General features: G+C 68.9%; 50 protein-coding genes (2 of these 50 cut by a window edge). 26 read left to right on the plus strand and 24 right to left on the minus strand.

The genetic code is table 11. The annotated features are described in order from the left end of the window. Positions 1–580 carry the 3' portion of a hypothetical protein gene (locus E8A74_RS19520; RefSeq protein WP_136930547.1) on the plus strand. The gene continues 473 nt to the left of window position 1, outside the view, so 580 of the gene's 1053 nt are visible here — the last part of the coding sequence; the start codon falls outside the window, past its left edge; the stop codon is at positions 578–580. An 86-nt stretch (positions 581–666) separates the two neighbouring features. Continuing rightward, positions 667–1047, plus strand: coding sequence for a hypothetical protein (locus E8A74_RS19525; protein WP_136930548.1), 381 nt, complete (start codon positions 667–669; stop codon positions 1045–1047). Here E8A74_RS19525 and E8A74_RS19530 read toward each other — a convergent pair whose 3' ends face one another. Further along, positions 1048–1752, minus strand: coding sequence for an alpha/beta hydrolase (locus E8A74_RS19530; protein WP_136930549.1), 705 nt, complete (start codon positions 1750–1752; stop codon positions 1048–1050). It lies immediately after the preceding gene. Between the two features lie 279 nt (positions 1753–2031). Here E8A74_RS19530 and E8A74_RS52435 point away from each other — a divergent pair, with 279 nt between their 5' ends. From E8A74_RS52435 to E8A74_RS19565, 6 genes are all read left to right on the plus strand, one after another. Then, positions 2032–2370 carry a helix-turn-helix domain-containing protein gene (locus E8A74_RS52435; protein WP_170229226.1) on the plus strand — a complete coding sequence of 113 codons (339 nt, stop codon included), beginning with the start codon at positions 2032–2034 and terminating at the stop codon, positions 2368–2370. A 76-nt stretch (positions 2371–2446) separates the two neighbouring features. Further along, on the plus strand, positions 2447–3280 hold the full coding sequence (locus E8A74_RS19540; RefSeq protein WP_170229227.1) for an SIR2 family NAD-dependent protein deacylase: 834 nt from the start codon (positions 2447–2449) through the stop codon (positions 3278–3280). Positions 3281–3322: 42 nt separating this feature from the next. After that, positions 3323–3967: a hypothetical protein gene (locus E8A74_RS19545; protein WP_232379653.1), complete on the plus strand. Its 645-nt coding sequence runs from the start codon at positions 3323–3325 to the stop codon at positions 3965–3967. Beyond that, positions 3967–4545, plus strand: coding sequence for a hypothetical protein (locus E8A74_RS19550; protein WP_136930552.1), 579 nt, complete (start codon positions 3967–3969; stop codon positions 4543–4545). The genes E8A74_RS19545 and E8A74_RS19550 overlap by 1 nt, the downstream gene beginning before the upstream one ends. A 93-nt stretch (positions 4546–4638) precedes the next feature. Further along, complete coding sequence (locus E8A74_RS19560; RefSeq protein WP_232379654.1) at positions 4639–5871, plus strand: hypothetical protein; 1233 nt, start codon at positions 4639–4641, stop codon at positions 5869–5871. A gap of 130 nt (positions 5872–6001) precedes the next feature. Then, positions 6002–6715, plus strand: coding sequence for a hypothetical protein (locus tag E8A74_RS19565; RefSeq protein WP_136930554.1), 714 nt, complete (start codon positions 6002–6004; stop codon positions 6713–6715). A 15-nt stretch (positions 6716–6730) separates the two neighbouring features. On the opposite strand, the gene E8A74_RS19570 is transcribed toward E8A74_RS19565, so the two are convergent. After that, positions 6731–7579 (minus strand): phytanoyl-CoA dioxygenase family protein, encoded by an 849-nt coding sequence (locus E8A74_RS19570; RefSeq protein WP_136930555.1) that lies wholly within the window; start codon positions 7577–7579, stop codon positions 6731–6733. Positions 7580–7702: 123 nt separating this feature from the next. On the opposite strand from E8A74_RS19570, the gene E8A74_RS19575 reads away from it, so the two are divergent. The 3 genes from E8A74_RS19575 to E8A74_RS19580 all read left to right on the plus strand — a co-directional run bounded on the left by E8A74_RS19575 (position 7703) and on the right by E8A74_RS19580 (position 9846). Further along, complete coding sequence (locus E8A74_RS19575) at positions 7703–8032, plus strand: hypothetical protein (RefSeq protein WP_136930556.1); 330 nt, start codon at positions 7703–7705, stop codon at positions 8030–8032. 127 nt (positions 8033–8159) lie between these two features. Beyond that, the gene (locus E8A74_RS55535; protein WP_269749880.1) at positions 8160–8282 is read left to right on the plus strand and encodes a hypothetical protein; all 123 of its coding nucleotides are present in this window, start codon (positions 8160–8162) and stop codon (positions 8280–8282) included. A 64-nt stretch (positions 8283–8346) separates the two neighbouring features. Next, complete coding sequence (locus E8A74_RS19580; protein ID WP_232379655.1) at positions 8347–9846, plus strand: M14 family metallopeptidase; 1500 nt, start codon at positions 8347–8349, stop codon at positions 9844–9846. Here E8A74_RS19580 and E8A74_RS19585 read toward each other — a convergent pair. Genes E8A74_RS19585 through E8A74_RS54840 form a run of 3 tightly spaced genes read right to left on the minus strand, consistent with a single transcriptional unit; the run spans position 9843 to position 12938 of the window. After that, on the minus strand, positions 9843–11030 hold the full coding sequence (locus E8A74_RS19585; RefSeq protein ID WP_136930557.1) for a tetratricopeptide repeat protein: 1188 nt from the start codon (positions 11028–11030) through the stop codon (positions 9843–9845). The two genes, E8A74_RS19580 and E8A74_RS19585, sit on opposite strands and share 4 nt — an antisense overlap. 56 nt (positions 11031–11086) lie before the next feature. After that, entirely contained in the window at positions 11087–11560 is a 474-nt protein-coding gene (locus tag E8A74_RS19590; RefSeq protein WP_136930558.1) for a hypothetical protein, read from the minus strand. After that, a complete protein-coding gene (locus tag E8A74_RS54840) occupies positions 11553–12938 on the minus strand; it encodes a C-type lectin-like domain-containing protein (protein ID WP_232379662.1) in 1386 nt (461 codons plus the stop codon). Before E8A74_RS54840 ends, E8A74_RS19590 begins: the two co-directional genes overlap by 8 nt. A 1183-nt stretch (positions 12939–14121) precedes the next feature. Between E8A74_RS54840 and E8A74_RS54850 the strand changes: the two genes are divergently transcribed. Further along, positions 14122–14322: a hypothetical protein gene (locus E8A74_RS54850; RefSeq protein ID WP_232379663.1), complete on the plus strand. Its 201-nt coding sequence runs from the start codon at positions 14122–14124 to the stop codon at positions 14320–14322. A 409-nt stretch (positions 14323–14731) separates the two neighbouring features. On the opposite strand, the gene E8A74_RS19600 is transcribed toward E8A74_RS54850, so the two are convergent. The 4 genes from E8A74_RS19600 to E8A74_RS19615 form a co-directional block, all read right to left on the minus strand. Next, positions 14732–16108, minus strand: coding sequence for a hypothetical protein (locus E8A74_RS19600; RefSeq protein WP_136930560.1), 1377 nt, complete (start codon positions 16106–16108; stop codon positions 14732–14734). Positions 16109–16150: 42 nt separating this feature from the next. Beyond that, positions 16151–17323: a hypothetical protein gene (locus tag E8A74_RS19605; RefSeq protein ID WP_170229228.1), complete on the minus strand. Its 1173-nt coding sequence runs from the start codon at positions 17321–17323 to the stop codon at positions 16151–16153. Positions 17324–17602: 279 nt separating this feature from the next. Then, a complete protein-coding gene (locus E8A74_RS19610) occupies positions 17603–19591 on the minus strand; it encodes a hypothetical protein (RefSeq protein WP_136930562.1) in 1989 nt (662 codons plus the stop codon). Positions 19592–19708: 117 nt separating this feature from the next. Further along, the gene (locus E8A74_RS19615) at positions 19709–21538 is read right to left on the minus strand and encodes a right-handed parallel beta-helix repeat-containing protein (protein WP_136930563.1); all 1830 of its coding nucleotides are present in this window, start codon (positions 21536–21538) and stop codon (positions 19709–19711) included. A 209-nt stretch (positions 21539–21747) separates the two neighbouring features. Between E8A74_RS19615 and E8A74_RS19620 the strand changes: the two genes are divergently transcribed. Together E8A74_RS19620 and E8A74_RS19625 are read left to right on the plus strand one after the other, a co-directional pair. Continuing rightward, positions 21748–24732 (plus strand): Kelch repeat-containing protein, encoded by a 2985-nt coding sequence (locus E8A74_RS19620; protein ID WP_136930564.1) that lies wholly within the window; start codon positions 21748–21750, stop codon positions 24730–24732. Positions 24733–24997: 265 nt separating this feature from the next. Beyond that, entirely contained in the window at positions 24998–26566 is a 1569-nt protein-coding gene (locus E8A74_RS19625; protein WP_136930565.1) for a hypothetical protein, read from the plus strand. A 69-nt stretch (positions 26567–26635) separates the two neighbouring features. Here the strand turns inward: E8A74_RS19625 and E8A74_RS19630 are convergent, their stop codons facing one another. Then, entirely contained in the window at positions 26636–26935 is a 300-nt protein-coding gene (locus E8A74_RS19630) for a KTSC domain-containing protein (RefSeq protein WP_136930566.1), read from the minus strand. 169 nt (positions 26936–27104) lie between these two features. On the opposite strand from E8A74_RS19630, the gene E8A74_RS19635 reads away from it, so the two are divergent. Then, on the plus strand, positions 27105–27830 hold the full coding sequence (locus E8A74_RS19635) for a SecDF P1 head subdomain-containing protein (RefSeq protein WP_136930567.1): 726 nt from the start codon (positions 27105–27107) through the stop codon (positions 27828–27830). Between the two features lie 304 nt (positions 27831–28134). On the opposite strand, the gene E8A74_RS19640 is transcribed toward E8A74_RS19635, so the two are convergent. Continuing rightward, complete coding sequence (locus tag E8A74_RS19640) at positions 28135–28506, minus strand: helix-turn-helix domain-containing protein (RefSeq protein ID WP_170229229.1); 372 nt, start codon at positions 28504–28506, stop codon at positions 28135–28137. Between the two features lie 260 nt (positions 28507–28766). On the opposite strand from E8A74_RS19640, the gene E8A74_RS19645 reads away from it, so the two are divergent. From E8A74_RS19645 to E8A74_RS19665, 4 genes are all read left to right on the plus strand, one after another. Further along, positions 28767–30110, plus strand: a complete 1344-nt coding sequence (locus E8A74_RS19645; protein WP_136930569.1) for an erythromycin esterase family protein — start codon at positions 28767–28769, stop codon at positions 30108–30110. Positions 30111–30227: 117 nt separating this feature from the next. Continuing rightward, positions 30228–31346 (plus strand): UDP-galactopyranose mutase, encoded by a 1119-nt coding sequence (gene glf, locus E8A74_RS19650; protein ID WP_136930570.1) that lies wholly within the window; start codon positions 30228–30230, stop codon positions 31344–31346. Positions 31347–31523: 177 nt separating this feature from the next. Then, the gene (locus tag E8A74_RS19660) at positions 31524–32996 is read left to right on the plus strand and encodes an alkaline phosphatase family protein (RefSeq protein ID WP_211365399.1); all 1473 of its coding nucleotides are present in this window, start codon (positions 31524–31526) and stop codon (positions 32994–32996) included. Then, positions 32993–33781 carry a hypothetical protein gene (locus E8A74_RS19665; RefSeq protein WP_136930572.1) on the plus strand — a complete coding sequence of 263 codons (789 nt, stop codon included), beginning with the start codon at positions 32993–32995 and terminating at the stop codon, positions 33779–33781. Before E8A74_RS19660 ends, E8A74_RS19665 begins: the two co-directional genes overlap by 4 nt. 53 nt (positions 33782–33834) lie before the next feature. On the opposite strand, the gene E8A74_RS52440 is transcribed toward E8A74_RS19665, so the two are convergent. Next, a complete protein-coding gene (locus E8A74_RS52440) occupies positions 33835–34236 on the minus strand; it encodes a hypothetical protein (protein ID WP_170229230.1) in 402 nt (133 codons plus the stop codon). 141 nt (positions 34237–34377) lie between these two features. On the opposite strand from E8A74_RS52440, the gene E8A74_RS19675 reads away from it, so the two are divergent. Continuing rightward, complete coding sequence (locus E8A74_RS19675) at positions 34378–36120, plus strand: hypothetical protein (RefSeq protein ID WP_136930574.1); 1743 nt, start codon at positions 34378–34380, stop codon at positions 36118–36120. On the opposite strand, the gene E8A74_RS19680 is transcribed toward E8A74_RS19675, so the two are convergent. From E8A74_RS19680 to E8A74_RS19690, 3 genes are all read right to left on the minus strand, one after another. Then, positions 36117–37325 (minus strand): acyltransferase family protein, encoded by a 1209-nt coding sequence (locus tag E8A74_RS19680; protein ID WP_136930575.1) that lies wholly within the window; start codon positions 37323–37325, stop codon positions 36117–36119. The two genes, E8A74_RS19675 and E8A74_RS19680, sit on opposite strands and share 4 nt — an antisense overlap. Positions 37326–37353: 28 nt before the next feature. Then, positions 37354–38115, minus strand: coding sequence for a hypothetical protein (locus E8A74_RS19685; protein WP_136930576.1), 762 nt, complete (start codon positions 38113–38115; stop codon positions 37354–37356). 153 nt (positions 38116–38268) lie between these two features. Next, positions 38269–39480, minus strand: a complete 1212-nt coding sequence (locus tag E8A74_RS19690; RefSeq protein WP_136930577.1) for a matrixin family metalloprotease — start codon at positions 39478–39480, stop codon at positions 38269–38271. Between the two features lie 405 nt (positions 39481–39885). Here E8A74_RS19690 and E8A74_RS19695 point away from each other — a divergent pair, with 405 nt between their 5' ends. After that, positions 39886–40434, plus strand: a complete 549-nt coding sequence (locus E8A74_RS19695) for an NUDIX hydrolase (RefSeq protein WP_136930578.1) — start codon at positions 39886–39888, stop codon at positions 40432–40434. Positions 40435–40488: 54 nt separating this feature from the next. Here the strand turns inward: E8A74_RS19695 and E8A74_RS19700 are convergent, their stop codons facing one another. Then, a complete protein-coding gene (locus E8A74_RS19700; RefSeq protein ID WP_136930579.1) occupies positions 40489–41724 on the minus strand; it encodes a hypothetical protein in 1236 nt (411 codons plus the stop codon). A gap of 173 nt (positions 41725–41897) precedes the next feature. On the opposite strand from E8A74_RS19700, the gene E8A74_RS19705 reads away from it, so the two are divergent. Together E8A74_RS19705 and E8A74_RS19710 are read left to right on the plus strand one after the other, a co-directional pair. Beyond that, positions 41898–42968: a hypothetical protein gene (locus tag E8A74_RS19705; protein ID WP_170229231.1), complete on the plus strand. Its 1071-nt coding sequence runs from the start codon at positions 41898–41900 to the stop codon at positions 42966–42968. A gap of 50 nt (positions 42969–43018) precedes the next feature. After that, positions 43019–44047, plus strand: coding sequence for a CapA family protein (locus E8A74_RS19710; RefSeq protein WP_136930581.1), 1029 nt, complete (start codon positions 43019–43021; stop codon positions 44045–44047). 9 nt (positions 44048–44056) lie between these two features. Here the strand turns inward: E8A74_RS19710 and E8A74_RS52445 are convergent, their stop codons facing one another. Genes E8A74_RS52445 through E8A74_RS19725 form a run of 3 tightly spaced genes read right to left on the minus strand, consistent with a single transcriptional unit; the run spans position 44057 to position 48107 of the window. Beyond that, positions 44057–45052 carry a hypothetical protein gene (locus E8A74_RS52445; protein ID WP_170229232.1) on the minus strand — a complete coding sequence of 332 codons (996 nt, stop codon included), beginning with the start codon at positions 45050–45052 and terminating at the stop codon, positions 44057–44059. 35 nt (positions 45053–45087) lie between these two features. Next, complete coding sequence (locus E8A74_RS19720) at positions 45088–46443, minus strand: DUF1552 domain-containing protein (RefSeq protein ID WP_136930583.1); 1356 nt, start codon at positions 46441–46443, stop codon at positions 45088–45090. After that, positions 46440–48107, minus strand: a complete 1668-nt coding sequence (locus E8A74_RS19725; protein WP_136930584.1) for a DUF1592 domain-containing protein — start codon at positions 48105–48107, stop codon at positions 46440–46442. Before E8A74_RS19725 ends, E8A74_RS19720 begins: the two co-directional genes overlap by 4 nt. 157 nt (positions 48108–48264) lie before the next feature. On the opposite strand from E8A74_RS19725, the gene E8A74_RS19730 reads away from it, so the two are divergent. Continuing rightward, positions 48265–49974, plus strand: coding sequence for a radical SAM protein (locus E8A74_RS19730; protein ID WP_170229233.1), 1710 nt, complete (start codon positions 48265–48267; stop codon positions 49972–49974). After that, on the plus strand, positions 49971–50510 hold the full coding sequence (locus tag E8A74_RS19735) for a CAP domain-containing protein (protein WP_136930586.1): 540 nt from the start codon (positions 49971–49973) through the stop codon (positions 50508–50510). The genes E8A74_RS19730 and E8A74_RS19735 overlap by 4 nt, the downstream gene beginning before the upstream one ends. On the opposite strand, the gene E8A74_RS52450 is transcribed toward E8A74_RS19735, so the two are convergent. Then, positions 50511–51296 carry a CBS domain-containing protein gene (locus E8A74_RS52450; protein ID WP_170229234.1) on the minus strand — a complete coding sequence of 262 codons (786 nt, stop codon included), beginning with the start codon at positions 51294–51296 and terminating at the stop codon, positions 50511–50513. A 566-nt stretch (positions 51297–51862) separates the two neighbouring features. Between E8A74_RS52450 and E8A74_RS19745 the strand changes: the two genes are divergently transcribed. Next, entirely contained in the window at positions 51863–53356 is a 1494-nt protein-coding gene (locus tag E8A74_RS19745; protein ID WP_170229235.1) for a CHASE3 domain-containing protein, read from the plus strand. Positions 53357–53358: 2 nt separating this feature from the next. On the opposite strand, the gene E8A74_RS19750 is transcribed toward E8A74_RS19745, so the two are convergent. The 4 genes from E8A74_RS19750 to E8A74_RS19760 all read right to left on the minus strand — a co-directional run. Then, positions 53359–54990: a glycosyl hydrolase family 28-related protein gene (locus E8A74_RS19750; RefSeq protein WP_136930589.1), complete on the minus strand. Its 1632-nt coding sequence runs from the start codon at positions 54988–54990 to the stop codon at positions 53359–53361. Between the two features lie 16 nt (positions 54991–55006). Beyond that, entirely contained in the window at positions 55007–55714 is a 708-nt protein-coding gene (locus tag E8A74_RS52455; protein ID WP_170229236.1) for a diacylglycerol/polyprenol kinase family protein, read from the minus strand. A gap of 79 nt (positions 55715–55793) precedes the next feature. Further along, a complete protein-coding gene (locus E8A74_RS19755; protein ID WP_136930590.1) occupies positions 55794–56651 on the minus strand; it encodes a response regulator transcription factor in 858 nt (285 codons plus the stop codon). 232 nt (positions 56652–56883) lie between these two features. Continuing rightward, positions 56884–57221, minus strand: partial view of a nitric oxide synthase oxygenase gene (locus E8A74_RS19760; RefSeq protein WP_170229237.1) — the final stretch only. 3214 nt of this gene lie beyond the right edge of the window; the window shows 338 of its 3552 coding nt (coding positions 3215–3552); its start codon lies beyond the right edge, outside the window; it ends in the stop codon at positions 56884–56886.

Below are 57221 nucleotides of genomic sequence, written 5' to 3' on the forward strand. Positions count from 1 at the left end.
TTGCTTCGTCAGCAAGGCCGATGCCTGCTTCTGCCAGAACAATGGTGTTGATGTCGTCGCTGTGGCCGAGGCGACCGTGACGGCGGTCCAAGCGGGGGGCATGGCCACCGCGAAGGTCGACGTCCTTCATGGTGCTGCCCTCACCTCCCCGATGGTGGGTGACACGATCGACGTCTACAACGCAGGTTCCACGGTCGGTGCTCCGGTGCTCGTCGGAATCACCGAAAACAACTCCTCGGTCGGGGCGGTGCAGCTCGACGCGACGGGATCCGTCAAGCTCTCCTGCGGGCTCGACGTGCCCAAGATATCGAAGCAGGACGCGATCAACGCAATGCTCGCGACGACCAGCGGCGGCGAGAATTCTGCCTGCTCGGATTATCTCGAAAAGAAGGACGCCGTCTGGGGCGAGTCGCAGTGCGGATCGGACGAGGGCGGTGACGAGATCGAGGGCGCCTGCTCGCTCACGACCGGCGGCGGGGGCGTCTCCCCGCTGCTCCTCGGCTCGCTCGTGCTCGCCGCCGCGACGTTCGCGCGGCGGAGGCGCGTGGCCCGGAAGCGGAAGGCGTCCGCGATTCGCTAGCACACGCGCCGCCGCGTGAAGGAGCCTCCGGGGCGTCCGGTCTGGACAGGCCCCGGGGGCTTCTGTATATCCGCTTCGAGGAACGGATGAAGCGGCACGCACCCACGAGCGCCGCCGGAGAGGGCAAGGCGCGGAAACTCGTGAAGGTCGGTCCGAACGGGAAAGCCCGCGTCGCGCCGATGCCCGAGCGCGCCCCCGTGGGGATGGCGCGGCCTCGCGCGCCCGCTGAGCGCCATTCTCTCCCCACGCTCGCCTCCCGGCGGAGCGGGGCGGTCCGCGGCGTGGGCGCTTGTCATACCTGCGCGGTGCTCGGGGAGGTTCGCCTGTACGAAGCGGTCGACGTGGGCAAGGTGCTGCTCTGCGGCCCTTGCGCGGACAAGGCGCGCGCCGAGACGTTCGGCCGCGCCGAGCCGCTCGACCACGCCATCATGGTCGGCGGGTTCGAGACGAACCGAAGGCGGCACTGATCACGTCGTCGTCGCTCCCTGGAGGATATCCATCGCCTCCCGGAGCATGCCCTGGGGGACGGAATGGCCCCCATCGAATTCGCGGTACGTCACGGTGTAGCCCGCGGATTCGAGGGTGGGGACGAGGGTCCGGCTGCATCGAATGGGCAGGACGGGGTCCTTCACGCCGTGGCTGATGAAGACCTCGGGCGTCCCCACCTGCGTGAGCGGCCGCATGAATCCGGGGGAAAACGCGAAGACGAACCGGAAGAGGTCGCCGTTCGTGAGGCCGAGGGAGAGGGCATACGAGGCTCCATCGGAGAACCCCTCGATCGCGATCCGCGTCGGGTCGACGGCGAGGCAATGAAAGGCGGCGGTGAGCGCGCGATCGATGCGGGCGACGTCGGGGCCGTAGCCGCCGCGCAAGAGGTCCCAGGTCGAGCCCATCGAATCGGGCGCGACGAGGATGACGCCGTCGCGCTCCGCCTCCGGGCGAATGGGGTCGATGCGATGACGGGCCTCGCCGCCCGCGCCGTGCAGGCAGAGCATCAGCGGAGCCGGGCGGGCGGGATCGTAGCTCGACGGGAGGAAGAGGATCCCGTCGCGTTTGTCGCCGAGGCCGAGCGGCCTGTCGCCGCGCTGGGCCTCGTCGCGGGGGCCGGGCGTGGGGCGGGCTTGCAATCGGCCGAGGTCACGCGGATCGAGCTTCCGTGCAGCGCGCGTCATGGGGATCTCCCCGAAGGCATGTGGTGCATGCGCCGCGACCCGCAAGAGGCACGGCCGCTCCGCCCGAGCACGCGTGGCGGGCGCGTAGACGGCCGTTATCCGTGTGTGGAGGACGTCCGCCCCCGCCCGAGCTTTGCGACTTCGGTCGATTCGAGGCGTTCTCGATCCGTCCGCCGCACGCGCACCGGGGTGGCGCAGCCCCTGCGCCACGCGTGGTCCCCACTACGCGCCGCCAAACTTTCGTTTGTCGCCGGAGCGATGTTGTGGCATCGTAACATCATGCCCAGACGCACCATACCTTCTCCCGCCGCAGCCAAGGTCGGCGCGCGCATCCGCGCGCTGCGCCTCGAACGCGGTCTGTCCCTTCAGCACGTTGCCGATGTCGGTCAACTGTCGAAGGGGCACCTCTCCAGCATCGAGCACGGGCTCGCGGCGATCACGATCGAGACGCTCGTGCGCATCGCGCAAGGGCTGGACGTATTGCCGATGGATCTGCTCACGTTCCCGGAGGACGACGAGCGCGGTCGCATCGCCGACATCATCCGCACCAAGATCGGAAAGAAAGAGCTGCCCAAGCTCCGGCGGGAGCTCTCGGCGCGCGGCGCGGGCAAGGCCTGAAGCCGCCCCGGGGGGGGGGGCTGCTCCGTTCTCCTCGACGCTCCTCGCGCCCGCTCTCCGTGCTAACGTCCTCCGCATGCAGGACGCTCTCGACGCGCTCACGGACGATGTGCGGTCCACGCACCCCGAACAGATCTTGATCGTCACCGGCGCGGGCGTCAGCCACGCCAGCGGAATTCCCACGTTCCGCGGAAACGATCCCGACGCCATCTGGAAGCGCGACGTCACCGAGCTCGGCACCCGCGCGTTTTTCAGCGAGAATCCCGCGGGCTCGTGGCAATGGTATCTGTCGCGATTCGACAAGGTCTCCGGCGCGAAGCCAAACCCCGGGCACCACGCCATCGCGGCGCTCGAGCGATTCCAGACAGAGAGGGGCGGCGACTTCCTCCTCGTCACGCAGAACGTCGACACCCTGCATGAGCAGGCCGGATCGAAGCGCATGGTCAAGGTCCACGGCACGAGCGATCGGTATCGGTGCTCCCGGAGCGGCTGCGAGCTCGGCGCGCTCGAGGGATCGATCGCCGCGAGCGAGGTCGACCTCACGGCGTTCCGGGCAAACCCCGTGGAGGCGAATGTGCCGCGTTGCCCTTCGTGTGGCGCGTTTCTACGGATGCACGTCCTCTGGTTCGACGAGGTGTATGCCGGGCACGACGACTACCAGTGGAGTCGCGTGCTCGACGCCGCGAAGGTGCAGGCGCGGCTCGTGATCTTCGCGGGCACGTCCTTTTCGGTCGGCGTGACCGAGCTCGTGACGCAATCCGCGCGCGCGCGGCGCGTGCCCGTCTTCAACATCGATCCCACGCCGCGCATCAGCAAGCCGGGTATCATGCCCATCGCCGCCAGCGCGGAGGTGGCGCTCGTCGAGGTGTGCAAGCGGCTCGGCGTGGCCGAGGGCGCGGCATGGGCGTGACGACACCGCAACTCTCTTGCCTCCGCGCGACGAAGCTCGTACATGGGCGCCACCTTGGGTGCGCTCCGCGGTAGCCTCACGTTCTCGCGCTTCTACGTCACCGGTGACATTCCCGACGATGTTCCCGGAACGACCTTGAAGCGCATCCGTGCCAACGCTTTCCAGCCCCTCTCGCCCGACGACGAGAAGAACGAGGGCGCGGGCTGGGCCAGCATCGAGGACCCCTTCGACACGGACCTCGATCACGAAAAGGTCTTCTACAACGAGTACGTTTGTCTGGGCTTGCGCCTCGATCGGTGGGCCATCCCTGGGCCGCTGCTCAAGGCCCACCTGCGCGAGGCCGAGCAGGCGCTGCTCGCCAAGAGGGGGCTCGAGCGCCTCGGCCGGCAGGCGAAGGCCGATTTGAAGACGATGGTCGTGCGCAAGCTGCGGCGCCAGCTCGTGCCCTCGCTCAAGAGCTACGACGTCGTGTGGAACCTGCGGACGAACATCCTCCACCTGTACAGCCAATCCGAGCGTATCGCGGCCCTGCTCGACGACCTCTTCAAGCGCACGTTCAAGGTCGACCTCGTGCCCGAGAGTCCGGGTACCGCCGCCGATCGGCTGGGCCTCGACGCCAAGGAGGCGCGGGCCTTCGCAGGTCTCGAGCCGACGTTCCTTTCCCGCGTGGAAGAGGAGGCGCGCTGATGGAGCTCTTGGATCTCATCGAGGGGCGCCGCTTCATGGGGCGTGAATTCGTGGTCTGGCTCTGGTTCGAGAGCGAGATGCAGGAGACGAACCTGCACCCCACGGGCGCCGATCCGGTCTCGATGTGGCTGGAGGCGCAGATCACGCTCGTCCTGGAGAAAGAAGAGAGCCGGCTCAAGGGCGCGATTCCGGCCTCGTCGCCGGAGGCGAAGGAGGCGCTGCGGCAGGGCAAGCTCCCGAAGGAGGCGAAGATGCGCCTCGTGCGTGGGGAGCGCGAGTATGCCTGGACGCTCAAGGCCGATTCGCTCGGCCTCTCGGGCCTCAAGTTGCCGACGCAGCTCAAGAAGAACGACGAGAAACACGAGGTCTTTTACGAGCGCATGATGCTGCTCGAAGACCTCGAGACCTCGCTTTGGGCGCTCTACGCGGACTTCGTGCGCCTGCGCCTCGCGGACCCGTGGGACGACGAGATCGTACCGCTCATGAAGAGCTGGGCGTACGGCGAGAAGCCGGACGCGGGCGCGTACCTCGCCACGAAACGCGCGGTGCTCGGCGAGAAGCGGAAACGCAAGCGGTAACCAGCCCTCGGTTCCTGCTCCTTGACAGGGAATGGCATAGACCGTTAGGACTCAAACGAGTCGTTACGGTTCTTGCTTTTTCTGGAGGAGATCATGAATCATCGTGGATGGAGGAGCCCGTGGATTGCGCTCGTGCTGGCGGGGGTGGCTGCCGTGGTCGCGGCGTCCGGATGCTCGGATGACCCGCCGTCGTCGAATACGGGTGGTGCTGGCGGCACCGGCGCGGGCGGGAATGGCGGCGCGGGCGGCGGCGGCGCGGGCGGCGGCGGGATGGGCGGCACCGGCGGGATGGGCGGCGGGGGCGGGGACTTCCCGGAGCGCATGTCGGCGCGCATGTTCCTGTCCGGGCACAGCCTCACGGACAATCCATTGCCGGACCACGTCCTGACCATCGCGCAGAGCCTCGGCAAGGACTTCAATTTCAACGAGCAGATCGGCATCGGCTCGCCCATCCGCGTGAGGACCAAAGGCGGGAGCTTCGACGCGCCGGGCTGGCCCGGCTACAGCACGGGGAAGAACCGCGAAGGCAGCGACATGAACGTGATCGAAGAGCTCCTCTCCCCGAAGACGCTCGGGCCCGGCGAGCTCTACGATACGCTCGTGATCACGGAGCGACACGACATCCTGGGCACGATCTGGTGGGAGGACACGTTCGGCTTCCTGCGCCATTTCCACGACCGATTGATCGACGGCAACCCGGCCGGGCGTACGCTGTTTTACCATAGCTGGCTCGATGTCGACAAGAATGCCCCGACGACGTGGATCAACCACGAGAAGAACGCGCTTTACGCGTGGGAATGCGTGGCGACGAAGGTGAACCTCTCGCTCGCGGGCCATGCGGGGGGGAGGGTCGAGGTGCTCCCCGCGGGCGCGGCGCTCGTTGATCTCGTGGAGCGGAGCCTGAACGACGAAGTGCAAGGCATCACGGGCACGACGCCGCAGAAGCTCGACAGGATCTTCAGCGACAACGTGCACATGACGCCGCTCGGCGCTTATTACCTGGCGCTCGTCACGTACGCGTCGATCTTCCGCGCCTCGCCGGTCGGCGCGGCCGTCCCCGCGGGCATCGACGCCGCGCCTGTGGCCGACATGCAGAGGATCGCCTGGGACTTCGTGCGCAACTATTACAGCCAGCCGACGCCGGGCGAGCACACGATGGAGGAATGCCGGACGCATATCTCGCAGAACGTCTGCGCCTCGTTCTGGACCTTGACGAACCAGCCCAACAACATCGCCTCCTGCCAGTCCGATTTCGCGAACGCGAACGCGGCGCAGAACCCCTTCCGCTGGCCGGATCCGCAGATGAAGTTGTGGCCGGATCCGTAGTCGTCCCGGGGATGCTGTCCCCCACCGCGCGTTTTTCACGCAGGCCCATCTTGACATCGGGACGATATCCCTGGTAGGGGGCGCCACCCTCGGTTCCACCGGGTCTGATCATTCCCCTTCGAGAGGATTCATGCGCCTGCGAAACTCCCTGGTTCTCGTGCTCGCTCTCACCACGGCCGGCTACGGATGCAGCAAGTCCGATGGGGCTGCCGATTCGACGAAATCGGGAGGCGACTCCGCGAAGGGGGCGCTCTCGTCGAAGGGCGCGGAGGAGCGCCTGAAGAAGGCTGGCTGGACGATTGAATCGAGTGAAGACCAGCACGAGAACTGGTCCTCGCTTTACATCGACGTCAAGAAGGGCAAGGACGACGACCAGCGTTCGGCCACCATCTGGATCGACGCATTCGCGGAGACGGTCGAAGGCGCGCCGAAGCCCGAGCTCACGATGGGCAAGGGCGCGCTGATCCGGTTCGGCTGGGAGCCCACCCTGGACAAGAAGCCCGCGCCGGCGCTCGCGCCCTTCGTGAAGGACGTCGCGGCGATCTCCACCCCGGAAAAGGCCACGGACAACCTGTTCTCCGATACCAAGTTCGGTGATGCCGTGAAGAAATGGGACCTCGCCGAGATGGGCGACCGCTCCGGTGGCAGGCTCTCGCCGAGCGGCGTCGTGTACAACCACCGTTTTCTCGCGGGGGACGCCGGCGTGCTCGCGATCGAGACCGTCTACTACGAGAAGGCGATCGCGGAGGGGACTGCGCGGCTCGTGGGGACGACGCTCGTCGCCGTGAAGGCGGACGACGATGCCACGAAGAAGGAGCTGTACGACATCCTCGGCGGGAGCTGAGGGCGCCCGCTCCGTTCAGGAAAACCCACGCAAAGGCAGGTCCGGCCGCTGGAGCCAGTTGTCCGCGGCGTACTTCGCGCCCGCCTCGACGACGTGCACCGTATACGCGTGCCGTGACCGCGCCGAGCGGTTCTCCTCGCTTCGATGGGGCAAGAGCCCGTGCAGCACGACCAGCGTGCCTGCCGGGACTTCGAGGGGGAAGGCGCCGTCCTCGACGAGGGGGACCGGATCCAGCACCTCGAATCGCGTGTTCCCACGCGCATCCCGCAAAAAACGTTTCTTGAGCCCCTGCCGGTGCCCGCCGGGCACCACCCACAAGCAGCCATTCTCGATCGTCGCGTCCTCCAGCGCGAACCACAGGCCCGTGACGGTCATGGGCTCGGTATAGAGGAACGTCGCGTCCTGGTGGCAAACCACCTCGCCGCCGATGTGCGGCTGCTTGAAGATGTACATCGATTGCATGAGGACCGGGCGGGCGAGCCCGAGCTCGGCCGTCAGCGCCGCGAGGGCAGGCGTGCGCGAGAATCGATCGAAGACCGGATCGAGATCGTGCATCGCGTGGGCGATCTTGTTGAGCGCGCGCTCCTTGGGCACGCGCAGGCGCCCGTCCGGGCCGAGCGCGCCCTCCTCGTAGAAAAATCGGACCTTGTCGCCCGATGCGAGGAAATAGTCGTCGGAGGTGCGCGTCTGCTCGTGGGTGCTGAAGATCGAGCGGTGCGCCTCCGGGTCGAAGGCGTCGACGAGCTCCTCGGCGCGGCGCTTCAGCGCGAGGCACGACGCGGCCGAGACGAATCCGGGCAAGACGAGGAAACCGTCGCGCTCGAAGGCGTCGCGACGCTCGGACGGGGCGATGGGCCGGGGCATGGCTCGATTCTCGTAGCCCTCCCGGACCCGGCTGTCCACGGCTCCGCGGGGAAGCCCGCGCAGGCCGAGCCGTCGCGCGCGGCGGGTGTTGCGCCGGGGGGACGCTCGCCTTACGCTCCGCCCATGCATCCGCACCCCTGGCGAATCGTGCGCGCGCTCCGCGTGCTCCTCGCCTGCCTCATGCTGATGCTACCGGCGGCGCCGGCGCGCTCCGCGCAGGTCGTTCCGGACACGGTGGTGCTCATCGCGTACGCGGGGGCGGCGGCACAATACGCCGCGGCGGCGCGCGAGGTCGCGCAAAACGCCGAGGCGCCAGAGGTCGAGGTCGAGGTCGAGGCCCGGCCCGCGCAGGCAGCCCCGTTCGTCCGGGCGACGACTGCGCGCCCGGCGGATTCGAGCGCCTCGTTCGTCCCCGCGGATCGCTGGCTCCTCCATTGCGCGCTCCTTTGCTGAATTCGACGGCCATTCCCGCGGCCTTCGATTCCACAGCAAGGAGAAAGCGATGTCGCCTTTGGTGCAAAGCCCTCGGAGAAGGGCCTGGCGGCGCTTCGTCCGTCGCCTGCTTCATTCGTTTCGCTCGATGGGCCGGATTGCCCTCGTGCTCGGCTCGGCCATGTTCCCCGGGATGCCGCCCCCGCCTCCGCCGCCACCTCCGCCGATCGAGGAGCAGGCGTCCGGCGGGAAAAAACTGTCCGAGCTTTAGATCGCGCGGCGGCATAACGAGGGGCCCGTCCACGCGGCCGTCGTTCTGTGCTACTTCACGCCGCATGCTGCTCACCCGCGCCGAGTCCACCTCCTTCCGCGAGACCTCCCTCCACGCCGACGTGATGCGTTTCGTGCGCGCGCTCGAAGCACGGAACGACCCGCGCCTGCACGTCACGACCTTTGGCACCTCGCCCGGCGGGCGCGATTTGCCGCTCCTGATCCTCTCGAAGGACCACGTGCGCACCCCCGAGGAGGCCCGGCGCAAAGAGCGCCCCGTCGTGCTCATGCTCGACGGCATTCACCCCGGCGAGGTCGAGGGCAAGGAGGCGAGCCTCGCGCTCGTCCGCGACCTGCTCGACGGCCGCCATCCCGATTGGCTCGACACGATCACGCTGCTCGTCGCCCCGCTCTTCAATCCGGACGGCAACGACGCGCTCGACCCCGTCAATCGACGGCTCGATTTGAAGAAGCTCAGCGGCCAGGTCGGCCCCGTGGTCGGGACGCGCACGCAGAGCCAGGGCATCAACCTGAACCGCGATTACATGCGCCAGGCCGCGCCCGAGATGCGGGCCTTGCAGGACAACGTCTGCCTTCCGTGGGCGCCCGACCTCACGATCGACAACCACGCGACGAACGGCTCGGTGCATCGCTTCCACATGACCGTCGACGTGCCGCACACCGTCGCGTCCGGGCGGCGCGAGCCGATCGATTTCATGCGCGAGCGCCTCGTACCGGAGGTCATCGCCGCCGTGCGCGCCCGCGGGTTCGAGAGCGGATGGTATGGCAATTTCGTCGAGGACGAGCGCGTGCTCGACGCGGGCGGTGAGGTCGACGCGGGGACGGACGTGGGCCTCGGTTGGATGACGTATCCGCACCATCCGCGCTTCGGCTCGAATTACCGCGGCCTCACGAACCGGCTCGATTTGCTCCTCGAATGTTATAGCTACCTGCCGTTCGAGGAGCGCGTCCGCACCGCGACCGCGTGGCAGATCGAGACGCTCTCCTGGGCCGCGAAGCACGCGGACGACATTCGCCAGGTCGTCGCGTCGAGCGCCGCGCCGCCGGATCGGGTCGCCGTGCGTTATCGCCTCGATCGCATGGAGGCGCCCGTGGAGGTCCTCACGCGCTCGCCCCGCACCTTGGAAGGCGCGCCCGTCGCGGTGCAGATCCCTTATTTGGGGCGTTTCGAGGGCACCGTCGTCGTCGATCGGCCCCGCGCCTACCTCGTCCCGCCCGCCGTGGCCGAGCACCTGCGCCGCCACGGATTGCGCGTCGGGGCGGCCGAGGGCGCGTACGATGTCGAGGTCGCGCGCGTGACGTCGCTCGGGACGGAGGGAGGGCGCGGGATCCTGGAAGCGGCGGCCGTCGGCGAGGTGGCCGTGGAATGGCGGAAGGACCGCCGGACCGCGCCCGCGGGATGGTCACGCGTCGATACGGACCAGCCGCTCGGCGCGATCGCGGTGTACCTCTGCGAGCCGGAGAGCGACGACGGCGCCGTCGAAAACGGGCTCTTGCCGGTGCCCGCCGTCGGCGACGAGCACCCGGTGCTGCGCGTCCGCTAAAACGGATTCTGCTGCGGTTCGTTCCGACGGCGCGGCGCCGCCGGGCCCGCCGAGGCCGAGGCGGAGGCGGGCGGCGGCGCCGCCGCGAGCGCCGTGATCCGGCTCTGCGCCTGCCGCTGCAGGTCCGCGACCATACCGCCGGGGCCGCTCGCCGGGAGCCCGAGGAGCTTTTGATAAAAGGCGAGGGCCTGCTCCTTTTGCCCGAGGTCCTCGCTTGCGACGCCGGCCCCGAGGAGCGCGGGCGCCGAGGCCACGTCGTCCGCGAGCACGCCGCGAAAGACGTCGAGCGCGGCCGCCGCCTTCTTCTGCCGCACGAGCGCGAAGCCGAGCGCATTTCGTGTCTCCGGATCCGGGCGTTTCAACGCCGCGGCCCGGAGCGCGCGCTCCGCTTCTTCGAGCCTGCCCGCGCCGAGCAAGGCCTGGCCGAGCGAAGCCACGGCCTCGGCGCTCTTCGGGTCGAGCTCCGCCGCGCGCTGAAAATGCGGGATCGCCTCGCCGCTCTTCTGCTGCGTGGCCCGCGCGCGCCCGAGGGCCAAGCGCGCGTCGAAGCTGTCCGTGATCCGGAGCGCCGCTTCCAGGTGCTCGGCCGCGCCCGCGATGTTGCCCTCGGCGAGCTCGATCTGGCCGAGCCCCACGAGCGCCCCGGCGTTTTCCGGCTTCACTTTCAGCGCGAGCTGGAATTCGGACTTTGCGCGCGCCGCGTCCTCCTTGCGGCTCATGAACACGAGCCCGAGCGCGGTATGCGCGAGCGTCGAGCTCGGGTCGATCGCGAGGGCCTCGGCGAACTTCATTTTCGCCCCCTCGGCGTCGCCCTGCCGGGAAAGGATGTTGCCGAGCGCGGTCAGATACACGGGCGCGCGTGGTTTGTCGGTCTCGAGGAGCAGCTCGGCCTCGTACCGAGCGTCGTCGATGGCCTCGGGCGCGATGCGCGCGGCGCTCTCCGCGATGAGGTGGACCCGCGCGCGCATGAGGGCGCGTTGCACGTCCGGGTCCGTGGGCGCGAGCTCGCGGGCGTGGCCGTACGCCGCGAGCGCCTGCGGGTAACGGCCCGCTGCGAGGGCGACGTCGCCCTGCGCGAGGTGCTCCCGCGCGAGCTCGGGGGTGCGCTTGCAGGCCCAGAACATCGCGACGCAGAGGAGGAGCGAAGGCAGCCGCAGGGCGCGGGCGAGGGGCCTCGGGATCATCGGGGCCGTTCTACGCCCGAGGCGGCCGGGAGAAAAGGCCGCTCGGCGCCTTCGTTTCAGGGGTCCTGGGTCCCAGGCGGGAGTTCGAGGACCCGAGGTGGGAGCGGCTCCGTCGTCACGGCGTCGCGGGCGCCGACCTCGGCGTTCACCTCGAGGACACGTGGGACGAGCGGCTCGGCCGTCAGCACGCCGCGGGTGGAGACCTCGACGTCGACATGGAGCTCGCGCGGCACGAGGGGCTCCTTGGAGCCATTGCGCACGTAGTCGCTCGGATCGAGCGGCTTCCGTGGTTCCTCGGGTGCGGCGATTGCCGGCTCCGGGGTCGCCACGTTCGTCGCTGTCCTCGTCGTGGGCCTGGTCGTCACCGGGGACGCGACAGGCGCGTGCTCGACGCCCACGGGGCTCGCCGCCGGACCTCGCGCCTCCGGCGCCTCGGCGAGGCGCGCGTGGAGGAACAGGGCCGACCCGACGACAAGGCCTGCGAGCGCGACGATCGTCATGACGCGCGCACGCCAGGCACGTTCATTCATTGTAATTCGAACTCTGGGCGCAGCGGAACCAGTGGGTTTCGTTCTTGTCGCAGTTGCCTTCGAAGTTGGTGAGGTTGCCCGTGTTGTTGATGCAGTACGCGTCGTCGTCGCCGGAGCGATTGCCGAGCCAGTCGCCGTTGAGCTGTCCACCGGTGCCGTACGTCTGCAGGATCCGGTAATGCTCGTTGTAGGTCGTGATGTGCCCGCCGAGCGCGGCGCAGACGTTTTGCGCGTTGTTGAAGTTTTGCTGGGAGAAATACGGCGTGACGCAGATCGTATTGGAGCGCGTGATGCCTCCGAGGTTCGTCGTGGTGGTGACGCCGTAGGCATTGAACGGAGCCGTGCAGTTCCTCGGGCCGGCGCCGATGAGCTGGAGCCAGGTCGTGGCGCCGGAGTTGTTCGTCTTGCGATACCAGAGGTCCTGGTCGAAGAAGCTGCCGCCGATCTGCATCGCGTAGTTGTTGCCGCCGTTCGAATGCCGCACGTCGATGAGGTGCTGCCAGCCCGACGCGTTCGGATAATAATTCGACGGCGCGGAGGTCTCGAAGAAGCCGCTCCGCGAGCCCGTCGCGTCGGCGTTGTCCTTCGTCTCGGTCCGCGTGAGGCCATTGCCCCAGTACACGATCCCGTCGGATCGGATGTTGCCGGTCGCGTGGACCTGCTCGGCCGGGTTCGCCGTGCCGACGCCGATGGTGCCGGGGAAATGGTTGATGCCCGACGTGCCGCCGTCGATGCGGAGCGCCGCGCCCGTGTCGTTGTGGATGCCGCCGCGGAACTGCGCCTGCGCCTCGAAGTACACAGTGCCCGAGTTGAAATAGGCGCCGCCGGGGACGTAGATGTACGAGCTCGCGACGATGTACGGGTTCGCCGCCGTGAACCGGATGTTGCCGCCGCCGTCGGCGCCGGCGGCGATGCGCAGGTAGCCGTTCGCGTGGATGTTCGACGCGGCGAACTGCTCGTAGCCCGTGCCGGGGTTGTTGTACGTGCGGACGATGCCGTCGCTGCCCATGCCGAGCTGCGAGGCGACGACGCCCGGCCAGTGGAACGCGATGCGCGGCGTCGCGGTCGTGCGGACCTCGATGGACGCCGTGTCGTAGACCGTGCCCACGCCGCCGGTGACGTCGAACCGGCCGGTGGTGGTCACCGTGGTGGCGTCGTCGGTGATGCTCGAATTGCCGCCGGTCGTGGCGCCGGTGAATTTGATGACGGTGTTGACCGTGCCATTGATGTTGGCCGAGCCGGCCGGGCCTTGCGGACCCTGCGCGCCTTGCGCGCCTTGCGGACCTTGCGCGCCTTGCGCGCCGGTGGCGCCGACAGGACCGGCGGGGCCCTGGGCGCCGGTGGCGCCAGCGGTACCTGCGGGGCCTTGCGGACCCATGGCGCCGGCGGGACCGATCGGGCCCTGGGTACCCTGGGGGCCTTGCGTGCCGGTGGGACCGATGGGGCCTTGGGGACCCACGGCGCCGGTCGCACCCACGGGACCGATCGGGCCCTGGGTACCCTGGGGGCCTTGCGTGCCGGTGGGACCGATGGGGCCTTGGGGACCCACGGCGCCGGTCGCACCCACGGGACCCACGGCGCCGGTCGCGCCGACGGGACCCTGGGGACCCACGGCGCCGGTCGCGCCTTGCGGACCGATGGGTCCAACCGCGCCGGTGGGGCCTACAGCCCCTTGCGGACCCATCGCACCCGTCGGGCCCATGGGTCCGATGCCTCCTTGAGCACCGGTGGCACCCTGTGGACCGATGGGTCCAACCGCGCCGGTGGGGCCTGCGACCCCTTGCGGACCCATCGCACCCGTCGGGCCCATGGGTCCGATGCCTCCTTGAGCACCGGTGGCACCCTGTGGACCGATGGGTCCAACCGCGCCGGTGGGGCCTACAGCCCCTTGCGGACCCATCGCACCCGTCGGGCCCATGGGTCCGACGTCTCCCTGAGCACCGGTGGCACCCTGTGGACCGATGGGTCCAACCGCGCCGGTGGGGCCTGCGACCCCCTGCGGACCCATCGCACCGGTCGGCCCCATGGGTCCGACGTCTCCCTGAGCACCGGTGGCACCCTGTGGACCGATGGGTCCAACCGCGCCGGTGGGGCCTGCGACCCCTTGCGGACCCATCGCACCCGTCGGCCCCATGGGTCCGACGTCTCCCTGAGCACCGGTGGCACCCTGTGGACCGATGGGTCCAACCGCGCCGGTGGGGCCTGCGACCCCTTGCGGACCCATCGCGCCCGTCGGGCCCATCGGACCCACGGCGCCGGTCACGCCGGTCGCGCCGGTCGCGCCGGCCGGACCCATCGGGCCCATCGGACCCGCCGGACCCATCACGCCCGCCGGCCCCATGGGTCCCATCGGCCCGACCGGACCCGCGGGACCCATGGGCCCCATCGCCCCCGCCGGACCCACCGCGCCCGCCGCGCCCGTCGGACCCATCGGCCCGACCGGACCCATCACGCCCGTCGCACCCACGGGACCCGCCGCGCCCTCCGCGCCCGTCGGGCCTTGTGGACCCGTCGGACCCACGAGCCCCGTCGGCGGACCCACCCACTCGCCGTTGTTGTTGATGACCTCGGTCCCGTTGACCGTGACGCTCGTCGGGTGGATGTCCCCGTTCACGTCGTTCGCCAAGAGCGCATACGGCACGCTCTGGATCGGCGCGCGCGGCTCTAACTCCGGATCGTCGGCGATCGTGATCCCCAGGTACCGCACCGACCCGTCGAACAGTTTGTCGAACGGCACGAGCGAGCCGAGCGAGACCGAGTAGAACCCCTCGTCGAAGTCGACCTTGTGCTCTTCGCTCCAGAGCGGCGTCTGCGCGTTCGGCGCGTCGTAGATCGCGAACCTCACCGTCAGCGAGCCGTGGATCGGCGCGTCGTCCGCGTCGAAGAGCCGCCCTTGGTTGGTGATCGTCAGGGGAACGGCCGCGTCCGCGCTCGAGGTGGCGCAGAGGCCACCCACCAGAACCGTGGCCGCGAGCAGACGGCGAATCGTGCGAAACCTCATGGGCGTCTCGTCCTCGCGGAGGCCGCCGGGGAAAAACCCGCGCGAGATCCCCCTCGACATCGTCACGCTACGCGTGTCCAGGGAGTCGCGTCAATGGTGTCGCGTGATGCCGCGCGCGCCTGAGATCGACGCCCCGCGTCAGCATGCCGCCGGCGGTTTGGCGTCCGCGGTCAGCCCACCACCAGGCTCATCCCATCCGCGAGCTTTTCGAGCGCCTCGCGCCTCGTCATGGTGACGCGCGCGATGGCGCGGGCGAGCGCGGCGATCGGCGGGCAAGCCTGCGTGTTCAGCCAATCTCGCGCCGGGACCCGCCCGCGGATCCACGGCCGCGTGGATTCGAGCCGCTCCATCAGCGCGCGCTCGCCGAACGCTCGGTAAAGGAACGCGGTATACGGGGAGGCGCCGAGGTCGAAGCTCGAAGGGCTCGCGCGCCCCTCTTCGAGCAGGCGGAGCAGGACGGGATCGAGGTCCGAGGAGGAATCCGGCGCCGGCTGCAGGAAGAGCTCGGCCCGCACGGGGTTCGTGTTGTTCTCGTCCGGAATGCCGCCGAGGAAAAGCTCGATGGGGGCGTCGCCGCCCGTGGCGCAGGCGAACGCCTCGATGAGCGCGATCGTATAAAGCTTCGCCCGCAGGTATCGCACGGCGAGCGAGATGTTGCGGCGGGCCTGGGCGATCCTCCGGGCGTGGACCTCCGGCGAGGGTTCGCCGCGGAACGCGTGGAAGACGCGCTCGGCGGCGAGGGTCGAGAGGAAGCCCTCCATGCGCTGCAAGGCGAGCCGATACTCCCCGTTTCGATAGACGTTCGGCATGTGGAGCGCGGGGTTGTTCTCGGGCAGGAGCCGCCAGGTATTGTCGAGGAACCGCGCCGGATCGGCCTCGGCGAAGTTCTCGACGTCGCGGTTCGCGAGCCGCACCGCCGCGCGCACCGCGTCTTCGCAGGCATTCGCGTCGAGCCCGGGGATCCCGAGGTCCCGCAGGCGCCCGGTCAGGCGATCGAACGTGGCCGTCTCGCGGAACGGCATCGTCGCCTCGATGGCGGCGGCGATCTCGGCGAGGTGGCGCGGCGGCAGGAAGGGCGCGAGGCACTTGGCCGCGACGAACGCGCTCGCGAGCTCGTTCAGGCCGGTCAGCGGCGTCAGCTCGTCGCCGGGCTCGCGGCCGAAGATCCGGGCGACGAGCGTCGCGGCCGGGTCTTCCAGCACGCCGAGCCCGATCCGATACCCCGTCCCATCCACGGGCGTGAGCAGCGGGCGGAGCAGATCGCTGATCATCCGAGGAAATCCCTGATCCACCTGCACGTACACGACATCGTGGAAGATGCCCGCGAGGGTCTCGATCGGGCCCATCCCCTCCGTGAGGGTCAGCACGTGCGCGTGGCTGTGGAATTCGCGGGACTGCCCCGACAGGGCCTCATGGACGAGGAACGTGGGGCGCTCGAGCTCCAGCGCGCTCGGGCGACCGCCGAGCCGCGTGAGTGCCTCGTCGAACCGGACGAGGAGCCGGTGGATCGTGGGGAGCGCGGCGTCCACGGACGGCAGAGGGAGCATGCCGTCCCATAACACACGTGTCCCTGCGCGTGGACCGTTTCTTTACATCCACATGCGAACGACCACTCCATACGTGCCCGGCCCCGGGCTCATCCCCACATCGGCGCCGCCGAGGAGGACCCGATGGTCCGCGTGGAGCCGGACGGTATGCAGGACCCCGTTCTCTCCCAGGTAAACCCGCAGGATTCCGTGCACCCCGAACGTGGTGTCGACCTTCCCGTCGCACGTGTAGCGCACGAGGACGGGCTCGACGATTGTTTCGATTTCCGGGGAATTGCCGACGACGAGGATACCTCCCCCGGGCAATACCACCATGTCCTCGGCTCGCATGTTGCCCGCGTGGCGTGGCCCTTCCGCGCGGCCCTCGGAGCCGAACGAGAGGTCGGGGCTGCCGTCCGCGAGGAAGCGGCGGACCACGAAAGCTGGGTCGTCCCCGCCGGTGTCGCCGGCCACGACCATGGTGCCGTCGGCAGAAGGCGCGACGGACACCGCGCGCTCGTGGTTCGTGTCACGGCCGGCTTCGATCACGCCATCGCCGCCGAACGAGGGATCGAGCACGCCGTCCGCCGTCAGGCGAAGCACGACCATGATGGTTCCCCCCTGGTCGAGGTCCGCGGTGCCGGCCACGAGAATGCGGCCGCTCGCGTCGAGGGCGACCGATTGGGCGTGCGCGGAGACGCCCACGGGGACGGTCACGTATCCCTTCGGTGCAGCGAACGTGGTATCGAGCGCGCCGGTCCGGGTGGCGCGGGCAATGAGAATCTCCTTGCTGCCGCGCCCACCGACCACGAGGATCTTGTCGTCCGGAAGAACCAGGCCATCCGTGACGGACTCCTCGTCGCCGAGGTCGATCAGGCTTTTCCCGTCGGTGCCGAACCCGGAGCCCCCGATCGACCCGTCCGGCTCGAAACGCACGAGCGCGATGTTCGCGGATTCGCCGTGGAACTTGTCACGGTGGCCCATCGCGACGATGCCGCCGTCGCTCTGGTGCCCGACGGCGACGGCATAGGCGGCGTCGGCGGTCGACGACGCGAACCCCGTGCCGGCCGTGCCATTCGTGCCGAACGTAGGATCGAGCCTCCCGGACGGGGTGAACCGGGTCAGGCGAAAACGAACGCCCCCGAGCCCGCCCGCGCCCCAGCCTGCCGCGAGGATTCGATCCCCCGCGACATCCAGCCCGAAATACCCGCCGTCATCGTCGGCCCCAAAGCTCACGCGGGCCATTCCGTTCTCGCCGAACGTATCGTCGAGCCTGCCCGCACGAAGGCTGGTCGCGGGGCACGAGGCAACGGCCTCGCTTGCGAGGGGAGACGCGTGGTTTTCGGATGGATCCGCGCCGCATCCGGCAAGGGTTGCGAGGGACGAGACGACCAGACCGGAAATCGCTCTGCGGGACCACGTCATGCACGGGAACGTCGAGCCGCTCCGCGTGCACGTCAAAGTCGCATCCATGTCCTCCCGTGTTTTCCTCTTCAGGCGCGCCTCGCGAGGCCGCTACGGTTTTTTTCGTTCGACCCGCAACCGATAGGGCCCCGCGTCCTTCTCTCTGTGCCCGTCGACGATGATCTTGTATTTTCGGGCCATGAGGTCCTGTTCTTTGATCAACGGGCGACGCGGCGTGCGCTCCACGACGCACGCATGCGTGTCCGTCTCGTCCTCGACGAGGATGTACAACACCGGCGTCCAGCCCGACGTCTCGACGCGGAAGAGGTAATCGCCGGCCTCCTTGATTTCGAGGAGCCATTCGTCGTCGTTGCCGTAGGCTGCGCAGACCGCGGAGTCGTCGGTGGATTTCGAGGTATCCCCCGCGACCTCTCGCCCGATCTCGAGGATGCCGCCATTCACGAGCGGCGCCTCCTCCTGGACGCGCAGCGTGTACGCGCCCGCGTCGCCGCCGAAGCCGTCGACGACGACCTGGACCTGCGCGCCTCGCGCGAGGGAAACGTGCACGATGGACGAGCTGTAGTAGCCGGCCCGATCATCATTGCAAGTGAGGAGCCCTCCGCCCGGCTGGTAAAGCGCGAGCGCACCGTCGTACTCGCTGTCGAGCTGCAAGGCATAAAGGCCGGCGTGCGGGGCCGTGAACGTCCAGGTCTCGTCCGGCGAGCCTTCCGCGATGACACAATTCAGGGAAAAACCGTCGTGCGCGCCGCTCGTATTTCCGCGCGCCGCGGCGCCGAGCGTCAACGCGCCACGCGCGCGTGACGGGCCTCGCGGGGCCGGCCGGGGGACGCCCCCTTCCGCGGAGTACCCGGCGACCCCGTCGGATACCAGGATCGCGAGATCGATCGCGCCTTGGCGCTGCCGTACGAGCACCGGCGCTAGCAGGGCCGTCACGCCGGCTCGCTCCATCGAAGGGGATCCCACGACCGCGGGGGCGTTGTTCGGACAACCCCGGAATCGATCGCTGAGCTTGTGATGCGTCGGCGGGGTGCAGAGGCGCACCGGGCCGGAAGCGCCGAAGACGAGCGCGCTGTCCACGAGCGACAGGCGGCCCTCCGGGAGCTCGTCGATCGGGAGGAGCGGCAGGCCCGTGTACGGCTCCGACGGACCCTCCAGCTTCGGCGCCTCGGTCCTCGGCTCGATGGGACCCGGCGCGAGCGGAGCGGGCTCGCCGATGGCGATACGCCCGTCGCTCAGCCGCGCGAAGAGATGCGCTTCGAGCGGAGCGTGGCCGTGGACCGATCGCCCCGCCGCGTCGTGCTCCGAGTCGAATCGACCGATCCCGGAGAGCCATCGCACCTTCTGGCGGAGCCAAGGCATATCGTCGTACGCGGGCTTGTCGGCGGACAGGACCGAGATGGCGCCCGAGCGCTGGACGACGACCCATACGGCGCGCTCATTGTCGAGCGTGCGGAGGGCGAGATGGCCCCGCGGCGGGAGCGCGACCACGCCGAGCGGGGCAGGCAGGGAGGGGCGTTCGAGGGAAGCCATCGGAGGAGGCGTTCGAGACGGCGCCGACGCCTTCGGTTTCGCCGCCGGCAACTCGAATGCGTACGCCGCGTGGGGCGGATCCGCGAGGTACACGAACCGCGGCAGCAAGATCCGTCGAGGGACGGCGATGACCTGCGCGATGCCCATCGCGATCAAAATACACGCGCCGCCGAAATACTTCCTCGAAAGCCTCAACGTGCCCGCGGCGTCGACCTCGACCGCATCGATCTCCGGCTCGCAGGCGCCGCCTTCATACGCCGCGCCGAGCACCACGTGGGTCTCGAAATCGACACGCGGCAGAGGGCCTTTGGCGTGGACGGCGCGCCAGAGCGAGCGCAGCTCGTCCTCGTTGGTCGCGAGCCACGCGCCCTCCGTCCCGTATTGCTGCGACCTGCCATTCGCGAGCACGCGCAGGCCGCCGGGCTCGGCGCTCGTCGCGCGGGCGATCACCCCGACGGGCTTCGGGACCTCCGAGAGCGGGCTGCCGCGGAGGGCGTCCGTGCAGCCCGCGAGCGAAAACGAGAGCGCGAGGAGGAGCGAACGGAACACGCGCGGCATGCGGGCAGCAAGACAAACTTCGTCCGGCATGTCAAGCGTGGCCCGGGGAGGGGGGAGGGGGGAGGGGAAGGCGCGAGCGCGCCCGCGGCCGAGCGCGCCCGTCCTCCGTCAGTTCTTGATGAATCCTTCGCGAATGTAGATCATCGGCGCGGCTGCCGTGTACTCGTATCGATAGTTGAAGCGCGATTGCTTGCGCGCCTCGGCGATGTACGCGTCGAGCGTGGCCTCCTTGCCGATCGCCCCGTGGTACGCGCCGAGGGTGCGCTCGGGATCCGGGTACGAGACGGCCGTGTTCGTGGCGTCCGTCTCCTTCGACGTCACGAGCCACTCGTCGTAGGATTGACCGGTCGCGTTCGCGCCGAATTCGAACCAGCCCTTCGCGGGCGCGCTCGAATGCCAGTGGTTCCCGAGGAAGCTCACGCCGGCGTTGTACGGCTGGTTGAAGAACCGCGCGAGCTCCTCGCCCCGGAGCGGCGATTGGACATCGTTGGCCTCGACCTTCACGTTCGTGAGCGCCGTCGTGGAGAAGCGGATCCCGCCGCGCCAGTCGTAGACGATGTTGTTCCGGATCGTGAGGTCCTTGATCGCCTCGTCCGGGACCTGCATCGGGTCGTACTTGCGCGTGAGTTCGAATGCGGCGTGGTTGCTCCCTACGGTCTTGTCGTGCGCGAGGATGTTGTTCTCGACGACCGCCGACTTGATGTTGCCGATCTGGATCCCGACCCCGCGCGTCTCGACCTCCGTGATGTCGCCCGATTCACCCACCACGTTGCCGGTCACGGTGCCGGTGACGCCGCCGGAGAGCGGGGTCGCCGGCCCATTCGTCAAGCCAAACGAGAAGCCGATGGGATTGGCGATGACGAGGTTATTGTCCACGGTGCCGCCCGCGCGCGCCTGGAGCCCGTGGCTCGCGGCGCGCGTCGTGATGTTGCCGCGGATCGTCACCTTCGAGCACGACGGCTGGATGTAGACGTTGTGGTTGGAGATCGTCGCATTCGCGCCGGGCACCTGCGAATTCCAGCCGTTGTGGTCGAAGACGTTCCCTTCGAGGACGAGCACGTCGACGTTCGTCGCCGTGAGGCCCTCGGCGTCGTCGGTGGTCACGCTCGGATTCGGATCCTCGAGTTTGTATGCGTCGACGATGACCGAGCGGCGCAGCCGGACATTGTTGATTTTGCCCTCGACCCCCTGGAGGCTCAGGTTGTTCGTGTAGGACTGGATCATCAGATCCTCGAAGAGCAGGTCGCCGCCCTTCGCCAGCCACACCACGCCCTCGTCGCCCGCCGGGCCCACGAAATCGGGGCTGGCGGGGTCGCGGGTGTTCGCGTGGAAATGAATCCCCACGAAAGCGAGGTGCTGGAGCGTGGGGCCGGCGTCCGCGGAGAGCCCGCGCTTCGCGCCCGTCTTGAGGAGCGGGCGCGCGACGGCGTCGCCGTACGTCGAGACGACCATCAACTCCGACGTGCCTCGGCCCGAGAGCGTCCACGTGCCGAGCCCCTCGTTCCAGGCGTCGCCGCGCTTGAGGAGCAGCCAATCCGGGAAGCCGTCGCGCAGGAGCTGCTTGCCCTTGGCGATCGTCTTGACGGCCTTCTCCGGCGAAAGGCCGTCGTTGTCGTCGCTCCCATCCGAGCTCGATACGTAGATCTTTTGCGTGTCGTCGCTCTCCTTGAAGTTGGTCCACCCGAGGGTCGGATCCCAGGGCGGACCCGCGTCCGCGGCGCCACTCCCTCCGGCGCCCCCGTCGCCGCCCGTGCCTCCGACGCCGCCCGTGCCTCCGACGCCGCCCGCGCCGCCCGTGTGGGTCCCCGTGGAGTTCGATCCGCTTGCGCTCGGGCCGGGATCCGTGCCGCAGCCCTGCGTGAAAGCGAACGCTCCGAGGAGCCCCAGGAGCACGGGGGCCGCGGCGAATGAAGTCGAACGAGTGATCTTCGAAAGCATGAAATTCTCCAGCGCGCGCCCCTCGCCGGGATGACGAGGGAAGGAATCGATCTCACGGAGTTTTGCGCAGTCCGTCAAGCGTCGTGGAGGTCGTTTCCGTGCGATACGAAAACGTGGTGTCTGGCCATTGACGCGGGGAGGGGCTTGACACCGCGCGTCCTCGGGTCTTCGATGCACCCCTTTCGGACCTGCTTCAGGAGATCCACCGCATGCAATCGATTCGCCCGTGCCGGCGTGCCCTGCTCGCGCCGCTCCTCCTGCTTCCGTTCAGCGCTGCCTGGGGCGGCGCGGGGTGCAGCGGCGAGGAGCCGCCGGGGGCGTCGTCCGGGCCCGCGCGAGCCGAATTCACGCCCCGCGAGATCCCGCGCGAGGCGGCGGCGCTGCGCGCGCGTTTCCCGGCGCAGGCGGCGCGGATCCTCGACGCGGACGCGCTCTTCGTGGGCGGCGAGGAGGGGTTTTCCCCGGCGCCGAGCGGCGCGCAAAACGCGCGCTGGGTCCGGTCGCCGGCCTTCCCGGGCGAAGATGCGATCGAGGAGGCTCATGCGGAGACGAGGCCTTTGCCGAGCGGCCTCCGCGTGCAGCTCCCGCGTCGCGCCGAGGATCCGGTGCGCTTCGAGCTGCCCGGGGATGTTTCGGTGCACGTGCGGGAGATCGGCGCGGGGGGCGAGGGCGCGATCGCCGCGCACGCGGTCGTGTACGGGCGAGCGGACGGGACTTCGTTCTGGACGGCGACCGGAGCGGGATACGAGGAATGGTTGTGGCTGGAGCAGGGCGTCGCGGCGGCCGATCACGCGGCGGTCGCGTGGACGATCGAGGGCGCCGAGGTGCGGCAGGCGGGCGACGCGGTGGAGCTCTTCGATGGCCGCGGCGCCTCGCGAATCCGCGTGACGGCGCCGGAGGCGTTCGCGGCTTCGGGCCGGGCCGTCGCGGCGCGGCTCGTCGCGCGCGGCGATACGATCGAGTTATGGGTCGACGCAAACGGGGAGGAGGTGCTCGTCGATCCGGCGTGGGCGCCGACCGGGGCCCTCAATGAGGTACGAGCCTATCACACCACGAATTTGCTCCCGAACGGCAATGTCCTCGTGGCCTCGGGGCACAATGGGGTGAGTTATGTGGCGTCCAGCGAGCTCTACGATCCCGCCACCGGGACCTGGACGTATGCGGGGTCCTTGATGTATGGGCGCGCCGGGCACCAGTCGGCCGTCCTCGCGGGGGGGCGGGTGCTCATCACCGGAGGCTGGGACGGCGGCGCGGATTGCCTCCGGTTCACCGAAATCTATACACCTTCGACGAAGACGTGGTCCCTCGCGGCCCCCCTCGGCGTCGCGCGATGCTCCGTCTCGGTCACGCTGATGGCCAATGGCAAGGTGATGGCCGCGGGCGGCATGCCGTACAACGGCCAGATGGCGATGGCCACGGCAGAGGTGTACGATCCGATCTCGAACATCTGGACGCCGACCGGGCCCATGAACGAGCCGCGCGTCACGCACGCGCTCCAGGCGCTCCCGAATGGCAAGGTGCTCGCCATCGGCGGCGCGCCGAGCCCGACCTCGCCGGCCTATGTCTCCGCAGAGATCTACGATCCGACGACGAACACCTGGACCACCGTCTCGTCGATGAGCGCGGCGCGCGCGCAGCACACGTCGACGCTCCTGCCGACGGGCCACGTCCTCGTCGCGGGCGGGACGAGCTCGTCGAATGGCGCCATCGACACCGCGGAGCTTTATGATCCGGCGACGAACGCCTGGACGTCCGCGGGCGTGATGAGCGAGGCGCGGCGCCTCCACACGGCCACGTTGCTCCCAGGCAACCAGGTGCTCGTCACGGGCGGGATGCGCCCCGACACTTCGTCGTCGGACACCACGGACATCTATCATGTCGAGCTGAACACCTGGACCCCGGCCGGCGCGCTGGTCGGCGCGCGCCATCGCCATGGGGCGGCGCTGCTCGGGATGGGCACAGTCCTCGTCGCAGGGGGGCAGCATGGCCTGGGGTACATTGGCACCGCGGAGCTGCTGACCGGGGCCGACGCGCTCGGCGCGGCCTGCGGCATTGGCCTCGATTGCCAGAGCGGCTTCTGCGTCGACGGCGTCTGCTGCGATACTGCGTGTCATGCCGGCGCCTGTGATGCCTGCTCCGTCGCCGCCGGCGCCGCCGCGGATGGCACCTGCGCGCCGCTCACCGGCCCCAGTTGCGACGACGGCAATGCATGCAGCGAGAAGGACGTCTGCCAGAGCGGCGTGTGTGTCGGGACGGACGTCGTCGTTTGTCCTTCGCCGAGCGACGCCTGCCATGTGCAGGGCACCTGCGATCCGCAGACCGGTTTCTGCTCGACCCCGAGCGCGCCGGACGGGACGGCTTGCAGCGATGAGAATGTCTGCACCACGGAAGACGTTTGCCAGGCGGGGACCTGCACGGGCAAAAGCTCCGTCGTTTGCGCCCCGTCGGACGATTGCCACGTCGCCGGCGTGTGTGATCCGGTGACCGGCTGCTCGAATCCCGCGAAGCCCGACGGCGCGGCCTGCAACGATGCCAACGCGTGCAGCAAGACGGACATTTGCCAGGCGGGCATATGCGTCGGGACGAGCCCGGTCGTCTGCGCCCCGATCGACGCTTGCCATGACATCGGCACGTGCGACCCCGTCACCGGGCAATGCTCCACGCCGCTCAAACCGGAGGGCGCGGCTTGCGACGACGGCAATGCCTGCACGCAGACGGACGCGTGCCAGGCCGGCGTTTGCCTCGGCGAGGATCCGATCACGTGCGCGCCGCCCGACGCCTGCCACGAGGAGGGCGCTTGCAATGTCGCGAGCGGCATGTGCGCATATCCCGCCAAACCCGAAGGCGCGGCCTGCCCGGGGGGCACGTGCGCGGCGGGCGTGTGCGTGCACGACGGCGTTGGCGGAGGCGGCGGCACGGGCGGCGCGGGTGGTTTGGGAGGCGCTGGCGGCAGCGGCGGCGAAGGCGGCACGGGCGGCGCCGGCGGGAATGGGAGCGGCGTCGGCGGGGGCATGGGCGGCTCGAATGCCGGCACAGGCGGGGACGCGGGCACCGGCGCGGGCGGGAGCGACCTGATCATGGGCGGCGGCTGTAGTTGCAGGACGAACGGAATCACGCCGACGGGCTTCCCGGCGGCGACGGCGGCGCTCCTTCTCGGGTTTGCCGTGCGGCGTCGACGCGGGCGAGCGAGGTAGACCGTTCCGTATCGGAGAGTCGTGTTCGGGCGCAAAATCGCTTGACAAGGGCTGGTCACTTCGCAGACGGTGGCCCGCAATGCGTCCGGACAATCACATTCGCATGAGCTGGGTCCTCCTTGCCGCCCTTGTCGGGGCCGGCATGGGGTGCGGAAACAAGGAGGGCGCCGGGGGGGGCGCTGCGCCGGGAACTTCCGTTGCTTCGTCGGCCGCCGCGCCTGCATCCACGGGGGCGGCGCCCGCTGGCGGGAGTGAGGGGGCGGCCGTGCAGCCGACGACGCCCCCCTCGACGAAGAGCATTCAGGTCAGCATCAAGGACCTTCAGCTCTTCCACCCGTACTCGTCCGAGCGCGCGATGCCGAGCGTGCGCGACAATGGCACGTTCAGCACGCGCGACCAGAATTCCGCGTATGGCCTCGGCATCATCATCGAGGCGACGAACGACACGGGCGAGGTGCTCTCCGACGCGTGGTTCGAGGGCAGCCTGCGCTTCGTCAATGGCGACCGCGAGGTCGAGTGCAAGTTCAGCCCCGATTCGGTCGGCGACCTCTACAACACCACGTACACCCTCCATTTCAACAACGTGCCCGACGACGCGAAGGCCGACCCGTTCACGGGCGAGAAGCCCTCGGCCTGGCGGAACGAGAGCAACTCGACGAACGAGAGCGTCTGGCGGCCGGGGGAGAAGATCCGGCTCGTGTCGCGGAAGAACGAGTGCGAATCGGTCGTGATCGCGGACATGCCGCCCTCGCAGATCCGGGGTCGCATCGTGGTCAAGGCGAACAAGGTGTTCGTGAAATCGTACGCCTCGGTGTTCGACGAGGGGGCCTTCGATCTGGCGCTCGTCGGGGATTCCGTGCGCATCCGCGACAAGGCGTCGGGCCACGTCGCCTTCGTGCCCGTCCGCGAGGAGGCGGAGGGCAATCGGAGCGCGCGCAACAACGTCCTCACGATGACGGCGGCCAAGGACGCGTCGAAGGACGCCCCTGCCGTGCCGCTGACGCACCTCGAGCTGCGTTATCCGATCCGCTACACGCGGGCGGACATCCTCGAGGCCGCGCCGCTCGAATTCGACCTGCCGCCGCCGTCGATGACGATGCAAATGGTCAAGCTCCCGAGCGGGGAGATGGTGCACGCGTCGGGCAACGTCCTCGTGTACGTCAAGGAAAACAAGGTCGTCTACCAGGACATGGCGAAGGCGAAGCTCAGCCTGCTCGGCGTCTCCCGCGAGGACGTGCCGGGGGCGAGGCCCGAGGTGTCGTTCACGAAGAACGAGCTCTCCGGCTCGGTGAAGAACGCGACGATCACCGATCACGTGGACGATTCGGCGCTTTCGAAGGGGCAACGCAAGCTCAGCGTGACGTGGAACCTGCACCTGCAGGGCGACGGCATTGATCGGCGCCTGCGGGTTCCGTTCGACATCGCGTCGAGCGAATACGAGAAGGCGGCTGCGGACCTCCAGAAGGCCGACGGCGGAGACGCCGCCGCGGTGGCGGACGCGAAAGCGGCCGAGGCGAAGGCGAAGGCCGCGAAGAGCGCGGCGGAGACGAAATACAAGAGCGGCATGAAAGGCGAGCGCGAGAAGCTCGCGAAGGCCTTCGTGTGCGCCGAGGTGAAGATCGCGACGAACCGCGGGACGAAGAGCCCGTCCAATGGAAAGGCCGTGGGCGAGGCGTGCAAGGCGCTCGTCACGGGCAGCGACGACCTCGAGGTGACGATCACGTACACGCTCGATCGGTACGAGATCCCGGTCGCGCTCGTGTACTCGCTCGGCGGTGATTTCACCTGGAACCCCATCGCGAGCGCGCCCCTGCTCCGGCTCGATCCTCGCTGAGCGGGAGTTCCCCAGGCTGCTGCGCGCCTGGGGAACACCCTCGGAGCCGTTTTTGGGCGGCTCTGCGTGTCAGCAGAGCCGCTCGCATGGGTACTGTCCACGCACGTTCGCCAGGAAATACCGCCCGAGCGAGGGTGCGTGGAGCAGCTCGTCGTGCACCTCCGGGGGCACGCCGCTGTAGCGGTAGAGCCTGCCGTCCTTGAATTCGAGGTCGAGCTCGTGCGCCTCGGGGTTGTACCCGACGCTGCGCAGGCTCGTGGACGTCACCGAGACGCGCGGCGGGAAGTCCTCGGCTGCCTCCGTTTCACACGGACGAACCCAGTCCGTGGGCAAACCCTGATCACCGATGCTGGAGCGGCGGTTCTGCATGCAGACCACGTTCCGCGACGAACGTGCCCTCGCCGGGACGAACCTGCTTGTCTCGTTTGTCCGCGGGCGTTTGCCGCAGGTCCCCTCACGGAGCCCTCCGTCGGACGCGTCGGCCGAGACGGGCGAGCAGGGTTGACGGCGCCGGGGGGCCTGGGATACGCCAAAGAGCATGTTCGTTCGTGCTCGAAGCATGCTCCTCGTCGCGCTCGCCCTGTCGCCGTCCGCTTGCACGAAAAAAAAGGACGACGCCGTGGACCTCGCGGGGTTGCGGCCGATCACGATGGAGATCGTGGTGGTCGACGATGAGCTCGAACCTTTCGCGAAGCCCACGGGCACGCTGCCCGAAAGTGTTTCCGTGCGTGCCGAGCAGAGGCTCTCGCGGTCGGGTCTTCCCGTGACGCTCCAATACGCCATGCTCATCAAGAAGCCGGGCGAGACGTACGTCCAGGCAAAGGAGCGCTTCTCGCCGTGGCTCTCGACGTTGCCTCTCCCGGCCGGCCACAGGTTCGTCCTCGGCGACGTGATGGAGGAAGACGAGACGGGGGAGCCGCGGCCCATTGGCCTTCGCACGTACGTGGTCGCGGGAGGAGCGATCGTGACCCACGCAAACGTGGTCGACGCGATGGTGCTCGAGGACGACGGAAAAGGGCCGGTGCAGGCGCCGGTCGTGCTCGTGACGCTCGACGCCGCGGGCGGCGAGCGGTTTCACGCGGCCACGCGGGAGCATGTGAAGGAGCGACTCGCCATCGTGGTGAACGACAAGGCGATGAGCGTGCCCGTCGTGCAGGGGCCCATTCCGGGCGGGCGGGTGTCGATTTCGATGCATGGCTACGACGAACACGCGGTGGCCGAGGCCCGGCGGCTCGCCGCGGTGCTGCGCCGCAAACCGAATTGACGCGGGTCGTTGCGAGCAGACGCGAGGGGCGCCGGCATGACCTCTGCATCCCGGGGCGCGTCCGGGCGCACGAGGGTGCGTCCGCGGCAGACTGGAGCATGAAGGTGATAGGGAAGGAGAAATCGAGACCCGACGATCGAAGCGAGCCGGAGGTCCCCCCGAGCGGCCCGCCTCGGTCGCCGCAGGCCGACGCCGAGGGCCACATTCCCCCGAACGCCCTGCATACGCCGACGCCCCCAGAGACACAGCCCTCGAACCCGAGGCATTACGAAAAAATACCCAAGCTGCCGGGGGACCCGTAGGTCTAAGCGCGCGCGCTGGTACGGCGACGCGTCGGGGCCTGGGCCTCTGCCGGGGCGCGCGCCAGCATTTCGCGGCGCAGCTTCGGCAGCTCCTTCTTCGGCAACCTGCGCACGAGATCCGCGATCCGGCCTCGATCGTCCTCTTCGGGGAACGTCACGAGATCCATCGGGAGCGCTTCGAGCGCACGCGCGATGCGCTCCAGCGTCTCGACCGTGATCGCCGCGAGCCCGTGCTCGACGCTGGAAAGATGGCCTTTGGATAGACCACCCGCGTCCGCGAGCTGGGCCAGAGACAGGTTCCGCTCGACGCGCAGCGCGCGGATACGGGCACCAATCTTGGAAGTGAAGGGAGCAGCCGTCTTTCTTCTAGGCATGTTCGAGACTATGCCACAACCAAGATCCCAGCCAAACATGATTTCGTCATGCGCAACGAAGTTTTACTTAGGCGAACATTCATTGTTGTCACGGCCGACGCGCACATCCACGGCTCTGGATCGCGGGCGCGGAGCGAGCGCGCAGGCCGCGCTTTTGCGCGCGAGCGGCTTCGGGCGCGCGCGGCGCCCGCGCGGCCTCCACACGCGTGATGCCTCAATGGTGTCTTGTGATTCCGACCGTGACGTACCATGACGCGAACATGGCTACGCATGCGCCGCTCGAGAGGGCACTACCTCGCACCGTGGCGGCGTGCGCTCTCCCGCTCGCGGGGACGCGGCACGACCATGATGCATTGCTCCATGCCATCGGAGATTCGACGCTCGTTCTTCTCGGCGAGGCGTCGCATGGGACGCACGAGTTCTACAGCGAGCGCGCGCGCCTGACGCGCCGGCTCATCGAGGACAAGGGTTTCTGCGCGGTCGCGGTCGAGGCCGACTGGCCGGACGCCTATCGTATCAATCGTTTCGTCCGAGGCAGGGGCCCGGACCCCGGGCCCCTCGAAGCGCTCGGCGGATTCGAGCGGTTCCCCGCGTGGATGTGGCGAAACACGGACGTCCTCGATTTCGTGAAGTGGTTACGGGAGCACAACGACGCGCACCCGCACCGCGCCGCCGGGTTCTACGGGCTCGATCTCTACAGCATGAACACGTCGATCGATGCCGTGCTCGCTTATCTCGACCGGATCGATCCCGAAGGGGCCGAGGTCGCGCGGCGGCGGTACGGGTGTTTCGAGCTTTTCGGCCACGACACGCAGGCGTACGGGTATGCGACGAGCCTCGGGATGGCGGCGTCGTGCGAGGACGAGGTCGTCCGGCAGCTCATGGAGATCGAGCGGCGCGCGCCCGAGTACGCTCGCCGCGGCCCGGACGAGGAGGGCGAGGACGAGGCCTTTTTCGCAGAGCAGAACGCGCGCCTCGTGAGGAACGCGGAGCGGTATTATCGCGCGATGTTCCGCGGCGGGGCCGCCTCGTGGAACCTGCGCGACGAGCACATGGTCGAGACGCTCGATGCGCTGCGGGCGCACCTCGGGCGTCGTCGCGGCGCCCCCGCGAAGGTCGTCGTGTGGGCGCACAACTCGCACCTCGGCGACGCGCGGGCGACGCAGATGTCCCGCGAGGGCGAGCTCAATGTCGGTCAGATCGTGAAGGAGCGCCACCCGGACGTGTTTTCGATCGGGTTCACCACGTATGCGGGGATGGTCTCCGCGGCGTCGGGTTGGGGCTCCGAGGTGGAGCAAAAACGCGTGCGTCCCGCCCGTCCCGACAGCTACGAGGCGATCCTGCATGCCACGGGGCTCGAACAGTTCGCGCTCCTCTTGCGGGATCCGAGGCTCTCGCCGCTCCATGCAGAGCGGCTCGAGCGGGCGATCGGGGTCGTGTATCTGCCAGCGAGCGAGCGGGCGAGTCATTATTTTTATGCCGATCTCGCCGCCCAGTTCGACGCGGTCATTCATTTCGATCTGACGCGCGCCGTCGAGCCCCTCGAAAAGACCGCGCGCTGGGAGGCCGGCGAGGCGCCGGAGACGTACCCGACGGGGCTCTGAGCCGCCTCTTCGAACGAAGGGGCTTCCCGCCCGCGTAGCGAGCCCTAGGAGGGCACCCATGCCCCCTTCGATGCCTTGCGCCGCGGTGTTCGTCCGGAGCGGCGCCCCGGAGGAACCATGTTCGATTGGCTGATCGTGGGCGCTGGGTTCGCAGGCAGCGTTCTGGCGGAGCGGCTCGCGCGCGGCTCGGGCAAGCGGGTCCTCCTCCTCGACAAGCGCCGGCACATCGGCGGCAACGCGTACGACCATTACGACGACGAGGGCCTGCTCGTCCCCAAGTACGGGCCGCACATCTTCCACACGAGCTCGAAGGAGGTCTTCGAGTACCTCTCGCATTTCACCACGTGGCGGCCGTACCAGCACCGGGTGCTCGCGTCCGTGGACGGGCAGCTCGTCCCGATCCCGATCAACCTCGATACCATCAATCGCCTGTACAACCTCCGCCTGACGTCGTTCGAGCTCGAAGCGTTCTTCGCCGCGCGGGCCGAGAAGGCCCCGCGCGTGCGGACGAGCGAGGACGTCATCGTCGGCAAGGTCGGGCGCGAGCTTTACGAGAAGTTCTTCCGGAACTACACGCGCAAGCAATGGGGCCTCGATCCCTCCGAGCTCGACGCCTCGGTGACCGCGCACATCCCGGTCCGGACGAGCCGCGACGATCGGTATTTCACGGACACGTTCCAGGCGATGCCGCTCCGCGGCTACACGCGGATGTTCGAGCGCATGCTCGACCACCCGAAGATCAAGGTCATGCTCGGCGTGGATTTTCACGAGGTGAAGGAATCGATCCCGCACGCTCAGGTCATCTACACGGGGCCGATCGACGCGTATTTCGAGGATTGTTACGGCAAGCTCCCGTACCGCTCGCTCGAGTTCCGGTTCGAGACGAAGAACACACAGGTCTTCCAGCCGGCGCCCGTCGTGAACCACCCGAACGAGCACCCGTACACGCGCGTGACCGAATGCAAGTACCTGACGGGGCAGGAGCACCCGAAGACGACGCTCGTCTATGAATATCCGCGCGCCGAGGGCGAGCCGTACTATCCGATCCCGCGGCCCGAGAACGCGGAGCTCTACCGGAAATACGAGGCGCTCGCGGCGGCCACGCCCGGCGTCCATTTCGTCGGCCGGCTCGCGACGTACCGGTATTCCAACATGGATCAGGTGGTCGCGCAGGCGCTCGAGCTCTACGCGAAGCTCACCGGCCTGCCGCGTGAGCGGACGCCCCTCGCGGCGTAGGCATCTCTGGCATTCCGGGAATCTGCGGCTGCGCCGGACCGTGCGTTCGACGCTCCCTGCCTCGATATCACTCCATCACGAAAGTTCCTTTTATTTCCGAGGATCGAAAGCCTCGCGCCCTGACGAACGAGCTTGCTCGTCGTCGAAGTCGTGCTGATGATATGGACGGACTCAGCCATGGCACGACGAAATTCTCTGCGAGGGCTCACGGGACAGGTGTCTCGCCGCGCGGCGCTGAAAGGGCTCGGGGCAGGCATCGGCGCCGCGGCGCTCGGGAGCGGGTGCGCGGCGGGGCCCGATCGTTGCGAGGCCGGACCCGCGGCGCCGGCCGTGGGCCCCGATTTCGACGCGAGCGGCGCGCCCACGCCGAGGCGATTGCTCGCCGGGATCGACACGTTCGTGGTCGTCATGATGGAGAACCGCTCCTTCGACCACTTCTTCGGGGCGCTCGCGTTCGACCCCGATTACCCCGCGCGGCAAGCCATCGACGGGCTCGCCGGTGGCGAGACGAACGCGGACGACGACGGCACCACCATGGCCATGCACTGGGCGGCGGCCCCGTGCGCGCACCACGGCCCGCTGCACACCTGGGACGCGGCGCACGTGGCCTTCGCCGGAGGGCGAAACGACGGGTTTTTGCGGGCGAACACGGGGGCCCGGTGGCGGCAACGCGACGCGATGACGTACCACGATCGGAGCCAGATTCCGCTCTTTTATGCGCTGGCCGATCAATACGTGGTCTGCGATCGGTGGTTTGCATCCGTGCTCGGGCCGACCTGGCCGAATCGGTTTTTCCTGCACGCCGCGACGTCGCAGGGCATCACGACGAACGATCCGATCACGGACGGGCCGGCGACGTTATGGGAAAAGCTCGGCAAGGGCTGCTGGTCCGCGAAGGCATACACCGCTGGGCCCGCGCACTGGTATCACGCGGCCTTCCGGGGGCGCCCGCTCGGGGGCAATGAGCCGATGGTCAGCACGCGGATCGAGACCTTCTTCCACGACGCCCGCACCGGCAACCTGCCCAACTTTTCCCTCATCGATCCCGATTTCTGGTCCTCCGACCTCCACCCGCCGCACAGCCTGGCCCTCGGCGAGGCCCTGGTCGGTAGCATCGTGCGGTCGATGCAGGAGAGCCCGCAATGGGGGCGTTCGCTGCTGATCATCACGTTCGACGAATACGGCGGGTTCTTCGACCACGTGCCCCCGCCGACCACGGAGGACCCGCGCCCGGCGTTCCGCCAGCTCGGCTTCCGCGTCCCCTCGTTGGTGATCGGCCCGTCCGTGCGCGCGGGGAAGGTCGTCTCCACGCCCTTCGAGCACGTCTCGATCGCGGCCACGCTGGCCACGCGGTTCGGCATCGAGAGCCTCGGGCCTCGCATGGATGCGGCGGAAGATCTCGCGTCGTGCATCGACCCTGCGCGGGCGGGTTTGCGCCCGGGGCGCGTGGGCAGGCTGCCCCGCATCGAGATCGACCGGCGGCGCGTGGAGGAGGTGAGCTTCCGTTTTACGAGCCAACCGGGGATCGAAGCGGCGCTCCGCGCGGGCGTCATTCCGCAGGATCGAATCGACACGCGCTCGCACGAGGAGCGTCTCCGCTCGCTCCTGCGCCACGCCGAGGAGCTCGAGGTCGCGAGGGTCCGCGGATGAGGCAAACACGCTTGCATGCGGCCGCCCTCGTGGTCGCCCTCGCCGCGGGGGCGACGCGGGCCGAGGCTGCCGAGGAAACGGGCGCGCCCGAGGTCGAGCGGTCGTGGATGCTCCCGCCGCTCGCGCGGAACATGGTCCGCGTGCAGGGCACCGTGCGCCCGTTCTTCAACATGATCGGGCCGGGCGGGGGCGCGATCGGGGATCTCTCGGTCGAGTATTATTTCCAGCGGCCCTTCAAGCTCGGCTTCGAGCTCTCTCCGTTCGCGTTCGTCCTCGTCCCCGAAGGGCCGGGCACCATCGTGCATGCCCGGCTGCGCGGGGCGTTCGCCTCCGATTACGTCGAGGTCGGCCTCGGCATCGGAGGGCGAATGCAATATTTTGGTCCGAGTGGCCTCTCCGTGGCCCCGGCGGTGCGGCTCGGCAGCCTGGATGGCGCGCATTTGCGGGCGGAGCTCGGGTATTCGCTGATCCGGAACTATTACACGCAGCAGGCGCAGTTCGCGCTCTCGCACGTGACCGGCGGGCTCGACGTGCCGGTGACGCGACGATTGGCCATCACCCTGGACGGCGGATACGGCCTCGATTTATGGGCCTATGCGACCCTCGGCGTTCGGCACTGGATCCACGGGCACGGCGAGCCGGGCTCGCTCGCGATTGGCGCATCGGCCGGCGCCGCGTGGGTGGTGGATCGGTTTCCCTGCCAGTATGGTGACATCGACCCATGCCGCGGAGCCGCTTGGGGGCTCGGGCCGACGATTGCCGTCCGGGTCGATCGACGCTTTTGAAGAAGTCTTGCGGGGGGTGTGGGGGGACGAGCCCCCACGTTGACCGAGAACCGTCAATACATGGGCGTGCCGCCGCTGCCGCCCTGGCCCGTCGGGCAGGACAACGAGCCGACGATGTAGCAGCCATGGGTCGGGACGTCGCAGCAGTTGGCGCCGCCTTGCGGGGCTGCGGGACAGCTATTCTGGCAGTCCGCGTCGGAGTTGCACTGGTCCACGCAGACCGCGCCCCCGCCGCTGCTGCTGCTGCTGCTGGAACTCGACGCCGTGCTCCCGCCGCCGCCGCCGGTTCCGACATCACCGCCGGCCCCGCCGCCGCCGGTTCCGACGTCACCGCCGGAGCCGCCGTCGCCGCCGGAAGGCTGGTTGCCGAACTCCGGCCGCTCGGAGGTGGCGCAAGCGGAGAAGCTCACTGCGAAGAGACCAAGGACCAACCAGGTGACGCTAGCGTATTTCACGAGTTTGTGGTCTGAGAGTACCCGAATGCCGCGCTCTCCACAACTCTCTCCTTGTGGCTCTCGACAATGACGAACGACGCGGCCCCTCGTTCTTCCCGCGCGCCGCAACCCCGCGCGACAATTGCAGCGTTGTCAGAAGTCATGCAACGTCGACGCACTTGGCTCGGGCTCGGGCTCATTTTGCTGCTCGGCGTCATCGTCTACCTCCCCGCGATCCGCACGCCTTTCCTGCTCGACGATTACCTCCAGGCCTCGATGATCGAGGGGACGTTCCCCGGCAAGCGGGGCCCGTTCGACCTGTACGACTTCATCAACGACACCGATCGCGCGGCCCTCACCGCGCGCGGCATGCTCCCCTGGTGGGCGCACCCCGAGCTTCAGATCCGCTTCTTCCGCCCGCTCGCGAGCGCGCTTCACTACTTTGAACACCAAGCGTTTCGCGGCGCGCCGCTCCTGATGCACCTGCACTCGTTCGCCTGGTGGGCGGCGATGGTGCTCGGCGCGCGCGCCCTCTTCCGGCGCGCGCTTTCGGGGCGGGCCGCGGCGATCGCGACGGCCGTGTTCGCGCTCGCGCCCGCCCACGCGATTCCACTGGCCTGGCTCGCCAACCGCGAGGCGCTTCTCTCGCTCACGTGCGGGATCACGGCCCTCGCCGCGCACGCGCGTTTTCGCGAGGAACGAAGGGTGCGGGATGCCGCGCTCGCGACGCTGCTCTTCACGCTGGCGCTCCTCTCCGGCGAGTACGCCGTGTGCTTCGGCGGTTACGTGCTCGCCCTGGAAATCGTGGGCAAACGCGAGAGCCTGCTCCGGCGCGCCGCGTTCGTCTCGACGTTCGTGTGGCCCACGGCCGTGTACCTCTACGTGCGTCACCGGGGCGGGTATGGCTCGTTCGGCTCGGGCTTCTACACGGATCCGTTCCGCGAGACGGGCTTGTTTTTGCGCGCCGTGCCGCAGAGGTTCGCCACGCTCCTCGCGGATGGTTGGCTCGCGCTCGACGACGAGATCTTGTTGCCCAACACCACCCCGCTCGTGCTGCCCGTGCTTGTCGTGATCGGCACCGCGGCCTTGCTCTACGTGCCGCTGCGGCGCGCGTACGCGGCGCAGGACGAGGCGCGCCGCCCGCAGATCGCGTGGCTCCTCCTCGGTTCGGTGCTCGCGCTCGTGCCGGTGCTTCCCGTGGTGCCCTCGCCGCGCGTGCTCGGCGCGAGCTTGCTCGGCATCGCGCCGGCGGTCGGCATGCTGCTCGAATACGCGTGGTTCTCCCCCGCGAGCGAGGAGGCGGCGCGCGGGCCGAGGAGCGCAGCGGCGCAGCTCACGGGGCTCGCCGCGGTGGCGCTCGGCTTCGCGCACCTCGTGCACGGGCCCGGGACCGCGTGGCTCATGGCGCGGAGGCAGCAGCGATCCGCCGATGATTTCACGAAGCACTCGGCCGAGCTGCGCGGGCAGATCGAGGCGCCGGAGGACGCCGAGGTGGTCGTGATCCGCTGCATGGCGAGCGCGTTTTTCCTGCCGTTCGCGCTCGACGATCGGGGCCGCTTGCCCGCGCGCTGGCGGATCCTCGCGCAGACGGGGCACGCGCTCGTGCTGCGGCGCGACGCGCGCACGCTCGACATCCGCGTGCCCCCGGAGCACAGCCTCTTCCCGATGGGCCCGGGCGCGCTCTTCCGCAGCCAAGACGCCCCGCTCAAGCCGGGCGAGGTCTTCACCGTGCCCGGCGTCCGCGTGACGGTCCTCGACGTCGGCCCGCGCGGCCCGCGCTCGGCGCGCTTCGAGCTCGATCGTGATCTCGATTCGCCGTCGCTCTCGTGGATCACCGAGGGCCGGAAGGGTTTCTCCTTCGCGGAGCTGCCGCCGCGCGGATTCGGAAAGCCCTTTGATCCCTAGCCCGCGAAGCGCTCCCGGAGGCGGAGCGAGGGTTTTTCGATGAGCACGTGCATCGCGTAGCCGATGAGGAACGAGATCAGCATCGTCGCGGCGAGGGACGCGGGCCAGACGAGGAGGAGCGAGACGCGCTTCGCGTGGAGGGCCTTCGCGGCGGGCAGGACGACGTGGTCGATGATCGGGATGTGCACGAGGTAGACGCCGTAGCCGAGCGTCGCGGCTCGGCGGAAGAAGGGCGCCGAGAGGCCGCGGTGGATCCAGCCGTCACCGTGGAGCAGGAGCGGCAGGGCGCAGAGGTACATGAGGCTCGTCACGGTGCCCCAGGCGAAGACATGCACGAGCTGGACGTGCTCTTCGCCGAACATCGCGGGGTTCAAGAGGAGCCAGAGGCACGTGAGCGCCGGGATCGCGAGGAGGGCGCGGTGGAAGGGCCGCGCGAGGAAGCGGCCCACGGCCTCGCCGTGGCGCTGGTGGAGGAAGGCGAGCAGGATCCCCGCGACGAGCGTGTCGAAGCGCGTGTGCGTGCGGAAGTAGAGCGCGCCGTAGAGGATGAAATCATTCCATGGGCGGTAACGGAAGTAGATGACGAGCCGCACGACGAGCGCCGCGAAGAAGAGCGCGCCGAGGAGCCAGAAGCGCGCGCGCTCGCTTCGCAGGCGGTGGAGCACGAAAAAGAGGAGCGGGACCGTCAGGTAAAACTGCTCTTCGAGCGAGAGCGACCAGCCCCAGAACATGATGATGTCGGGGCGGTGCAAGGAGACGAAGTTCGTGAGGTACGTGTACTCGTAGGGCAGGTGCGCGCGTTGCGTCGCCGTGAGCGGGAGCGCGAGCGCGAGGGTCGTGAGCACGACGTAGTACGAGGGGAACGTGCGCAGGACGCGGCGTAGATAGAAGCGGCGCAGGTCCTGGGTGCCGTTCTTCTGGAGGGAGCGGAGCAGGATCGAGCCGATGAGGAAGCCGCTCAGGAGGAAGAAGAGATCCATCCCGAAGAAGATCGAGAGGGATCGGTCGACGAAGCCGCGATCGAGGGGGATGCCCTGCTCGCCCCAGAAGATCCACGTGACGTGGTACTGGACGACGGTGACGATCGCGAGGACGCGCAGGCCGTGGAGCGCGGGGTAACGGTTGTCGAGGAGATCGAGGCCAAAGAAGGCGCGGAGCCCGGAGGGTTTCGCGGGCGCGCCGAGGGCTTGGGCAGGCGCGGACATCGAGGGGCGATGGCGAGCGAGGAGAGGCTCACTCCTCCGGCTTCACGCCGCACATCGCCGCGACGCGGTTCACCTGGGCCTTGAACTCCTCGCCCGCGGGGTCGACCTTCTTCGACTCGTTGAGCAGGGTCGCGAACCGACGCATGGGCGGGATGCCCTCCTTGAGCGCGCCGAGCATGGTCGTGAGGCTCGACTTCACCTTCGCGTCCTTGACCTGGAGCTTCTCCATCGCCGCGATGAACTTCTCGATCGCGGCCGCGTGCTCGGCGAACTTCTCGCCCTCGATGCGGGGGACCTTCTGGAGCTCGACGCCGAGGGCATCACACTCGGCCTTCGGCCCGTTGTTGCACGTCGTGTCGAACGCGTTCGCCGTGGACGTGACCTTCTTCTCCCACGCGCTGAGCTGGCCCTGGATCTGCTCCATCTCGTCGACGATCGGGCCCATCGACTTGAGCTGGTTGCCAAAGCTCTCGGCCTGGGCTGCGAGCTCGGCGACGGCCTTCTTGAAGTCGGGCGTCTCGATGGGCTCTTTTTTGAGCGCGTCGGAGAGGCGGAGGAACGCGCCCGTGAGCGAGCGCATTTCATCGGCCGGGCCCTTGCCTTTAGGCCGATCTTCGAGGGCCACGAGGTGCTTGCCGATCGCCTCGCACTCGGGCGGCCGGGGCTGGCCATCGCCGCTGCCCTCGCTCGTGTTCGCGTCCGCGGACGTCTTCGGTTCCTGGGCGGCGGCGCCGCCGCAGGCGACGACGAGGAAGAAAAAGGGGGCGAGGAGGGCCGAGCGCGTTCGCATCGCGCGGGGATATCCTAGCCCCGGGGCGCGGTCAACCACGGGAGCGGGCGGGCGTCGGCGGGAAAACCGATCGTCATCGCGGGGGATCCGGGAAAAGCGGCAGCTCCGCGCGGCGGGAGGGGCGCCGCGCGGAGCTGCGAAGGCGCATCGGCCTCAGGGCGCCGTATAGGTCACGGAGAGCTGATACTGGCCCCAGTTGTATCCATACACGGCGACGAACGCCTGGGATTGTCCGGCAGGAACGGTCAGGCTGCAGGCTTCGTTCGGGCCGGTCTTGTACGGGCGGCAATTCCATTTCGAGGCCGTGGGCTGCGCGCCGAACCGCACATAAAGATCGGGGTCGCCCTTTCCGGTCATCGTGACCTGGAACGTCGTCCCGGCGGCCACGGAAAGCGGGGCGAGCTGCACGAGCTGCGTCTTGCTCACGGTGCCGCTGAAGCTCTGCGTGGTCGGCGAACCGCCCGGCGCCGGAGGATTGCCGGGGTCGCCGGGGCCGGGATCGCCCGGGTTCGGGGCCGGGGGGGCGCCGCCGGGCGCGCCATAGACCAGAACGGCGCCTTGCTTGTCCTTCTCGGTCAGGCTCAACGTCTTGTCGCCCGTCCCATTGCATTGCGGGTAATGCATGACCGACTTGGAGTCGTAGGACGTGAGCTCACGCCACTGGTTGTCCTCGAAGCACGTGCCGGCCTCGGGGCGGGTGTGCTCGTGGCGGAAGCCGAGGGTGTGGCCGAGTTCGTGCCGCAGAATGCCTGTGAGCGTGGTCGGCCCGTTGTTGCCGAACGCGCTGGTGTCGACGAGCACGTTGCGGCTGCTGCGGGAGTCGCCGGGGAAAAACGCGCGCGCGAGGTACTGGCCGCCCGAATTCGTGGGACGCACGTCGAAGAGGACATTGCTGTTCTGCGCGGTGCAGCTCCCATCCTGGGCGGACACGTGCTGGTATTTCACGTTCGTCACGGCCTCCCAGGCGGCCGTCGCGTCCTTCATGGCCTGGACCGCCGCGTCGTAGCGGTTGCCGAAGGTCGTGCTCACGCAGTACGTGAGGTTGAGCTTCTGGGTGTCGTTCCACTTTGCATCCTGGCCGCCCGCGCGGTGGATGATGAGCGCCCCGTGGCGGACGTACGTCTCGTAAAACTCCTCCAGCTTCTTGATGTCGTCGATGGGCGTGTCGCCGTCGACGATGTAGATGCCCGTGTCAGGCTCACGATACGTAACGGCCTCGAATTCTTCGAAGCTCGCGTACGTGTCGGCCACGGCCTCGTCGCCGCTCGGCGTTCCCGCACACCCGGCGCCGAGCGCGCCGGAGACGAGGACGAAAGCAACCACGGATCGGCCCGCAAGGCCGAAGTTCTTCGTACCAGCGCTCATCGTATTTTCTCCATGGCCCCGGCACCCACGGTGGAGCCATCGGGACATTGAATGTGGATGACGCAAGGAAGCAGGGCGCGAGCAGGCACGTCAATGCAAGCGCACGATTTCACCGGTCCGGGTGCCGACGCCAACGAAGTTCCATTGGGCACCCCAGGGTTCGTCGAAATCGGGTAGAACCGTGAAAAGCACGTATAAAGAAGAAGTGTAGTTGTCCGGTCCACGCCCGGGTGGCGTAGGCTCCTGGTGTGCTGCGCGTCCTGACAAACCCGTGGGCGGAATGAAACGTTGCATTGGTCGCGGGGCTCCGCCCGATGCAATCGTGGGGGGGCCGGGCGCCTCTCGGATGCGCGGATCGCGACGGCGGCCTTGCGGGGGCCGCGGAGGGAGGGTAGGGAAGGGCGCATGAAGCCCTGGTCCGTGATGCAGAGCCGCCCGATCGTCGCGCGTCGATGGTTGACCGTCCACGAGCAGCGCATCGCATTGCCGCACGGCGGCGAGATCGACGAGTTCCACGTGATCGAGGCGCCCGACTGGGCCTCGGTGCTGGCGGTGACGGAGGAGGGGCAGGTGGTGTTCGTCGATCAGTACCGGCACGGCGCGGCGCGCGTGAGCCGGGAGCTGCCGGCAGGCGTGATCGACGCAGGCGAGACGCCCGAGCAGGCGGCGCGGCGCGAACTCGAGGAGGAGACGGGGTTCGTCGCGGCGACCTGGCTGCCGCTCCTGACCACGAACACGGAGCCGAGCCGGCACACGAACCGCGCCCATTTTTTTTTCGCCGCGGGCGCGCGCCGGGCCTCGGAGCAGCGGATGGATCCCACGGAGAACATTCACGTGGCGCTGATGGAGCCGAAAGAAATCGTGCCTGCAATCGAGCGCGGGCAGATCCTCCACGGCGTGCACGTGGGCGCGATCCTGCTCGCGGTGCGGCGGGGGCTCTTGTCGCTCGATTGAGGCGGGGAGAGGGGGCGGCTCACGCGCGGGCGAGCGTGAGCCGTTCGGGGAGGGTCACTTCGCGAGGCAGGCTTCGAACTCGGTCTTGCAGATCATCGCCGGATCCTGGCCCGGGCCGATCTTGAAGAAACAACGCAAGGCGTCGGAGAACTCCCGCGAGACCGCTTCGGCGGAGTTCGTCACGCAGGGCGTCATGGCCTCGAGGCCGCCCCCATTGAGGGCCTGCTGCACGCAGGCGAACGACTCGGCGCACGTCGCCTGGCCATTGCCCACCCACTCGCCGCCGAGGAAGTTCGGCGTGTTGGGAGAGGAGGGCTCGGCGAGGCAGTTCGAGGTGGCCGGATCCGCCGGGTAATACGAGCCGATGAGCATACACATCTCGTCGGTCGATCGCGGTCCCTGGAAGACGTCCTTCGCCTGCGCGTTCGAGTAGTCACACCAGTAATCGAAGCGCTCGCCCGCCTTGACCTGGAGGCCCTCGCCGAAATCCTTGACGGTCACGTTCTCCCATTCGGTGCTCGTGTAGAACGGCTCCGCCTTCCCCTCGATCGACGCGGCATACCCGACGCCGCGCGCGTGCATGTGGGATTGCACGTTCGCGATCGTGATGTCCTTGTGCACGGGGCAACGCATGCGCGCGCGGCCCTCGGCCTGCGCCCCGACGTGGATGAAGGGGTTGTAGAGGAAGAGGATGTCGCCCTCCGTCTTCACCTCGGCCTCGGGGACCGTGTAGAGGTTCACGCGGACCTCGGGCTCGATGGTCTTCATCGAGGCATTGATGTAATGCGCGTTCATGAGGAGCACGGCGCCCGGGCGCACCTTCATGGCCACGCCCTCGGGGAAGCGCAGCATGGACTCGCCGTCGGCGTTCTGCGAGCCGGCGACGAGCTTCTCCACGGCCCAGCCATTCGTGGCGCCGTCGGAGCAGTCGAACACGCCGCTCGTGTCGACCACGGTCCCGTCCTCTTTCTGGGTCGGGATCTCTTCGTAGCTCGTCTGGTAGAGCAGGAAGTGGTGGCTGCCCTTCGAGTAGCGCACCTCGTCGCGGCTGACGAAGAGCCCTTCGGCGGGCGCCTGCACGAACATGCAATGCTCGCCCTCGGTGCCGGCGTCGAGCTTCGTGACCATCTTGAACTGCACGCCCTTGCCCGCCTCCGGGGGCGCGAGCAGCTCTTCCTGTCCAGGCTGATCGGGCGTCGCGGGCTCCGTGCCGCCACAGCCCACGAGGGCCGGCAGGGCGAAGGCGAGGGAAGGGATGGCGGTCCTGATTAAGAAGTGGCGAAGATGCATGACCCGTCCTTGGTAATGACCGGTGGTCACCCCGTGTTAGTGACCACCGGTCACAAAGTCAACTCCCGGCAGGTGAAGAATTGTTGCCCGGGTGGGTGTTGCCTTTGGTACCCGGTCGCGGTAAAAAGTTCATCGGTCTCGCAACTTCGTACATGGGTGTGGGGATGGGCGACATGGCGGACCCGACGACGAGCAAGCTCCTCGGTCAGCTCCCTCCGGGGGTGGAGCTTCGTGACATTGGTTTGTCCTTCACGCTGCCCCGCGGCAAGAACCTCAGCCGGACGTGGACCCGCGCGCTCCGGACCGAGCTCGCGAGCCGCGTGCGGCTGCGGATCGCGCAGGATCGGCTGACCTTGCGGTGTGATCCGCCCATCGTCGTCGACGCATTGTGGCCTGCGAAGAACATGCTGTTCGGTGGCGCGGATGTGCACTTTTCGGACGCGCGCGTCGAGGCGTGGGTCTCCTCGATCGACGGTCCGGGCGAGGGGCTCCTGGATTTCACGGGGGAGGCCAAAAAGCAGATCGTGGAGATCTTCGCCGCGGGCCTGCGCGGCACGAAGATGGCGGTCCCCGGCTACGATCCGATGCAGGACGAGACCGCGCTCGCCACGCTCGAGGCCATCGCCGACAATTTCCGGAGCGCGCCTTCGAGCGGGAAGTCGGACGTATCCATTGCGGATCTCGGGGATCCCGCGGTCGAGGCGACGCTCGTGTTGCGCGCGCCCTTCGTGCACGAGCAGAACGGCACGGGGCTCTCGGCGTCGGCCGGCGGGGCGATCCACGTGCAAATCAAGGGGAGCGGGAACGTCGCGACGATCGCCGCCGGTGCGTCGAACGCGGAGCGCGTCCGGGCCGCGAACCTGCAATCGATCACGATCACGAGCGAGGCGCTTTCGGTCGTCCAAAGCGGCAGCCCGCTCGTGGAGCTCGGGTGCATTCGTATCGATCGCGGCGGGGCCGTGACGCTGTCGCAGTTGCGGCTGCGCGGGACGCTGGAGGAGGTCGCAGGGCTCGAATCGCTGGTGCGCGTGGTCGCAGGGGTGGTGCGCTTCGCCGGGGGCGAGGTGGCGCTCGACGCGGGGCTCGCGCTCGCGGTCCAGGATCCTGCGTCCGAGGCCACGCTCGTCCCCGGGCTCGTTCGGGGAAAGATCGAGGAAGTGCTGGCCGAGGGCGTTCGGCGGCTCGTGCACGAGCACGCGGAGGCGATTCCGGGGCTGGATCTGCGCGACGTCCTCGAGGTCTGAGCGCTCGAGAATTTTCGCGCGGGGAGGGGATGGTGTAGGGTCTCGGCGGAATGCAAGCGCGCCGCGCCTCGGCTCTGACGCTCCTCGGGCTCGTGCTCGCGGCGGCGTGGTTTTCGAGCGGCGCGTCGGGGGCGCCCGGCTCCCCGGTCCCTCTCGCGAGCGCCATTCGGAGGCCCATGCCGCCGCCCGTGTCCCTGGAGGCGCCGCCCGCGGCCCGGGCGCCGCGCGCGACTGTCGCTTTCGTGGGCGACGTGTCGATGGCGCTCGGCGTCGGGGTGGTGATCAAGAAAGGTCAGGAGCCGGGGTTTCCCTTTGCGCAGGTGGCCGAGCGGCTGCGGTCGTACGATCTTCTCGTGGGAAACCTCGAATGCGTGGTGACATCGCAGGGCGAGGCCGCGATCCCCGAGCCCTTGGTCGCGCCGCTGGAGACGCCGCGCCTGCTCCTGGATGCAGGCTTCGATATGGTGTCGGTGGCGAACAACCACACGCTGGACATGTCCGAGGCGGGGTATTTCGAGATGCTCGAGCGCCTCGATTCGGCGGGGCTCGGTGCTTTTGGAACGACGCAGGCGAGCCCCGGGCGCGAGGCGTTCGTGGTGCGGGAGGTGTCCGGGATACGAATTGCGCTGATCGGTCACGTGGATCGAGGTCGTGCCCGGTCGCGTCAGGACGTGGCGCGGGCGCGGGAGCGGGCCGATGTCGTGATCGTGTTCGTTCACTGGGGGATCGAATACATGCTCACGCCCACGAAGTATCAGCGCGAGGCGAGCCGCGAGCTCATCGACGCCGGGGCGGACGCGGTCATCGCGGCGCACGCCCACGTGGTGCAGCCGGCGGAGCGGTATCGAGGGCGGCTGATCGCGCACGGGATCGGCAATTTCGTGTTTTCGGGCATGACGCGGACGGGGAGCCACACGGGCACGCTCCTCGCGCTCGACGTGAGCCGGGAGGGGGTGACCGGGCATCGGTTTTTGCGGGTCGCGATTGATGATCGAGGAGCGCCGCGTTTCGTGGGGGAGCCGAGCGAGGAGCCGCCGCTCGATCCGCCCGGTCCGCGGCCGCTGCCGCCGATCGATTGAATGGCGGTATTATCGGCGCCGCCGATGCCGCGCGGCGAACACGAGCACGCCGAAGATTGGCAAGAAAAACGCAGATGCGTCTACGTTTCCCGGCGTGCCCATCGTGCACGCGCCGCTCGGAGGCTTGGCCGGCGTGAGGTCGCCGCCTTCGCCGCCTTCACCCCCCTCGCCCCAGCCGCCTCCACCCGCGCCGCCGGCGCCCGACGTCGAGGAGCTCGCGCCGCCGGGGACGACGGGTTGCGGGTCGTCCACGAGATAAAGCGCGCCACGAATGAAAAGCACGGGCCGCGGGCGGAGGGGCGTTCCCTCGACGAGGGCATTCACCTCGGCCGCGGGGCGCACGGCGGCCGTGCCGAGGTCGAAGCGCCAGGTCGCCGCGGCGCCCGGCGTGACGAGCCGGCGCACGCCGCCGTCCACGAGCCACACCTGCCCCGTGCCGTCGTCGGCCTGGACGAGCTCGGGGTTGTCGGGGATATTCGGGCCGTCGGGGAGGAGGTCGGCGTTGGCCGCGGGCAGGGGCAAGAGGTCCCAAAACGACGAGAATCGCCAGGCGTCGTACGTGGGGGCGCCGTCGATCTTGCGCCGCACGCCGGATTGTGCGGCGGGCGGGCACTGGAGCGTGCGAGGGCTGTTGCCGAGCGCCGGATTGCCCTCGCCGCCGGTGTCGATCCCGTAGGCGTAGACGTCGCGGGCATTGCCGTCGTGCAAAGCGAGCGGCGAGGGGGCGAAGAAGCCGTGCTCGCACGAGCCGATGGCCGCGCAGAGATCGTCGCGGTGGACGTTCGCGCGGACGGCGATGGCAGGCGCGCCCGGAGTGCCCGCCGGACCTCCATAATAGACGTGGACGTCGATGGGCTGGTTCGGGACGTCGGGATCCTGGGCCCAGCCGGCGATGGCGTCGCACCCGGCGTTATCGATGTAACCCGTCGGCTGGACGGCGAACGCCGCCCGCGGGACGAGGAGCGATGACGCGAGGAGCCATGCCGCGGCGGCGAGGGGTCGCAAAATCGAGGAAGGATCGGAAGGCAATGGCACGCGCCTCACACGAGGATGTCGCCGAAGGCTTCGGACGTCTGGCCGCCGTTCCAGCCGAAGCTCGGCGTCTCCAGGCCGACCCCGCGCAGCATGGTGACGTGGGCCTTGCTGTAATTGCCGCCGGGATCGCGGACGTGGACGTTGCGGCGGATCTTCCCATGGGCGCCGCCCGCGAGGACGCAGGGCATTTCGGCGACGCTGTGCTGATAGCCCTCGCCATATTCGGAGAGGCCAAAGACGAGCGCGCGATCGAGCAGCGTGCCGCCCGTCGGCTCAACGACGGCCTGCAGCCGGCCGAGGAACGCCGCAAAGGCCTGCATTTGATAGAGGATACCCGCGCGGGCGTGCTCCCAGGCGCCCTCGTGGACGGTGGTATGAAAATCGTTGGGCACGCCGAGGTTCCCGAAGACGTGGGTCGTCGCGGGGGAGCTCAGCATGAACGAGAAGACCCGCGTCATGTTGCACGCGAGCGCCGAGGCGAGCAGCGAGCCCATGATGTCGGTCTTCGCGACGAGCTCGTCGTTCGGCGCGGGTTTGCCCGGGGGCGCGCACGACTCGCCCGAGAATTCGAGGCGGTTCTTGACGGTGTGGAGGTGTTCGAGGTGCGCCTCGATGCGCTGCTTGTCCGCCGCGCCGACGCGGCCCGAGAGGCTCTTCGCGTCCTCCAGGACCGCGTCGAGCAGGAGCGCCCGGCGCTTCATGCCGGCCGTGTCCGCCGCGACGCCGAACAGGAGATCGTAAAGCTGCCCCGGATCGAGGATCGGCGGGTTCAGGTCGTCCGGGCCATTGTACGAGATCGCGTTCCAGTGTCCGTAATCGTGGAAGCGCGCGGTGCTCGCGCCGAGGACGAGGGAGCGGAAGCGCGGGATTTCCGGGCCGTAGAAATTCGGGTGTTTCGCGACGTACTGGTCGAGCGTCGGGCGCAGCGCGGTGAGCGTGTGCGAGGGGTGATCGAATCCCTCGGGGCGAATGCGATCGCCGGTCATCGAGACCATGAAGCCACGCATGTGCCCGTCACTCTGGCCCGCCGGGAGATCCGGCACTTCGGTGTGCGGGGTCAAGCCCGTCACGAGGCTCGGTTGGTAGGGCGCGAGCGGCGCGAGCAGCTCGCTCGGCGTATAGTCCTTGCCGGTCGTGGCGGGCGTCCAGAGATCGGGGTGGCCGGCCTGGGGCGCGCCGTGGCCATCGTGCCAGGGCAAACCGCCGCCCCAGAAAAAGATGCCGAAGATCGGCCCGGTGGACGCGGCCTCGGCGCCGCGGGCACCGAGCATTGCTTCGAGCGTGGGCAAAGCGAGGGCGACGGCCGTGCCGCCCACGGCGCCCCGGAGGAAGGTTCGTCGGGACAGGGGCGTGGTCTTCACGGGCTCTCCTCTTCGCCGATGTAACGGAAGGCGTCGTGCGTGACGAGCTCGATCAAGAGGGTGCGGAAATCGAAGGAGGCGCCGGCGAAGCGCGAGGCGAGGTCTTCGAGCGCGAGCCGCTCGCCCTTCGTCTCGACGCGCCCCTGCGCGTGGCGATAAAGCTGCTGGACCATGCAGCGGCCGACGCGCGGCTCGGTTTCGAGAACCGTGGCGAGATCGCGCGCATTCGCGAGGGGTTTGCCGTCGAGGTCGCCGGATGAATCGATGGGCACGTCGTCCGCGAAGACGGTGCGGTAATACCCCGACGAGTCGAAATGCTCGAAGAGGAAGCCGGGCGAGTCCATGAAGTTGTGGCACGCGGCGCAGGCGGGGTTCGTGCGGTGCGCCTCCATTTGCTCGCGCACCGTTTTGGGGTCGCCCATCGGCGGATCGAGGGTCGTGTCGACGCCCGGGGGCGGGGCCGGGACCTCCAGGCAAAGGACACGCTCGCGGACGTATTTGCCGCGCGCCGTGGGTGAGGTGCGGGTCTCGTGGGCATTCATGGTGAGGAACGCGCCGAGCGTGAGCAGGCCAGCGCGCGGGCCGTCCGCGGGCAGCTCCACCGGGACGAACGTGTCCGTCGTCGCGCCGGGCGCCTCGATGCCATACAGCGCCGCGAGGTCCGCATTCACGAACGTCTTGCGGGTGCTGAAGATGCTGCGCGCGTCGCCGCGGCTCCCGAAGACGACGTCGTCGACGAGGAGCTCGACCTCGCGGCGCATGGCCTCCTTGAGGGTGGGCGTGAAATACGGATACGCGGCCGGGTCGCGCTGGACGCCGTCGAGGCGGCCGAGGTCGAGGTATTGCCGGAAAAACGCCTGCATGGCCGAGCGCGCGCGCGGGTCGTCGAGCAGGCGCTCGGCCGCCGCGGCGACGCCCTCGGGTTTGTCGAGGTCACCTTGTTCGGCGGCGTCGAGGAGCGCGTCGTCCGGGCCCTGGTTCCAGAGGAGGAACGAGAGGCGCGTGGCCATTTCGTATCCCGTGAGCTTGCGCCGGCCGGGGGCCGCGTCGTCGGGGACGCCGACCTCGGCCCGATAAAGGAAATGAGGGGACTGGAGCACGCCCGAGACGGCGAGGCGCAGGCCCTCCCACGCGCTCGGATCCGCGAGGGTCTGCGCGATTCCGACCCAGCGAGTGACCTCCTCGTCCGTGAGCGGGCGGCGGAAGACGCGCCGGCCGAAGCGACGCAGGAAGCTCTCGACGCAGGCGTCGCCGGGCGCGGCGGGCTCGCAGCCGACGAAGGCCGCGCGGCGGGCCGGATCGGCGAACGCGTAACGCGTGATGGCGTCAGCGGACTCCTCGTACTGCTGCACGCCGAACTCGGAGAGCGTCGTGCTCGAAGCGCCGATGTTGTAGAAGAGGAATGGCTTCGTGTCGTCTTCGAGCGGCGCCTTGGGCATGCTCGCGCCGAAGAGCTCGGCGAGCGAGCTCTGGTACTGCGCAGCCGTGAGGCGCGGGAGCGCGGGCGCGGCGAGGACGAGCGACTCCGCTTCGGTCGTGTCTTCGTCCGCGTCGCCGATGACGCCGACGCATGCGGTGAGCGAAGCGCCGAAGACGGCGATTGCGGCTGAAAACCCGAGCCACCGCGCTCGGGAGCGCCCAGGATGCGGACGTCTTTGGACCATGGCCTTACCCACAAGGTACAGCGGAGCCGAGGGGCATGGAAGAGACAAGGGAGGAACCTTGTCCACGCTTTCCGGAGGCGCGCGGACACGTCGGTGGAAGACGGCACGCGAAGCCGGAGGACCTCCCGCGAAGCGTGGATTCGCGTATCGTGCGCGGGTGGCTTCTGTCCCCGTGACGTTTTTCTACCGGCCGGAGCGACCCGCGGCGTTCGCGTCGATCTGCGGGGAATGGTCGGCGTTTCATCCGACGCCGATGGCGCGGCGCGAGGACGGGTCGTTCGAGGCGACGATCGAGGCGGCGATCGGGGTGCACGAGTACAAGCTGCACGTGGAAGGCGCGCGCTGGGAGCTCGACCCGGCAAACCCGCGGACGCGGGCGCGGGGCGGCCTGCGGAACAACGTGCTCGTGGTGGGCGGCGCGGACGAGCCGATCCTGCACGCGCCGGTGCGCCCCTTCGTGGGCGTGGTGGAGGACGGTCGGCTCTGCATTCGCGCGGCGCTGCGTCGCGGGCACGGGAGCGGCCTCGTCGTGCGGTGGGACGAGGGCGCAGGGGGGCGCGAGGAGGCCATGCAGGTCGCGGCGGAGGAGGACGAGCACGTCGTCTTCGAGGCGCGGCTGCCAGCGTCGGCGCGGCGCGTCTCGTACGTGTTTCGATTGGAATCGGGGCGGCTCGTCGGGCGCGCGGGCGGGGCGGGGCAATGGTTCACGATTCCGCGGCCGGAGGCGCCCAAAAGCGCGGGGCGGGGTGAGGGCGCGGCGGCGATTTCGATCGAGGGGCCATCGGCGTCGGAGACGTCCGGCGACGCGTTTCGCGCGGGGCGCGTGGTCGCGCCCTTGCCCGTGCGGCTTTACGTGACCGTGACCGAGCGGTGCAACCTGCGCTGCGCCCATTGCATCACGGACGCGCCGGAGAAGACGCGGAGCGGGCGCGCACGCACGATGCAGCGGTGGCTGCTCGACGCGCTGCGGGAGCCGTTCGCGGCCGCCGAATACGTGGGCTTCGTGCACGGCGGCGAGGCGCTCGTGGCGCCGATCTTCCCGGAGGTGCTCGCGGCGATCCAGAGAGGCCGCGCGGGTCGTCCGGGCCGCACGAACGTGCATTTGCTGTCGAATGGAATGGCGCTCGACGAGGCGCGGTTCGATGCGCTCTGTGATCTCGGGCTGACGAGCCTTTCCCTTTCGCTCGACGGCGCGACGGCGGGGACCAACGACGGGCTCCGGATCGGCGGGCGGTTCGCGACCCTCGTGAAGAACATCGAGGGCATGGTCCGGCGGCGCGCGGCGCGTGGGGTCGACGTGCGGATCGGGATCTCGACGGTCGTGACGGCCTCGAACGTGGACGAATTGCCCGCGCTCGGGAGGCTCGTGGCTTCGCTCGGGGTCGATTGGTTGAAGGTCGAGGAGGTTTTCCCGTGCACGACGCGGGCGCAGGCCGAATGGATCGATCCGCGGGGGGAGCGGGTGTTCCGTGGGGTCCGTGCGCTCGGGGCGATCCTCGCGCCTGCGGGCGTCGTGCTCGTGGATCACCTCGATCCCCGCGGCGCCTGCCCTTGCGTTGCCGGCGAAGATCCCGCGTTTCGGGTGTTTCGCGCGGCCGACGATTTCGCCAACCGCACGCGTTTTCTGACGTGTCGCATGGAATGGGAGCAGGCGTGCATCGATCCGGATGGCAGCGTGCATCCCGTGGCGTACGAGGCGCCGGTGATCGGCTCGCTCGCGTCGTCGTCGCTCGTTTCCCTCTGGAACGGAGAGGGGATGCAGAGCCTGCGTCGTGCCGCGCTTTCCAGGACGTCGGCGTCGATCCGGCAGGGCTGCCCCGAGGCGGCTTGCGTCCCGACGCCGCGGCGTGCCACGATCGCGCCATGAAACGCATTTCACCTTTCTATGGGCTCGTGCTCGTTCCTTTCCTCCTGACCGCCGCGGGCTGCTCCGACGACGAGGGAGACGGCAACACGAATGCAGGCGAGCCAGCCTCGATGCAAGGGATCACGGAGGCCCACAACGCGGCGCGCGCGTCCGTCGATCCGCCGCCCGCAGAGCCGCTGCCGCCCCTCGTCTGGTCGTCCGAGATCGCCGCCGTCGCCCAGGCCTACGCGGAGAAATGCGTATGGGAGCACAGCAGCAACGACTACGGCGAGAACCTCTACGCGAGCTCCAATGGCTCGACCGCGGAGAAGGTCGTCTCGAACTGGGTCTCCGAGAAGGCCGATTACATCTATTCGTCGAACGAGTGTTCGGCCGTCTGCGGCCATTACACCCAGGTCGTTTGGGCGAAAACGACGAGGCTCGGCTGCGGCATGGCGAAGTGCAGCACAGGCTCGCCGCTCGGCGGCGGGGATTGGGAATTCTGGGTTTGCAACTACGATCCGCCCGGGAACTTCGTCGGGCAGAAGCCTTATTGATCAGGACCTGGCGAGCATGCGCGCGAAGTCGAGGCCCGTGATCAGGCCGACGAGCTCGCCGTTCTCCAGCACGAGCACGCGGCGCGCGCGCGATTCGAAGGCGTGCGCCGCCGCGCGGTAGAGCGGCGTCTTCACGTGCTGCGTGAGGATGCCGTAGTTCATCACGTCCTCGACCTTCGTCTCGGGCGCGAAGCTGCGCGCCGCGAGCGCCTCGACCTGCGTGAAGACGCCGACCGGGTGGCGGTATTCGTCGACGATCACGACGCCCGTCACTTGTGCGCGGTCGAGCCGCGACGTGGCGTCGGCGATCGTGGCCGTGAGGGGGAGCGAGATCACGGGCTTCGTCATCACGTCGCCGATCGGCGCTTCGAGGCGCAGCGCGCGCACGGAGGAGAGCACCTCCTCGATGCTGAAGACGCCGATGAGCTTGCCTTCCTGCTCGACGTACACGCGATGCACGTGCTCGTCGGCCATGATCCGCGCCGCCGCCGTCACGGGCGCGTTCGGCGAGACCGTGAGCACGCCCTTGTGCATGTGATCCGAGACGGGCTCGGTGGGCAGGTCGATCGGCTGGATGCCCGCGAGCGAGGCCGGTTGCAGGCGGCCGATGCGCAGGAGGTCGGTCAACGAGACGACGCCGAGCGCCTTGCCCGTGTCGTCGACGACGGGCGCCGACGAGATGCGGCGCGACGCGAGCAGCAGGTAAGCCTCATCCACGAGCGTGTCGGGGGTCACCGACAGCACGGGGGATTTCATCAGCGTCGAGACGAGGAGGGGCGTGGTCATAGGGGCGGCGCCTGGCAAGACGTTTGCCAAGTCATATACAAGCCTCCCGTCCCGCTTGTCGAGCCCCTTCCTGCAACCTTTGCGTGAAGCCTGCAACCCTTGCGCTCCCCGCGGCGAGGCAACGCACATGGAGTCTCCATCCAGCTTCACACGAAAGTGGTGAATCCTGCGGAGGCTCGTTGCAAAAGGAGATGGTGGGTTTTTCGTTTCGTTCGTTGGGGCGCCTCGCGAACGAAAACGTCGGCATGTTCGATTCTTCGGTCGCTGCGGGATGGCGTGACCGACGACGACTCGTGATCTCGAAACGGTGTGTCTGGGCCACCAAAATGGTAAAGAAGCGGCGAAGCTCGGAATCTCCCGAATGCCATTCGCGAAATGTCGTGGGATCTGGGGGCGCGACGTCATTGCGCTGACGCTCGATGGGCCGCGCGTCCTTCGAAGATTCACGGCGCCCTCGGAATGCATACGTCCTGGGTGCTTCCGTGCCGTAAAGTAAACCCTGGGCTGCTCTCGAAATCGGCGCAGGGCCGCGAGGGGAGCTCGCAAGCGGTCGGAGGATGGGACGCATGGCAGGGTCGAGGACCTGGACAGTAGGCAAGCAGTTCAGCGCGGCCATCGCGCTTCCTCTCCTTTTTTTGGTGCTCATCGGCTCGTACGCCTACGTGACGACCCAGCGGCTCCTCGTGGCCACGGGTGCCGTGGGGCACACCCGCGAGGTCCTGACGGCGCTGTCGAGCACGCTCTCCGCGTTTCAGGACATGGAGACCGGCCAGCGCGGCTACGTGATCACCGGGAACGAGTCGTTCCTGGATCCTTACCGCGAGGGAGACGAGGCCATCGAGCGAGCGCTCGCCGAGGTCGAGCGCCTGACGAGCGACAACGAGCGCCAGCAGCAGCGCCTTCCGGAGCTGAAAAAGCTCGTCGATGAGGAGCGGGTCGCGCTCTCCGGCGCCATCGACGTGCGCAAGAACGAGGGGCTCGAGTCCGCGGTGAAGGTCGTCTCCGCGGGGCGTGGCAAACGCACGATGGACGCGGTGCGGGCCATCATCGACGCGATGATCGCCGAGGAGCGCACGCTGCTCGGGATACGGGCTGCGGTCGTCGACGAGCTCGTGCGTTCGTTCGCCCAGACGCTCGTGGGCGCGTGTGTTCTCGCGTTCGTCTGCGTGAGCGGCCTGGGCGCCTACATCGTCCGCGCGCTGAACCGGCAGATCGGGGCTGCCGCCGCGCGCATGCGCGCCGCCGCGCGCGAGCTCGAGGCCGCCGCGACACAACAAGCGAGCTCGACGAACGAGCAGGTCGCGACCTCGCAGCAGGTGTCCGTGACGATCCGCGAGCTGACGGCCACCTCGCGCCAGATCGCCGAGAGCGCCGTGCAGGTGAGTCGCATCGCGGAGGACACGTCTTCGGCCGCGCGAGGCGGCGATCAGACCGTGACCGCGGCGCGCGAGACCGTCGATGGGACCCGCAAGCATGTCGATCGGGTCGTCGCGCACATGCTCGGCTTGAACCAGCGATCCCAGGAGATCGGGGGCATCGTGGACATCATCCGCGAGCTCGCCGAGCAGACGAACATCCTTGCGATCAACGCGACGATCGAGGCGGCGGGCGCGGGAGACGCGGGGCGGCGCTTCGGCGTGGTCGCCGACGAGATCCGGAAGCTCGCCGATCGCGTGTCCGGCGCGGCGCGGGACATCCAGCACCTGGTCGAGCAGGTGCGAGGCGCGACGAACACGACCGTGATGGCCACGGAGGACGGCGCAAAAGCCGTGGAGGCGAGCACGCGCAGCTTCGAGGACGTGGGCGCGAGCTTCGAGCGCATCCGCACGTACGTGGTGGACACGGCGCGATCGTCGCGTGAGATCGAGGCGAGCACGCGGCACCAGACGACGGCGATGGAGCAGGTGAACCAGGCGATGCAGTCCGTGTCGGAGGCCGCGCGCGAGGTGCAGACGAGCGCGAAACAGACGCTCCAGACGGCCTCGGAGCTGTCGAGTGTGTCCGAGGAGCTCTTGCGGCTCGTACGATCGAACGAGGCCGGTCGGGCGGCGCTCGTGTAGCGTCAGCGCGCGCGGCGGCGGCTGCGTTGATCTTCGTAGAGCGAAGGCGGGTCGAGCGCGTCGCCTTCGTCGAGGCCCTCGACCCAGTCGACGGGCTGGGTGCCGAGGGCCATCGGCAGCGGCGACTCGGTCGTGACGTAGAGGCCCTCGGTCCCGATCACGTACCCCGTGCCGAACTGGAGCGATCGGAGCGCGCCCTTGCCGCGGTTGTTCCAGAGCACGTTCTCGGTGCCCGTGTGGCCGGCGCCCGTGCTCTCGTCGTTGCGGTTCACGATGGAGAAGCCGTCGTCGAAGGTCGAGGCGTCGATGAGGTTCGCCGTGGCGAGCGAGTGGTGGAACTCGGACAAACCCGTGAAGCCCGAGGCGTCGTTCATGTCGGTGAGCGATTCCCCGTTCTTGCTTTGAATGCGTAAGAAGACGCAGCCGGTCGTGCCGAAGCCCCAGTTCTGGATGAAGTTGTGCCTCCCGCCGTCGCCTTCGCTGTCGGCGATGAGGATCTCGTTCGAGCGGCGGATCTCGAAGAGATAGCCGTTTCCGCCGCCGCCGCGGTTTTGCGCGAGGCCGAGCGAGACATGCTGGACGGTGACGCGCGTGGTCTCTTCGAGGAGGATGCCGCCCGAGGCGAGGTGCGCGCCGCTGCCCGGGCCCTCGGCAGGCGCGGCGGGCGAGGGGAACGAGGCGACGTCCTTGATCCAGCAGTCGACGACACGCCGGAGGTCGATCGCGTGGACCTGCGACGCGGCCCAGGCCTCGGCCCAGGAGACGGCGTTCGACACGCCGAGCGACTCGACGCCGCACTCGCGGAGCAGGCCCGTGACGCGCTTCAGGCTCGCGCCGTCGCGGAGCTTGGCCGGGTAGCGCAGCGGCACGTCGAGCGTGATCCGGTGCGGCGAGGAGGTCTTGTCGACGGCGGCGACGGTCCGGCGGAAGAAGGGCTGCCAGGTGTCGTTGAAGGCCGTCCACGTGCCCGTCATGCCGTGCTCTTCGAGGAAGGCAGGCGTGATGCTCCAGCCGAGGAGGACGTCGTCACCCGGCGCGAGGTCCTCGGCGCTCGCGACCTCGACGACGTCGGCGCGCGAGGTCGCGTCCACGGCGAGCGGGAGCTCGAGGTTCGGCTCGGCCTTGCCTAGGAAGGCGAGGTGCGCGTCGTAGTCCATGCCCGCCGATCGCGTGAAGTGGAGCCGCGATTTCGTGGCGCCCGCGCCGCGCAGGACAACACCGGACGCGGAGACGACGAGCTTGTCGTCGATCCGATAAAGGCCCTCGGGGAACGTGACGATCCCGCCTCCTTGGGCCGCGGCCGCGTCGATGGCAGCCTGCACGGCCAAGGTCGCGTCCATCTGCCCGGTGGGATCCGCGCCCTGCGTGACGACGTCGAAGATCGGCGCCGCGGCGGGCGCGCCGGGCGGGGCCTCGGCGTGGTGGTAGCCCGCGTAGGAGAAGTCGTGGAGGAAGTGGCCTTCGGCGTCCGTGAACGAGGGCGTCCAGTCCTCGGGGTAGAGGGCGCTGCGGAACGAGGCGGGGCCGGCGTCGGTGCCCGCGTCGGGCGCGGGCGGCGGGGCGCCTCCGGGCGGCTCGTCGCTGCACGCGGCGAGGCACGGGAGGAAGGCGAGCAAGCCGAGGAGCGGGCGCATGGGCGCCCAGGATAGATCAGGACGCCGGGGCGAACGCGCCTGCGATGGAGCTGGCGATCGCGACCGTGACGGGGATGGTGAAGTTGTCGTCGAGGCGCGAGGAGACGAGCTCGGCGATCGCGCCCGCGGCCGCGCCGGCGGAGGCGATGAGCAGCATCGCGGGGAGCGGCAGGCCGTGGAAGGCCATGAGCGTCGCGAGCGCGGCGAGCGTGCCGACGGCGAAGAAGCCGAGCGTGCCTTCGAGCGAGCGGTTCGCGAGGATCTTCGTGCGTCCGATGCGGCGGCCGATGAAGCCCGCCGCCGGGTCGGCGAGGCCGAGGATCACGACGCCGAGCTCGGCCGCCTGCAAGGGCGCGAAGAGCGAGAGGCCGACCAGGGCCGTGAGATACCAGGTGGACGAGTTCACCCGGTGCCGCTCCATCGGGTGGGCGACGCGCGAGAAGAACTTCATCATCCGCTCATTGACGGCCGGGCTCAGGCGACGGGCGATCTCGCAGGACCAGGCCCAGGCGCAAAGCGATACGCTCGCGGCGATCAACCACCCGCGGCTCGGCACGATGCGGAGCATGACGAGCGCGACCAGCGCGGAGAGGACGTGGAAGAGGCTGCGCGTCCAGTTCTCGGGCCGTGCGGGCGGCACGGGCGCCGACGCGGAGACCGAGGAAAAAGGCACCGTGGGGAGCTCGATGTCGAGCGCGGTCGGATCAACGGTGGACTTGGACAAGGCAACGAAGGCTACCCGCCGCCTCCGCCCAGGAGTTTCAGCTTTCTGTCATTTCGGTGGGGGTGAACCCACGAATGGTTCAGGCGCCTCGCGCGAGCCGACGCACGGCGTCAATCGTGGCAATCGGAATTTTGCTGCTCGATGAAACGGAAGGCGAGGCTTCTTCGACCAGCCTGTGCACCATGACATCGGCCACGGTGCTCGGCTCGATCGTGCGAGGCATGACCAGCGCGGAGGCGAGGGCCGCGTTGCGCTTCGCGGTCGCCACGGGAGGCCAGGTGGCCGAGGGAGAATCGTCGAGCACGATCATGGGCACGCCGTTCGGCTGCTTCGCCCGGAGGAGGCCGAGCACGCGGAGGAAGCACCTCCGGTCGACCACGGCGCCGTCGACGCCCGCGCCTTCGAGGTCGAGGAACTGGGCGGCCTGGTCGACGCTCTCCAGCGAGACGATGTCGCAGCCGTGCCCGATGCGGAGGACCTTTCCGAGCGCCTCGCGCAGGGCGCCGTCGGCGTCGACGAGGAGCACGCGAAAGGCGCGCGGGGCGGCCTCGGTCTGCGGATTGCCGGTGAGGGCGTGGGCGCGGTTGATCAGATACGATTTCGAGTGGGGTTTGCCCACGAAGTCGTCGGCGCCCACGCCGAGGCCGCGGAGGCGCGAGCCGAAGCGCGCGTCGCTCGAGAGGATCATGACCGGCAGGCGCTCGAGCGCCGGATCCCGGCGAATCTCGCGGAGCAGGTCGATCCCGTCGCCGTCGGGCAGGAGGACGTCGAGGATGGCGAGCTGGAACGGGTCACGCTCGCGGTACTGCGCGATCGCGCGCCGGGCTGCGTCGAGCGTGGGCACGGGGGTTACCCGGAAGCCGGCTTCCCGCAGCTCCGCGGCGATGACCATACGAACGGTGGTGCTGTCATCGACGAGCAGGACGTGCGGAGCCATTGATACGGACCTCCTGGTGAATCACACCCCAGCAGGCAGCCTACATGGTTTTTACCCGCTGCATAGTCTGTCTCGACACGCTCGTGAAACAGTCACAGGAAAGTGTACGCCATTCCGTTGACAATTCCGTAGGGGAACACCCACCTGCGACGAGACACTGCGCGCTCACGTCCTGCTGGCGGTGCGATGCGCCTGTCCCAGGCAGAAGGTCGACGTCCGCTCGGGCGGAGGATCAGGCCGCCCCTGTCCAGGGCTTCGGCTGATAGAAGAGGTTCGGCTTGAGCATGACATCGGGATGACGGTCCTCATCCATGTAGAACACCGACGTCGCGCTGCCGCCGATGGGAGGGACGATCCAGCTCCAGCGCATGTGCACGCAGCGGCCCTGGCCTTGTTCGGCCTGGGCAAACTGCACGAAGTCCTCGGAGGCCGTGTGGTGGTCGACGATCTTCACGCCCGCGCGCTCGAACGAATGTACGACGGCCCGCACGAGCTCGACCTGCGCGCGGTCGCGCCAGAGCGAGGAGGAGCGCTGGATGTCGAGCCCGAGCCGCTCGGCGATCACGGGGA

Origin of the sequence: Polyangium fumosum (genome assembly GCF_005144585.1) — a bacterium.
Lineage (GTDB): Bacteria > Myxococcota_A > Polyangia > Polyangiales > Polyangiaceae > Polyangium > Polyangium fumosum.

Coding starts and splice junctions, on each gene's coding strand:
- E8A74_RS19525 (WP_136930548.1), top strand. CDS start 667: ATGAAGCGGCACGCACCCACGAGCGCCGCCGGAGAGGGCAAGGCGCGG.
- E8A74_RS19530 (WP_136930549.1), bottom strand. CDS start 1,752: ATGACGCGCGCTGCACGGAAGCTCGATCCGCGTGACCTCGGCCGATTG.
- E8A74_RS52435 (WP_170229226.1), top strand. CDS start 2,032: ATGCCCAGACGCACCATACCTTCTCCCGCCGCAGCCAAGGTCGGCGCG.
- E8A74_RS19540 (WP_170229227.1), top strand. CDS start 2,447: ATGCAGGACGCTCTCGACGCGCTCACGGACGATGTGCGGTCCACGCAC.
- E8A74_RS19545 (WP_232379653.1), top strand. CDS start 3,323: ATGGGCGCCACCTTGGGTGCGCTCCGCGGTAGCCTCACGTTCTCGCGC.
- E8A74_RS19550 (WP_136930552.1), top strand. CDS start 3,967: ATGGAGCTCTTGGATCTCATCGAGGGGCGCCGCTTCATGGGGCGTGAA.
- E8A74_RS19560 (WP_232379654.1), top strand. CDS start 4,639: ATGAATCATCGTGGATGGAGGAGCCCGTGGATTGCGCTCGTGCTGGCG.
- E8A74_RS19565 (WP_136930554.1), top strand. CDS start 6,002: ATGCGCCTGCGAAACTCCCTGGTTCTCGTGCTCGCTCTCACCACGGCC.
- E8A74_RS19570 (WP_136930555.1), bottom strand. CDS start 7,579: ATGCCCCGGCCCATCGCCCCGTCCGAGCGTCGCGACGCCTTCGAGCGC.
- E8A74_RS19575 (WP_136930556.1), top strand. CDS start 7,703: ATGCATCCGCACCCCTGGCGAATCGTGCGCGCGCTCCGCGTGCTCCTC.
- E8A74_RS55535 (WP_269749880.1), top strand. CDS start 8,160: ATGGGCCGGATTGCCCTCGTGCTCGGCTCGGCCATGTTCCCCGGGATG.
- E8A74_RS19580 (WP_232379655.1), top strand. CDS start 8,347: ATGCTGCTCACCCGCGCCGAGTCCACCTCCTTCCGCGAGACCTCCCTC.
- E8A74_RS19585 (WP_136930557.1), bottom strand. CDS start 11,030: ATGATCCCGAGGCCCCTCGCCCGCGCCCTGCGGCTGCCTTCGCTCCTC.
- E8A74_RS19590 (WP_136930558.1), bottom strand. CDS start 11,560: ATGAATGAACGTGCCTGGCGTGCGCGCGTCATGACGATCGTCGCGCTC.
- E8A74_RS54840 (WP_232379662.1), bottom strand. CDS start 12,938: ATGGGTCCGCAAGGCCCCGCAGGTACCGCTGGCGCCACCGGCGCCCAG.
- E8A74_RS54850 (WP_232379663.1), top strand. CDS start 14,122: ATGACCTCGGTCCCGTTGACCGTGACGCTCGTCGGGTGGATGTCCCCG.
- E8A74_RS19600 (WP_136930560.1), bottom strand. CDS start 16,108: ATGCTCCCTCTGCCGTCCGTGGACGCCGCGCTCCCCACGATCCACCGG.
- E8A74_RS19615 (WP_136930563.1), bottom strand. CDS start 21,538: ATGCTTTCGAAGATCACTCGTTCGACTTCATTCGCCGCGGCCCCCGTG.
- E8A74_RS19620 (WP_136930564.1), top strand. CDS start 21,748: ATGCAATCGATTCGCCCGTGCCGGCGTGCCCTGCTCGCGCCGCTCCTC.
- E8A74_RS19630 (WP_136930566.1), bottom strand. CDS start 26,935: ATGCAGAACCGCCGCTCCAGCATCGGTGATCAGGGTTTGCCCACGGAC.
- E8A74_RS19635 (WP_136930567.1), top strand. CDS start 27,105: ATGTTCGTTCGTGCTCGAAGCATGCTCCTCGTCGCGCTCGCCCTGTCG.
- E8A74_RS19640 (WP_170229229.1), bottom strand. CDS start 28,506: ATGCCTAGAAGAAAGACGGCTGCTCCCTTCACTTCCAAGATTGGTGCC.
- E8A74_RS19645 (WP_136930569.1), top strand. CDS start 28,767: ATGGCTACGCATGCGCCGCTCGAGAGGGCACTACCTCGCACCGTGGCG.
- glf (WP_136930570.1), top strand. CDS start 30,228: ATGTTCGATTGGCTGATCGTGGGCGCTGGGTTCGCAGGCAGCGTTCTG.
- E8A74_RS19660 (WP_211365399.1), top strand. CDS start 31,524: ATGGCACGACGAAATTCTCTGCGAGGGCTCACGGGACAGGTGTCTCGC.
- E8A74_RS19665 (WP_136930572.1), top strand. CDS start 32,993: ATGAGGCAAACACGCTTGCATGCGGCCGCCCTCGTGGTCGCCCTCGCC.
- E8A74_RS19675 (WP_136930574.1), top strand. CDS start 34,378: ATGCAACGTCGACGCACTTGGCTCGGGCTCGGGCTCATTTTGCTGCTC.
- E8A74_RS19680 (WP_136930575.1), bottom strand. CDS start 37,325: ATGTCCGCGCCTGCCCAAGCCCTCGGCGCGCCCGCGAAACCCTCCGGG.
- E8A74_RS19685 (WP_136930576.1), bottom strand. CDS start 38,115: ATGCGAACGCGCTCGGCCCTCCTCGCCCCCTTTTTCTTCCTCGTCGTC.
- E8A74_RS19690 (WP_136930577.1), bottom strand. CDS start 39,480: ATGAGCGCTGGTACGAAGAACTTCGGCCTTGCGGGCCGATCCGTGGTT.
- E8A74_RS19695 (WP_136930578.1), top strand. CDS start 39,886: ATGAAGCCCTGGTCCGTGATGCAGAGCCGCCCGATCGTCGCGCGTCGA.
- E8A74_RS19700 (WP_136930579.1), bottom strand. CDS start 41,724: ATGCATCTTCGCCACTTCTTAATCAGGACCGCCATCCCTTCCCTCGCC.
- E8A74_RS19705 (WP_170229231.1), top strand. CDS start 41,898: ATGGCGGACCCGACGACGAGCAAGCTCCTCGGTCAGCTCCCTCCGGGG.
- E8A74_RS19710 (WP_136930581.1), top strand. CDS start 43,019: ATGCAAGCGCGCCGCGCCTCGGCTCTGACGCTCCTCGGGCTCGTGCTC.
- E8A74_RS19725 (WP_136930584.1), bottom strand. CDS start 48,107: ATGGTCCAAAGACGTCCGCATCCTGGGCGCTCCCGAGCGCGGTGGCTC.
- E8A74_RS19735 (WP_136930586.1), top strand. CDS start 49,971: ATGAAACGCATTTCACCTTTCTATGGGCTCGTGCTCGTTCCTTTCCTC.
- E8A74_RS52450 (WP_170229234.1), bottom strand. CDS start 51,296: ATGACCACGCCCCTCCTCGTCTCGACGCTGATGAAATCCCCCGTGCTG.
- E8A74_RS19745 (WP_170229235.1), top strand. CDS start 51,863: ATGGCAGGGTCGAGGACCTGGACAGTAGGCAAGCAGTTCAGCGCGGCC.
- E8A74_RS19750 (WP_136930589.1), bottom strand. CDS start 54,990: ATGCGCCCGCTCCTCGGCTTGCTCGCCTTCCTCCCGTGCCTCGCCGCG.
- E8A74_RS19755 (WP_136930590.1), bottom strand. CDS start 56,651: ATGGCTCCGCACGTCCTGCTCGTCGATGACAGCACCACCGTTCGTATG.